This window comes from Lelliottia sp. F153 (assembly GCF_002870005.1).
GTDB classification, from domain to species: domain Bacteria; phylum Pseudomonadota; class Gammaproteobacteria; order Enterobacterales; family Enterobacteriaceae; genus Enterobacter; species Enterobacter nimipressuralis.
Window position 1 is genome coordinate 115344 of sequence record NZ_PKFT01000004.1, and the last position, 57671, is coordinate 173014.

The window sequence follows — 57671 nt, forward strand, 5'->3', positions numbered from 1 at the left end:
GTGGTGATCAGGTTGAGGCGGCTGTCGTAAAGCTGATACTCCCCGTCCGTGCGCTTATCGACGGCTTCCGTCAGCAGTTGCTTCATGGTCGGGAGGGTGAAATCCATTGCCAGCACGCCGTACCAGTAGTGGTCCAGATAGACCGGCAGGCTGGCGGTGATCACCCGCTCTTCCTGCGCCCCGGATACCGGTGCCATAAACCAGCGCACGCCGCGCGCGCGGTTTTGCCGCTCGGTCTGCTCGGTAAACCACGGGCGCGTCACCAGCTCGTAATAACGCGAGATCAGGGTGTGATTGAGCGGTGAAGGATCTGTTGAGAGGAAAAATCCCGCCCGCGAGACGTACGAGACACGCCGCTCTTTACCGGTGGTTGAGGTGGCGAGACGCAGTAAATACCCCACCTCCAGCGCGGCGGAGAGTTCGTTGCCGATGCGCTGATTATCCCGCGCCAATAGGGTGGTGCGCGCCACCGTCGCGTCTGAGACGCCGCTAATGGGCAAGGTGCGCTGCTGGTCGACATCCAGCTGCCAGAAGGGGTCGGTGCGCAGGCGGTTGAAGCTGGTTACCGCATCGTGCAACACGCGAAAGCCGAGCGGCGTTTGCAGCGCATCGCCCATGCTGTGACGAAAAAAGAGCAGTTTATCAATGCTGAACTGAAGCTGACGGTCGAGGGAGTTGGCGACATTTTCAAGATGGTTTTGCTGGCTTGAGATGTACGCCTCTTCAAGCACCACCACTTCGCGCCAGGTCAGGATCGTAGAAAAAATGAGGACAACCAAAAAACAGAGATTAACAATTTTTCCCGGATGATGGCGTAACCGTTCCAGAAATTGCTTTTTTGCTTTATAGACATCGCGCTGCACAGACACTCCCTGCTGAAATCTTGCATCATCCGCTTATAACCCAACGCCGCGGTTCGATCTCTTAAGACAAGCACTGCGCAGGACGATAGTCAACAAAAACGCCCGGACATGCCGGGCGTTGCGTGATTAAGCCGTGTCGCGACGCTGTCGTCCGTCACCTGGCAGAAGCTCGTCTTCACGAAACGCTTCCCGCTTGATGCCGTACCCGTCGTACCACCGGCACTCCACCATACCGCTGGAATAGCCGGTGACAATCATTGGTGGACCACCCTTTTTTGACTTAACTTCATCACTGACCACAAAGACCATACCCGCCTCCTGTATCAGGGTGAAACTGTTTCAATCTAGACGAGGAATGGCCTTTTTGCATAGTGACGCAGGGAACAATTAGTGCGAAACCCCGCGCAGCTTTTCGATGCCCTTCACGGCGGCAATCACGATGGCGCCAATAATGAAGCCAATCACCAGGTTAGCGATCATCGGAGCTATCGCTGCCACCACCGCTCCGTATTCAGCGGAGAAATGTTCAATGGCGTGATGCAGCGGTGGAATACCGTGTACCACAATCCCACCGCCGACGAGGAACATCGCCAGGGTGCCGATAATGGTGAGTGATTTCATTAGCCACGGCGCCAGCACCAGCAGACCTTTACCCACCGCTTTTGCCAGCGCGTTGGATTTTTGCTCCAGCCAATAGCCCATGTCGTCCAGTTTCACGATCACACCCACCAGGCCATACACGCCCACGGTGACCAGAATCGCAATACCGGAGAGAACCAGCACCTGGTTAAGCAGCGGGGATTCCGACACGATCCCAAGGGTAATCGCCACGATTTCAGCCGAGAGGATAAAGTCCGTGCGAATGGCCCCTTTCACCTTATCGCGCTCGAAAGCCTGCGGGTCCTTCGCCGCGAGCGCTTCCAGGCGCTGCTGGCGCGCCTGCGGGGTCTCTGCGTCTTTATGGGAACCGAAGGAGTGCAGCACTTTCTCGACGCCTTCGTAACAGAGGAACGCCCCGCCAATCATCAGCAGCGGCGTAATGGCCCAGGGAATAAAGGCGCTGATCAGCAGGGCCAGCGGCACCAGAATCACTTTATTGATAAAGGACCCTTTCGCCACGCTCCACACCACCGGCAGCTCACGGTTGGCGCGCACGCCCGTCACCTGCTGCGCGTTAAGGGATAAATCATCCCCCAGCACCCCGGCCGTTTTCTTCGCGGCCAGTTTTCCCATCACTGAAATGTCATCCAGTAAGGTGGCAATATCATCAAGCAATGTTAATAAGCTACTTCCTGCCAAAATCTGATCCTTCTTATTTTGATAATTAAGTGAATAGTATGGAGCAAAAAGCGAAACCCTGAAACAGGCAGCTCAAGTCAACAAATAATTCACATCAGAGACACAATTAAAGGACTCGCCAGCCCGATAGTTTTCACGTTTACTGTATGCGACCTTTTTATATCGCGGTGAAGGATTATGCGTTTTCGGCAATTACTACCCCTTATTGGAGCGCTGTTTTCGCTCTACATCATCTGGGGTTCGACCTATTTTGTGATTCGTATCGGCGTGGAGAGTTGGCCACCGCTGATGATGGCTGGCGTGCGTTTTCTCTCTGCCGGTGTGCTGCTTTTGACATTTCTCCTGCTGCGCGGGCATAAACTCCCACCGCTGCGCCCGATGTTAAACGCCGCGCTGATCGGCCTGCTGCTGCTGGCCGTCGGTAACGGCGGTGTGACGGTGGCCGAGCACCAGAACGTCCCCTCCGGTATTGCGGCGGTAGTGGTCGCCACGGTGCCGCTGTTTACCCTCTGCTTTAGCCGACTGTTCGGCATCCGCACCCGCAAGCTGGAGTGGATGGGGATCGCCATAGGTCTTGCGGGCATTGTTCTGCTCAACAGCGGCGGGAACCTGAGCGGTAATCCGTGGGGCGCGGTGCTGATTCTGATTGGCTCTCTGAGCTGGGCTTTTGGCTCCGTTCTGGGTTCTCGAGTGGAACTGCCTTCCGGCATGATGGCCGGTGCCATCGAGATGCTGGCGGCAGGCATGGCGCTGCTTTTCGTCTCCGCCGTGAGCGGTGAAAAACTGACTACGATGCCGACGCTGTCCGGTTTCCTGGCGGTCGGTTATCTGGCAATTTTTGGCTCGATTATCGCGATCAACTCATACATGTTCCTGATCCGCAACGTCAGCCCTGCCGTTGCGACCAGCTACGCCTACGTCAACCCGGTGGTAGCCGTGTTGCTGGGGACGACCTTTGCGGGAGAAGTGCTCTCATCCGTCGAATGGATAGCGCTGGGGGTGATTATTATGGCGGTGGTACTGGTGACGCTCGGAAAATACCTGTTCCCGGCGAAACCGACCGTTACCCCGTGTGAGGTGGAAAAACAGTAAACGCGTGAATGCCTTTTGTGTCGATCTGCGCGGTTTGACCGCCGCCGCAGATCCACTCCTCCAGCCGCTCGGTCAGCGCGGCATCTTCGAGCTTCAATCTGCCCCGCAGGGCACATTCCCAGACAATCAACACGCGCCAGCCCTGCGCCATCAGTGTAGTGATATCACGCTGGTCACGCGCCACGTTCTTGCCGATTTTAGTCAGCCAGAACTCGGTGCGCGTCGCCGGGACTTTAAACAGATAACAGTCGTGATGGTGCCAGAAACAACCGTGGGTAAAGATAATGCATTGATAATCGTCGAGGACGAAATCAGGGCGGCCTGCCAGTGCCGCATCCTGCACGCGAAATACAAAGCCGCTGTAGGTTAAAAGCCCTGCCAGCCGTTTTTCGATCGCGGTGTCACGCGTGCCAATGGCACGCATGTTTTTGCTGCGCGTCGCCTTATTGTGCACATCCGTCATTGACGGCCTCGCTCAGGCGTAATTTAACGGCCAGTTGAATTCGCGACTCGAGCAGTTTTGCCACCGCCGCAAACGCAGGCACCACCACGGAGTTACCGAACTGGCGATAGGCCTGGGTATCAGAAACCGGAATGCGGAAGCGGTAACCCTGCGGCGATTCGAAGCCCATCAGGCGCGCGCACTCGCGCGGCGTTAAGCGGCGCGGACGATGGCGCTGGTTCTCCGGATCGTCGAAATTCACTTCTCCGAGCGCTTTATCCCAGCCGCGATCGATCAGGATCTCGGCTCCGTCCTTGTAATAACGGGCCGACAGCGTGCGGGTGACGCTGTGCGGATTGGTCGGGTCGACCATGCCAAAACCAAAGCCGTTGCCTTTCGCCTGATGCTTTTTGGCATAGCGGTAGAGATATTTCCACAGCACCGGCGTGAGGATAAATTTAGCGTCCACCACCGGCTCCAGCAGTTCGGCCACGGAAGGACGATGCGCCGGATAGCGCGACGGAATATCGCGCAGGGTAAAGTTGCCTTTCAGGTTCAGGTCGCGGCGAAAGCCCACCAGCACAATGCGCTCGCGGTGCTGCGGCAGGAAGTGTTTGCCGTCAATAATCTTGGGATCGTCGGCACCCATATCCTGTGCATCCGCCACGTCGTAGCCCAGCTCGTCCAGCGTTTGCATGATAATGCGGAAGGTTTTTCCGCCGTCGTGGCTTTTCAGGTTCTTGACGTTTTCCAGCACAAAAATCGGCGGGCGACGGGCGTCGATAATCCGCACAACATCAAAAAACAGCGTGCCCTGGGTGTCGCAGGCAAAACCGTGTGCCCGCCCAAGGGCATTCTTTTTCGACACGCCAGCCAGCGAGAACGGCTGACAAGGGAAGCCGGCCAGCAACACATCATGCTGAGGAATATTTTGTCGGATATGCTCCGCCGCCTCTGCATCGCTTACGCCCGCTTTGTGGCTTAAGGTCACATCGCGAATGTCTTCGTTAAAATGGTGGGCATGCGGATCGCAGTACCAGTTGGCTTTATAGGTGCGTACCGCGTGTTTGTTCCATTCGCTGGTAAAGACACACTGACCGCCGATGGCTTCGAATCCGTTGCGGATCCCGCCGATACCGGCGAACAAGTCGACAAAGCGGAAAGCATAATTGGGATGAATGGCAGGCGGGCGCGGCAGCAGATTTTGCAGGTAGCTGAATTCCCGCTCGCTAAGACGGTGCCCTGCCCGCTCGCTGGTGACCAGTCGCTTCAGGATCGCAGGACTCCAGTGGCTTTCACCTTGCGCATTCAGGTCATTGACCAGCGTTTTCGCATCATAGATGGTCAGCAGTTTGCTTAATAACGCCTGCACCGTGGCCGTGGATTTCTCTGCCAGCAGAAGTGCGGGCGGTATCACTGATCGTTTTTCCTGCATACCTTTAACCGGGCAAAAGAGACTGGGGACAGATTACCATAGTTCGACGCTACAGACTGCGCTGGAATCGGCTCAGCACCTGCGCATCGCTGCCAAGACAATCGCCCTGCAGCTCCGCGCTGAGTTTCGCCATGAATTGCACCAAAAAGTGCGCGTTATGATTCGCAAGCTCGCGCCCCATTTCGGTTTGCATAGTCTCTGGCAGACGCAGCAGTTTGGTCTGGAAATGGTCGAGGGCAAACTGTTTGTCGTTAAGTTCACGCTGATCCGCAAAGGGATCGTCGGCATCAAACAGCGCCACGCCAAGCGCTCCCGAAACGGCAAAGACGCGCGCCAGACCAATCGCACCGAGTGCTTCCAGCCGGTCGGCGTCCTGCACAATTTTGGCTTCAAGGGTTTGCGGCACAATCCCGGCGCTGAAGCTGTGGGCTTCGATGGCATGTTCCAGGGCCGGAAAGCGATCCGCCGGGAAATCCGGGAAAAAATCAGTGAGGATTTGCCGGGTTTTGCGCGCCGCCAGCCGCGAGGAGTGGCTGCGTTCCGGATGATTTTTCGGCAGGCTGACAATGTCATGGAAATAACAGGCCGTCAGGACGACCAGCGCGTCGACGGGTTGCCCCACCATCATGCGCTGCGCCGTCATCCACACGCGGCGGAAATGCGAAATGTCATGGGCCGCATCATCTGTGGCGTGGTGTTCCGTTAACCAGGTTTCGTAGCGTTGGGGCCAGTGGGCAAGTTCCATGCTCTCTCCTTCACAAAACGCTCACCTTAACAATTTTCCGTCAGCCATTCACTCGTTGTCGCCGCGCGGGCGCGTGTACCAGGCGATACCGCCCAGTATCAGGCCCACCGCCCCGAGCACCAGAAAACCGAGAAACGCACCGATCCACTTCCCGCTGGTTGAGCCTAAATCACCCTCGACAACCATATCCGGCGCAGACGGAATTTTGCTGACCACCCATAAATAGCGGAGCATTGCCCAGGCAAAGTACCCGCAAAATGCGTAAAACGCCCACAGGGCGAGCTTGCCTCCCAGGCCTCGAGTCGTGTTCTGTTCCATGTTTAACCTTTACTGCAGCGGTAACGACGTTACTGCTTTCACATTGCACGTACAAAAGTGTGAATAAAGTCACATTTTGGCACTGTTTTTGTCGTCAGGCGACAGTAAAGGTGAAGGGATTTACCTTAAGTTGATCGCACGCAATTAATCATCAGAATCTCAAAAACACAAAAGGCCGCATCTGCGACCTTTTTGTTCACCACCTCAGGATTTACGGCGCTTCCTGCAACGCCACGCGAATAAATCCATTGTTCTGTTCGAGCAAATCACGGGCCTGCCAGGCGTCCAGACCGGTCAATACCATCAGCACGGCGGTCTTACAGTGGTGATTGCAGCTCTCCAGCGCCGCTTTAGCGACGGCACGCGTGCAGCCACCCGCTTCCATCACAATCGCAATTTGTCGTTCGGCCCATTTGATACTTTTTGCTTCCAGATCCACGCGCATATTGCTGTAAACCCGGCCCGTGCGAACGGCTAATCCCGACGCAATCATATTGAGGATCAGTTTTTGCGCCATCCCCGCTTTGGCATTCGTAAAGCCCGCTACCGCGTCTGGCCCGGTTTGCGGCGCAATGACCATACTCGCCAGCTGTGCCGCTTCGCTTTGTGCGTCATGCGTAATGATGGCGACCGGCGATCCCAGTGACCAGGCGTGGCGCATCGCCCCCCATACCCACGGCGTTTTGCCGCTGACAGAGAGCGCCAGCATCATGTCGTGATCGCCAAAATTCATCGCCTGCAGATCGGCCACACCGCGATCGTAGTTTCCCGCGCCGTCTCCGGCATCAAGACCCATCACCGGGTGTTTTCCCGGCGCAAACTCCAGCGCCGCATGCAGCGCCGCACGTCCGGAGGCCCCGGCGCCGACAATAAACAGCCGCCCGCCGTGGCTCAGTGTAGCCGCCGCGTTATCGACCACACGGGCAATGACGGGTAAGAAGGGAGTAATAGAATCGGTAATGCACTTATCATCCTGATGAATCACATTCAGCATGTCCAGGGTCGACAACCTGTCGATATCCGCCGTATCCGCGTGGCGTCTTTCCGTGACCAAACCGTTCAGCTTAACGCTCATAAACTGCTCCTTATTTATGAATTCCCCCACACTATAAAGTGTTTTATATGGATGACCTGCGAGGGGGGTCACGAAAAGGCGAGCATTCGTCAGCTTTTACATCGCTTTAAGAAAGCGCCGTCATCAGCGATAATTACCCCTTTATAATTATCCACGGGGTTTCGATGAGCGATTTGCAGCCTTTAGCCATGACGCGCAAGCGCCCGATGAAGCTCAATACCCTGGTCACGCTAATGGTGTGCAGCGTGATTGGGTCGGTATTGCTGGTGACGTTCGCGCTCTACTTTATGCAGGTCACCCGCGCCACGCGCGACGGCGTCAAAGATACCGCGCTGGCCATCGCCCGTACCCTCGCCGACAGCCCGGATGTGAAACGCGGCCTGCAACATTCGCCGGAAAACAGCCCCATCCAGTCCGTCTCAGATGCGATCACTCGCCGCAACGATTTGCTTTTCGCGGTTGTCACCAACATGCAGGGCGTACGCTACTCTCACCCGAACAACACCCTGCTCGGCAAACGCTTTATCGGCGACGACATCAAACCCGCGCTGGAAGGGAAGGAGAACGTCTCGGTCAACCACGGCGTGCTGGCCGAAGCGCTGCGCGTATTCACGCCGGTGTACGACGATAATCACCAGCAGATTGGCGTGGTCGCCGTCGGGATTTCCCTCAACAAAGTCGATGAACAGATCAGCCGCAGCCGCTGGGGGGCGATCTGGACGGTGCTCTTCAGCGCGCTAATGGGCACGCTCGGCACCTGGGGGCTGGTACATCTGCTCAAGCGGATTTTGTTTGGGCTGGAACCCTATGAAATCTCCGCCCTGTTTGAACAGCGCCAGGCAATGCTCCAGTCTCTGAAAGAGGGGGTGATCGCCGTCGACAGCCAGGGGCGCGTGACCATGATTAACCACGCCGCCCGCCAAATCCTGCTCCTGCCCGCCAGCAGCACCGATGAGCCGCGCCACATGCCGATGCTCGCCTCCCTGCGCCGGGTGTCGCAAACCGGAAAAGCCCTGCAGGATCAGGAGATCGACTGCAACGGACGTCTGCTGCTGTGCAACACCTTTCCGGTCAGAAGCCAGAATTCAGTGATTGGGGCGATCAGCACCTTTCGCGACAAGACCGAAGTTCGCGAGCTGATGCAGCGCATGGATGGCATGGTGAGCTATGTCGACGCCCTGCGCACGCACTCCCATGAGTTTATGAATAAGCTGCACGTGATCCTCGGCCTGCTGCACATGAAGCGCTACGACAAGCTCGAAGAGTACGTCATTCAGACCGCGCAGAATTATCAGACCGATATCGGCGCTATTCAGCATAAAATTAAATCACCGGTCATCGCCGGGTTCCTGCTCGGTAAAATCAACCGCGCCAAGGAAGCGGGGTTTACCCTGACGCTGGCCGACGAGTGTCAGGTGCCGGACACGCCGAATACGGAACAGGTGACGGTGTTGATCACCGTGCTGGGTAATTTGATCGAAAACGCGCTGGATGCGATGACCGGCCAGCCTGAGGGCGAAGTGGGTCTGCTGATGCATTATCAACATGGCTGGCTCAGCTGTGAAATCAGCGATGACGGGCCGGGTATCGATCCTGCGCAGCTGGAACATATTTTTACGAAGGGCTTTTCCACGAAGGGTGAAAATCGCGGCGTGGGGCTTTTCCTTGTTCGCCAGCAGCTCGAAAAACTGGGCGGTGAGATTGCCGTCGAATCCGAGCCTGGCGTATTTACTCAATTTTTTGTACAGATCCCCTGGGATAGCGAGAGGAAAATCGCGTGATAAATGTCTTAATTGTCGATGATGATGCCATGGTGGCCGACCTGAACCGTCTGTACGTTAACCGGGTTGAGGGGTTTAGCTGCTGCGGCGTAGCCTCTACGCTGAATCAGGCCGAAGCGGTGATTAATAATCCTGCACAGCCTGTCGATCTGGTGCTGCTGGATGTCTATATGCAGCAGGACAACGGTCTCGACCTCCTGCCGGTGATTCGCGCTTCTGGCCGCCCGATTGATGTGATCATGATTTCGTCGGCGTCCGATGCCACTACCATTCAGACGTCGATGCACTACGGCGTGGTGGATTATCTGATCAAACCTTTCCAATTCCCACGTTTTGAAGAGGCGCTGAATGGCTGGAAGGAGAAGAAGCAGCTGATGGGCTCGCATCAGTATTATGAACAGGCCGATGTGGATCGTTTGCTGCACGGCGGCGCGCCGGAGCTGGCAGACAGCAAGCGTCTGCCAAAGGGCCTAACCCCGCAGACGCTGCGCACCATTTGCCAGTGGATTGAAGCTCATCCCGACACCGAGTTTTCCACCGACGATCTGGCGAACTCAGTGGGTATTTCCCGCGTTTCGTGCCGTAAATATCTGATCTGGCTGGCGCAGATTAATATTCTGTTCACCAGCATTCACTATGGTGCGACGGGGCGTCCGGTGTATCGCTACCGGCTGCAGCCGGAGCAGGCGGGTCTGCTCAAACAATATTGCCAGTAAGGCGATAGCGATTATCCAGAAGCGTGAAGCGGAAATGCTTCATGGAGGAGAGCACCACCTCGTTCGTTTTGGTGACAAACACCGCTTCAATATCAGGCCGCGCGCGCAGCGCGGCACAGCCCTTCTCCACGCCCATCCCGTAAATCAGCGTGGTCCAGATATCCCCGTCGATAGAGTTCGTCGAGATAATGGTGACGCTATCGAGTTCGTTATCCAGCGGATAGCCCGTGCGCGGGTTCAGAATATGGTGGTAGCGCTTGCCGTCGCGTTCGAAAAAGCGTTCGTAGGTGCCCGATGTCACCACCGACTTATTCTCCACCGTCAGTGTACCGACCAGCTCATCGGCCCCGCCGAAAGGCGTTTTGATGCCGAGGGACCAGCCCCCTTCCGGCGCGCCGAGCGTCTGAATATTGCCGCCGAGGTTAATCAGGCCGAGAGTTTCCCCCTCTTTGCGCAGGTAATCGCGCACCCTGTCGGCAATGTAGCCTTTGGCGATGGCCCCGAGATCGATCTCCATGCCCGGTTTGGTCAGGAATACGCTGCTGGCCGTGTCGTCGAGTAAAACATCAGCCGGATCGGTCAGCGCCATTAGCGCTGCGATCTCCTCTGCGGGCGGCACGCTGTCGCCCTGAAACCCAATCTTCCAGCGTTTCACCAGCGGGCCGATGGCCAGATTGAAGGCGCTGTTTTCCAGTGTGCTTGCGGCCTTCGCGACGCGGATCAGCTGATACACCGCACGGCTGACGCTGACGGAGTGTTTCCCGGCGGCCTGGTTGATGTCCATCACCTGCGACGGTGCGCGGTTGACGGTCAGGAGATCTTCGTACTGTTTGATGAGGCGAAACACGCGAGATGCGAGGGCTTCGTTATTCGAAAAGAGCTTCAAAAGAATGGGGGAGCCCATGAGTGTGGCGGAATAGCTGTAGACTCGATGGTCGTCAGACATGGTATCGCTCCTCGGTTAGAGTGCCGGATGGCGCTGCGCGTATCCGGCCGACAAAACCGTGCCCGGCAAGCGCAAGCGCCACCGGGCATTGAGATTACTGTTTTGCGCGCATCGCGGCGTGGTGTCCGGCAAGGGTACCAAAAATAATGATATCTGCCACTGCGTTACCGCCGATACGGTTGCCGCCGTGGATACCGCCGACCACTTCACCCGCCGCGAAGGCACCCGGAATGACCTGGTGTTCGCCGTTCAGCACGCAAGTTTCGGTGTTGATGGTCACGCCGCCCATGGTGTGGTGCACGCCTGGTGCGATACGAATGGCATGGAACGGGCCTTCGTTGATCGGGGCGCGCAGCGCAGTGGTGCGACCAAAATCATCGTCGTGCTGTTTTTCCACAAAGCCGTTGTAGCGCTCCAGGGTGTCGAGGAAGGTGTGGTAATCCATCCCGAGGGTTTCGGCCAGCGCTTTTGGCGAGCTGGCGCTGGTCACCAGGCCTTTGGCAATATACTCATCCGCCGCTTTGTTTTTCGCGCGAACATGCTCATCAAAGACGATGTAAGCGTATTTCTCTGGCAACGCGATAATCTGCGCCGAGACTTTATCGCGAGTCTCCATTTCGTTGAAGAAACGGCTGCCCTTCTGGCTCACCAGGATAGCGCCGCCGCCACGGATAGATTCGGAAATCAGGTACGAGGTGTTTTGCTCAACGGTCGGGTGAATCTGAATTTCGCCCATATCGACGGTGCCTGCGCCAATACGTTCCAGCAGCGCGATACCGCCACCGGTAGCCCCTTTATGGTTGGTGGTGACGAAACCGTCCAGATCCGGACGATATTTCACGACCATGCTGCTGTTGGCGCTGAAACCGCCGGTCGCCATCACAATGCTGCGGGTGGCCACGGTCAGGGTTTCATTCTCTTCGGTGGTCAGACGTACGCCGGTCACTTCGCCATTTTCCACGATAATGTCACTCACGGAGGTATCGAGCATCACCTCGATGTGGCGTTTATTGACGTTACGCACCAGCCCGCTAATCAGGTAGCCACCCACCGCAGAACCATCTTTTGGACGGTGGGTACGGTCGATGCTCATCCCCCCCGTGGTGGTGATGTCATTCAGCATGATCCCGCGCGTTGCCAGCCATTCGATAGCCTCTGGTGCGTTTTCGACAAAGCGACGCAGCAGTTCCGGGTTGTTCTTGTTATGGCCGCCTTTCAGGGATTCCTGGTAGAACAGTTCTTTGCTGTCCTGGATGCCTTTTACGCGCTGGAAGCGGGTTTCTGCGGCGTTCATCCCGGCAGAAGCTTTAATGGTATTCCCGCCGATGGTCGGCATTTTCTCGACAATCAGGACGCTTGCCCCTTCGTCGTGAGCCTGAATCGCCGCCGCCAGACCGGCACCGCCGCTGCCGACAACCACCACGTCAAACGCTTTGGCAGCGTTCGGGTCGACGCCCTCTTCTGCCGCCAGCACTTTACTCGATTTGACCATCGCTTTAGATACCGCCTTTTTCACGGCTTCACTCTGGCTGGTCGCGCCGGTGATGGCGTCCACGTGCGGAGTGTTCGCGTCGAGAATGCGGCTGCGGATCTCTTCGAAGCTGGAGATGAACTCAACGTCCTGCGTTGGGCCAGACGCCAGTTCGATGTCGGCGATACGGTCGGTTTCGAGGCTGACGTTAATCACCAGTTCGTTGGTGTCATCCTGCACCGTTTCGACAAACACGCCCGCTTTGAATTTAGATTCGCCCATGCTCATGTCGCGAATCATCGCCTCCACCAGAGAGAAGCGCCACAGCGGCTCAGGGATGTGCAGCGCTTCACGCTGGGTGCTGTCCATAAACAGCTCCAGGGTTTCGCCGTCACGGATGCGGTCGGTCCAGTCCGGATAGGCGATGGTCGCGCGACCCACAGCAATCAGATCGTAACCGTGGTCCAGCGCCTCGTTAACGTCTGCAGCGTTCACAACGCCACCCACACCCATCACCGGAATTTGCGCGAGCGTTTCGGAACGCATGGCGTGGTATTTCTCGATCAAAGGGGTTGGGTCTTGCGTATCTACGATAGACGGGCGCAGCGTTGCACCCACGGAGAAGTGCAGGTAATCCAGGCCACGGGCGGCCAGTTTTTCCAGCAGGTACAACGTGTCGTCAAAACGGATGCCCGGAACTTCCATCTCTTCCGGCGAGAAGCGATAGCCGATAATGAAGGCGTCGTCGGCGTACTGACGGACCATTTTATGGGTGATGTCCAGGACCGCCAGCGGGAATCTGGCGCGGTTGTCACGGCTGCCGCCCCACTCGTCGTCGCGCTGGTTGGAGTTTGGGGAGTAAAACTGCTGGATCAGATAGGTGTTTGCACCGTGAATTTCAACGCCGTCGAAGCCCGCCTGAATCGCACGACGAACCGCTTCACCGAATTTCCCGATCATGCCTTCGACTTCTTCGCCGGTTAATGCCACCGGGGTCGCGGCACCTTCACGCGGTGCGGCCACCGCGCTTGGGCCGACAGGCGTACGGCCACCGATCAGTTTCGGGTCCACCATGCGGCCGCCGTGGTAGATCTGCAGCAGCGCTTTAGAGCCTTTGGATTTGATGGCCTCGGCAATTTTTGCCAGCCCGGCGATTTTCTCGTCGTTGTCGATACCGATGGCGCCGGGGAAAGCCAGCCCCAGATCGTCAACAAAACAGCACTCAACAATGATGGTGCCGATGCTGCCGGAGCGCGCGCGGTAGTATTCCACCAGCTCGCTGGTCACCGTGCCGTCGTAATAACCGGTGCAGGTGGTCATCGGCGCCATCAACAGACGGTTTTTGAGTTCGGTACCATTCGGTAAGGTGAAAGGACTAAGAATTCGTTCGTTAGTGCTCATAATAGAAACTCCAAACTTTTAAAATTGAAATCTGAGAATTCTTTATCGGATTATGTTCTGGTTAATTTTTTTGCCGATGTCATGGTATTAATATAACGCTATTTTTAGTTACTAAAGTTATTACGTTAGTTAATAAACTATTTAATCCCTGCAATAACATTATTACTACATTGGTGTTATTGATATTAGGATACCGCGTTCACAACAATATCAATTCCGTTAACGTTTTCATTACTTTACTCGCGAGAAGAGAAATCAAAAAAGCATATGATTTATATGCATTTTTTAATTGAAAATCGTTTGCGTGAAATATCAATCTCGCCAAATAAAATCTTTCAAACGGATAATATCCACATAACTCAATAGGGTTATTAAAATATGGATAAAAATAACACTGCAATTCTATTTTATTGATCGCGATCAATTCCACTGGCCTCTAAAGGCGCACTATATAAACATCATCAATTTTTAATTTAACGCCTCCAAAAGCGCGCTAAATAGCTATTCAAGAAATAACCTGAAAGCACTTTAAATAACTAAAGAAAGCAAAGTAATTAAAAAAGTCGCGATGTTATTTCTGCTAAACCGAATTTTTGACAACTTAAGAAGCAAACCTATGAATGATAAAACAGCTGTAACGCCCCCAGTGGCGAGCAAGCCAAAAGACGGAAGCAACAAACGTCTGCTGATGATGGCACTGCCCATTATTGTCGCAGTGCTCCTCCTGTTTGTGCCGGTTCCTGAAGGGTTACCGCCTTATGCCTGGCACTACTTCGCTATCTTTGTTGGGGTGATCGTTGGTCTGATCTTCGAACCGCTGCCGGGTGCCGTGATTGGCCTGACCGGGGTCGTCGCCATCGCCCTGTGCAGCCAGTGGGTGCTGTTTAGCCCGGAACAGCTGGCTGATCCGAAATTCAAGCTGGCAGGTGCCTCCTTTAAATGGGCGGTGAGCGGCTTCGGTAACTCCACCGTCTGGCTGATTTTCGGTGCCTTTATGTTTGCCGCGGGCTACGACAAAACCCGTTTTGGCCGCCGTCTGGCGCTGATTCTGGTGAAATATCTTGGCCGCCGCAGCCTGACGCTGGGTTATGCAATCACCTTCGCGGACCTGCTGCTGGCCCCGTTCACACCGTCTAACACAGCGCGTAGCGGCGGGACTATCTACCCGATCATCGCTAACCTGCCGCCGCTGTATGGTTCAAAACCGAACGACCCAAGCGCGCGTAAAATTGGCTCCTACCTGATGTGGGTGGCCATCACCGCCGCCTGTATCACCAGCTCCATGTTCCTCTCTGCGCTGGCGCCAAACCTGCTCGCTCTGGCGCTGGTGAAAAGCATCGTCGGGATCAACATCTCCTGGGGCACCTGGTTCATTGCCTTCCTGCCGGTGGGTGTGCTGCTGATTCTGGTGATGCCGCTGCTGGCCTACTGGTTCTATCCGCCAGAAGTGAAAATCAACGACGAAGTGCCGCTGTGGGCGTGTCGTGAGCTGGAGAAACTGGGCAAACTGTCGCGCAATGAAATTCTGCTGCTGGTCTTTGTCTGCTGTGCGCTGATGATGTGGATTTTCGCCGCCACGTGGATTGAACCTGCGCTGGCCGCCCTGCTGATTGTTGGCCTGATGCTGTGGACCGGCGTGCTGGAGTGGAACGATATCACCGGCAACAAAGCCGCGTGGAACACCTTTGTCTGGTTCGCCACTTTGGTGGCCCTTGCAGATGGCCTCTCTTCCACCGGCTTTATCGCCTGGCTGGGTAAAGAAGGCGGCCTGCTGATGAGTGGTATCTCGCCGGGTGTCGCAACGGTGGTCCTGCTGCTGGCGTTCTACCTGCTGCACTACCTGTTTGCCAGCACCACCGCGCACACCACCGCGCTGCTGCCTGCGATGCTGACCATCGCCGCCACCATTCCGGGTATTAACATGGAAGTGTTCGTCCTGCTGATGGTGACCTCTCTGGGTATCATGGGGATCATCACCCCATACGGCACCGGCCCAAGCCCGATTTACTACGGGAGCGGCTACCTGCCAACCAAAGATTACTGGCGCCTCGGCACCATCTTTGGCGCCATCTTCCTGGCGGCCCTGCTGCTGATTGGTTATCCGTGGATGTCCATGATGTTCTGATTCATAACCGCCGGAGGGCACCCTCCGGCGGTTTAATTTTATGGAGTGATACGCAATGTCGAACAAAACTTTTTACTATCAGAACCCCTTCCCTCTCGCACATGACGACACCGAATATTATCTGCTGACCAAAGAGCACGTCTCCGTGGCGGAATTTAACGGCCAGGAAATTCTCCAGGTTGAGCCAGAGGCACTGACTCTGCTCGCTCAGCAGGCGTTCCACGATGCGGCCTTTATGCTGCGCCCGTCGCACCAGAAACAAGTTGCGGCGATCCTCAACGACCCGGAAGCCAGCGAAAACGATAAATATGTCGCCCTGCAGTTCCTGCGCAACTCTGAAATCGCGGCCAAAGGCGTCCTGCCGACCTGCCAGGATACGGGGACGGCGATCATCATGGGCAAAAAAGGCCAGCGTGTCTGGACCGGCGGTGGCGACGAAGCCGCGCTGAGCCAGGGTGTGTACAACACTTACATTGAAGATAACCTGCGCTACTCCCAGAACGCCGCGCTGGATATGTATAAAGAGGTGAATACCGGCACCAACCTGCCCGCGCAGATCGACCTCTACAGCGTCGACGGCGATGAGTACAAGTTCCTGTGCATGGCGAAAGGCGGCGGTTCCGCCAACAAAACCTATCTGTATCAGGAAACCAAAGCGCTCATCACCCCGGCTAAACTGAAAAATTACCTGGTCGAGAAGATGCGTTCCCTGGGTACGGCGGCCTGCCCCCCTTACCATATCGCCTTTGTGATTGGCGGAACCTCTGCTGAAAGCACCCTGAAAACCGTGAAACTGGCGTCAACGCGCTACTACGACGGCCTGCCGACAGAAGGTAACGAACACGGCCAGGCGTTCCGCGATGTTCAGCTGGAGCAGGAACTGCTGCTGGAAGCGCAAAATCTGGGCCTTGGCGCTCAGTTCGGCGGAAAATATTTCGCCCACGATATTCGCGTGATCCGCTTGCCGCGCCACGGCGCCTCCTGCCCGGTCGGTATGGGCGTGTCGTGCTCAGCTGACCGTAACATCAAAGCGAAAATCAACCGCGACGGGATCTGGATTGAGAAACTGGAACACAATCCGGGCCAGTACATTCCTGAATCACTGCGTCAGCAGGGTGAAGGCGAGGTGGTCAGCATTAACCTGAACCAGCCGATGCACGAGATCCTGGCACAGCTCTCAGCCCATCCGGTTTCGACCCGTCTGTCCCTGAACGGCACCATTATCGTGGCGCGTGATATCGCCCATGCCAAGCTGAAAGAGCTGCTGGATAACGGTGAAGAACTGCCGCAGTACGTCAAAGATCACCCGATCTATTACGCCGGCCCGGCGAAGACTCCGGAAGGATATGCTTCTGGCTCATTAGGCCCAACCACAGCCGGTCGTATGGACTCGTATGTGGATTTACTGCAATCGCACGGTGCAAGTATGGTCATGCTGGCGAAAGGTAACCGCAGCCAGCAGGTCACGGATGCCTGCCACAAGCACGGCGGTTTCTACCTGGGCAGCATCGGCGGCCCGGCAGCGGTGCTGGCGCAAAACAGCATTAAGAGTCTGGAGTGTGTCGCCTGGCCTGAACTGGGTATGGAAGCTATCTGGAAAATCGAAGTAGAAAACTTCCCGGCGTTTATCCTGGTGGATGACAAAGGGAATGACTTCTTCCAGCAGATCCAGAACAAGCAGTGCGCGGGTTGCGCGCAGCGTTGATTGATTCTGTAAAGTAAAAAGCCAGGCGTAAGGCCTGGCTTTTTTATTTCCGCAATGTGTCGTCACTACCAGGTCATACACGCCGCGTTGAGGATACCCCCTGCCAACGCAAAAATGCCCATGAACACCCCCGCAGCAATGTTGTTACTGGAAATCTTGTCACCCAGTGTAGGCATGTAGAGCCGCACGCCGGCATAAATCAGAAGCTGGACGACAAAAGCCACTCCACCCCAGATGCAGTAGTCCAGGATCCCCACGGAATTCACTGCCGCGCTGGAGAGCGGAATAACAAAACCTAACAGCGTACCGCTGAAGGCCAGCGCAGCCGCCGCATTGTTATCTTTAATCAGTTGCCATTCATCGTGCGGCGTCACTTTGGTGTAAACAAAAAGAAAAACAATCACCATGGCCACGCCGATAAAAAAATAGGCCGAAAAGGCCAGTAAAGCATCCAGTATGTGCATATTGCCCCCTGAGCAGAAAAAATAATTTTAACTTATCATTAATTTCTGCAACGACTCATTTACCTGTTTTTACCTTGCGCTCCCCTCACAGGCCATGTCGGGTTCCGTTCATATGCCTGCATTAAAGACCTTATTTATGTTATGCCCATTGAGCTGGGCTGAATAATATCCACAATACCTTATGAATCCCGCAGAGTTATTTACATTTCTACAGGCTCTATTGCCTACAATCTGGCGCAGGAAATTCAGGCAGTTATTCAGACACGATGATAAGGGTAAATGGAAAAAAAACTCCTGATCGGCGAGATTGAAAAGATTCAGTGGAATTCTGTTGTCCTTAAATGCGGCGATACGAGAGAAGTCTTCGACATCCCGGCGGAAGTACTGCTTAATCTGAAAACAGGTCATGTTGTTCGTCTGTTATTACGTAAACAGCGGCTGGTGCGACTATTCAACGTCTCGACGCAAACCCTGTATGAAACGGACTTTTTTGCCCATAAGCCGTTGCTACGCAAATACCAGACCCTTCTGTTTATCGTCGCGGCGGCTGTCTGCAGTATTCCCGCCGTCGGTGTCATTCTGAGTATGATCTTTTTCGCCACGCTCATGGGCGTCTCATTCAGGCGGAGCGAAAAAGTGGCACTTAAAGTTGCACTGACAAGTGCCGTAACAGGCCTTATTTATATCTCCCTTGCCGGATATCTCCTGATGAGCGGCTATTATTTAGCAGCCTTTATCGCCTGCTCGCTGCTGATCTTTATTGCTCTGAAATCCGCAGGCAATATTCAGAATAAAGAAGCGCGAAAGCTTGACCAGGAAATCTTAACTGGCCGTTTGCTGGCCCATACTTAATACCGTTGGGATGCCGATAATGACTATTTTACTGCGGACCGTCGCGACTCTCCCCCTGCTGCTGCCGCTAACCGTATCGGCTGATCCTGCGCCTCCCGACAAAGCGGATTATCTCAGTAAGATCAGTTTTCACTCCCCCAGCATGCCAGGATTTCGAACGGCAGAGATGTTAAGCACCGGGTTTACGGGTGCCTATGTCACGATGAGCAGCAACAGTGAGTCTCTTAATCTCAACGATCTGAAATTTAGTGTTAACCATGACTGGATAGTGATAAAGCCGCAGCCCGTGGAGGGACGGATCCAGCTTAGGATGATCAGGCAACCACGTGCAGACGAAAGAGCCATGACGATGACGCTGAAAAACCTCAAGACCGGCAATACGCAGCGCCACGACTTTTTCGTCGATACCTGGCTTACGGGTGATGGCGAACTGGATAAAAATTTTGCCCGCGCGCGCGCGCACTGCGCGCGTCTTGGCGGCAAGCTCCTGAGCACGCAGGAGTTCAGAACCCTATCGCGACAGTGGTTTGGTCTTAGCAGCAGTCGGTTACGCGATCTGTATCCAGAGGCAACGATTTTTAATCAACAAATGCAGGCAGGTGACAGCTTTTGGGTACATGAGGCAAAACCGCTTTATCTGCATACTGGCGCGAAAAGCAACAACCGCAATGTCGGGACGCTATGTCGGCATCAGTATGATAAACGGGCAGTTTGAAAGGGGGAAAAGCGTTAAGAGCGAGATATCTCTCTCAAGTTGCATAAAACATCAATGACTTGAAAAAGCACTAAGGCTAGACTCCTGCGAACTTCAGGTGCATCTTGATGCTGACCTCATTCAGAATGAGGGCGCTGGAAGGTGTCCGATGAGAAATGATGACGATAAAGCAGTGAAGTGGCGGAGAGAGGGGGATTTGAACCCCCGGTAGAGTTGCCCCTACTCTAGTTTTCGAGACTAGTCCGTTCAGCCGCTCCGGCATCTCTCCGTTATAGTGGTTGCCATGATGCCAGGTAATTTGGCATTTTAACAGATCCTTATCCTGCATTATTGTTCAAGTGATGAGTTTGCGAGCGAAGCGATGATTAAGTGGCCCTGGAAATCGAACGAAACCGCACCGAACACGACTTTTCCGTGGGAAGAGGCGCTGGCTATTCCGGTACTCGCCAGTCTCGACCCTGAAGAGCAAACCCGACTGGTTCAGTTAGCCGATCGTTTTTTACAGCAAAAACGCCTCGTCCCGCTTCAGGGTTTTGAGCTGGATTCCCTTAAAAGCGCGCGTATCGCCCTGCTCTTCTGTTTGCCTGTGCTGGAGTTGGGCTTTGAGTGGCTCGACGGCTTCCATGAAGTGCTGATCTACCCGGCGCCATTCGTGGTGGACGACGAATGGGAAGATGACATTGGGCTGGTGCATAATCAGCGCGTCGTGCAGTCCGGACAAAGCTGGCAGCAAGGCCCGATTATCCTCAACTGGCTGGATATTCAGGACTCCTTTGACGCCTCCGGTTTTAATCTGATTATTCACGAAGTCGCCCATAAGCTGGATACCCGCAACGGCGATCGCGCCAGCGGCGTGCCATTTATCCCTCTGCGGGAAGTTGCGAGCTGGGAGCACGATCTCCATGCGGCAATGAACAATATCCAGGATGAGATCGATCTGGTGGGTGAAAGCGCGGCCAGCATTGATGCCTACGCAGCCACCGATCCGGCAGAGTGTTTTGCGGTGTTGTCGGAATATTTCTTCAGCGCTCCCGAGCTGTTCGCTCCCCGCTTCCCGGCGCTGTGGCAGCGTTTTTGCCATTTTTACCAGCAAGATCCGCTGCAACGTCTACGTGAAAATGCGGGACCTGGTGGACATTCGTCCTCTCAAGTACACTAAAACAGCAGGTTGGCTCTTAATTAATCATTTGAATCAGCAAGTTGAATTTAGTGTTGACACAAAATAGCGAGGCCATTAACATGCGCCTCGTTCACACGATTCCTCTGTAGTTCAGTCGGTAGAACGGCGGACTGTTAATCCGTATGTCACTGGTTCGAGTCCAGTCAGAGGAGCCAAATTTGAAAAGCCTGCTTTTACAGCAGGCTTTTTGCTTTTCCGCCTTCCACCCTCAAATCTGATAATCAATCGCCACTTCTTCCGTTTCCATTACCTGGCGCTTAATTTCATCCACCGACAAACCGGCATTGCACAGCTCGATAAAGCGCCAGACATAGTTTCGTTGCAGCTGTCCGCGCTTAAGTCCCAGCCAGACGGTGTTGGCATCAAACAGATGGCGGGTGTCCAGGCGCACCAAATCCCCCAGCTCACGCTCGCCGCCGGACTGTTCCGCCACCAGACCGATGCCAAGCCCCAGCTCAACATAGGTTTTGATCACATCCGAATCCTGTGCGCTCAGCACGATATCCGGCATCAGCCCTTTGCGATTAAAGGCTTCGTCGATACGCGAACGGCCGGTAATGCCCTGCCGATAGGTAATCAGCGGCCATTTGACAATGTCTTCGAGCGTGAGGGGCGAAACCTGATGAAGTGGATGGTCGACGGGCAATAGCAGGCTGTGATGCCAGCGGAACCAGGGGAACGCCACCAGCAGTGGATCGTTACTCAGACGTTCACTGGCAATACCGATATCCGCACCGCCATTTTGCAGCAGTACTTCGATCTCCTGCGGCGTCCCCTGAATCAGCTCCAGCCGGACGTCCGGAAACAGCTCACGAAATGCCTTGATCACCGGCGGTAAACTGTAGCGCGCCTGCGTATGGGTAGTGGCGATTGTCAGCACCCCGGACGCGTCGTTAGTAAAGAGATCTGCCAGGCGTCGAACGTTGCTGGCTTCGTTGAGAATGCGCTCAGCGATGGTCAGTAACGCTTTACCTGGCTCCGTCATCCCCAGCAGGCGTTTGCCGCGGCGGATGAAAATCTCAATGCCCAGCTCTTCTTCCAGCTCGCGGATGTGGCGGCTGACGCCTGACTGAGAGGTGTAAAGCATGTTGGCGACTTCGGTCAGGTTGTAGTCCCGCCTGGCCGCCTCACGGATAATTTTAAGTTGCTGGAAATTCACGATTCACTCCGGCGCATCTGACATAGCCCTATTGTTAGAGTCAGCAGACCTGCAGAACAAATAATAAAAACCAGCATCTTATTCCTTTATGGAATATCAGCTCACGAGCTGCAGTTCACGATTCTCCAGCGATGGACGGCTGACCAGCGACATCAGGATCTCTTTTACCGCCTGCGCCTGCGGCGACAGAGAGCCGCGGGCTGACATATTCAGAGACAGCGGCAGGCTCATGGATGGCGTGGTTATCCGCGCCATCCAGCCGTTCGCGGCGCTGCAAAGAGAACGCGCAGCGGATTCCGGCAGCACCGTGACGCCCATTCCGCTGGCAATCGCGGCGGTCAGCGTCGAGATAGAGTCGATCTCACCGATGATTTTTGCCGTCAGGCGACGCAGAGAGAAAGCTTCGTCGACGCGCAGGCGCACGGCGCTGTAATCGCGCGGCAGGAACAGATTCATCTCTGCTACGGCAGTTAAATCAATGCTCTGGCCCGGACAATCGCGCGTCCCTACGAGATAGAGATCTTCTTTCAGCAACGGCTGGCTGGTGATTCCCGCAATCGGTGAGCGATCGTACAGGACCGCCATGTCGAGCTGACCGTTGAGCAGTTTATCGTTAAGGACCGACCCGCTATTTTCATGCAGATAGACCAGCACCTCCGGCAGCTCGGCGCGAACGGCCTGCAGCAGCGGCATGGTGATGGAAGACGCGGCGGTGCCTGGCGCAAGGCCAATCGACACCTGTCCACTTAGGGTGTGTCCGACGTTACATACGGCCAGCTGCGCTTGTTCGCACTGGCGCAGAATTGTGCGCGCATGGGTGTAAAGAATCTTACCGGCTTCGGTTGGCGTGACGCCACGCTTGGTGCGGATCAACAGCTGCTGGTCCAGTTCACCTTCCAGAGTGGCCACCTGCTGGCTCAGCGCAGGCTGCGCGATATGCAACACTTCCGCGGCCTGGGTCAGGCTACCGATATCGACGATTTTTACGAAGTATTTCAGTCGTCTTAAGTTCATTTTGCCCCCTGTTAAAATACAGTGCCGGTACTGGCGCTCATTGTTGAAAGAGTTTTTGCAATATGGATGCCAGTTTTTAAAAGAGGACGGATGAGTACGCTAAGCGGCTGAAAATAAGGAAATCTAATCACCCTGCACCGTTTTATTACTGAAACAGCGGTTTACGATCTGCCCCATAAGGGGTAAGCCTGCACCAGAAGTGTGCATTTTGTTGGGAAAGAAAGCACTTTGCTGAATTTGTCAGCAAACGATCACAAGGGATCGATCTCCCCTTTGACAAGCGTTATTGGGGTCGATAATATGCGCCCCGTTCACACGATTCCTCTGTAGTTCAGTCGGTAGAACGGCGGACTGTTAATCCGTATGTCACTGGTTCGAGTCCAGTCAGAGGAGCCAAATTTGAAAAGCCTGCTTTTACAGCAGGCTTTTTGCTTTTCTGCGTTCAGGGAAATTACCGGGCGGCGGCTGCACCTTACCCGGCCTCAGGGCTAACCTGTCGCGTCCACCCGCCATCTACGAGTCAACGGTTTTTCGATTTCGACAATAAGGAACATTGCGAAGCCGATAATAAAGGTAATGACCCAATAGCGGAACGGAAGTGACTCGGTGCCGAACAGCATCTGCATAAACGGCGCGTAGATAATCAGCAGTTGAAGTACCAGCAGCACCCCGCTGACTATCCAGATCCCGCGATTGGCCAGCAGGCCTTTACTCAGGGAGAAGCCGTCGGAGACACGGCAGTTCAGCATATAGAACCACTGGGCGGTCACCAGAGTCTGCAACAGGACGGTGCGAATAAACTCCGGTGAATAGCCGCGCGGTTGTAGCCAGGCTTCCAGCACAAAGGCACTCACGGCGATCATCGAGCCGACAAATACCACGCGCCAGATTGCAAACCCGTCCATGACATGCAGGTTCGGGTTGCGCGGTGGGCGTTTCATGATATTCCGCTCGCCCGCCTCAAACGCCAGGCCAAACGACAGCGTGGCGGATGTCGCCATGTTCATCCACAGGATCAGCACCGGCGTCAGCGGAATTAAGTTCCCGGCAAGCAGAGCGATGATAATCAGTAAGCCCTGCGCCAGGTTAGTGGGCATAATAAAGAGAATGGTTTTTTTCAGGTTATCGTAAACCCGACGGCCTTCGCGAACCGCGCTGGCGATGGTGGCGAAGTTATCATCCGTGAGCACCATATCCGCCGCCTCTTTGGTCACCTCGGTCCCTTTGATACCCATGGCGATACCGACGTCAGCCTGTTTCAGTGCAGGCGCATCGTTAACCCCATCGCCGGTCATCCCGACCACCTCTTTCTTACTTTGCAGCGCCTGCACCAGGCGGAATTTATCTTCCGGGCTGGTACGGGCAAAAATATCATAGCTCTGCGCTGCTTCGCTCAGCTGCTGATCATCCATGACCTCCAGCTCACGTCCGGTAATCGCGTTCCCGGCATTGCCAATTCCCAGCATTTTGCCGATGCTCATTGCCGTTTGCGGGTGGTCGCCGGTAATCATTTTCACGCGAATGCCCGCCTGAAGGCATTCGCCAATAGCGGTAATGGCTTCCGGTCGCGGCGGGTCCATCATTCCGGCGATACCGAGCAGAATCACGCCCTGCTGCAAATCCGGATGGTCCAGCGTCGTTTGATCAACACCTGCGGGCTTCCAGGCTGCCGCCACCATACGTAAACCTTCCCGCGCATACTCTTCAATCTGCGCTTCCCAGTAAGGTTGATTCAGCGGTTGCAGGCCGCTTTCCGTCTGCTGATGCTGGCACAGCCTGAACAACACGTCCGGCGCACCGGTAATCAGGATCATCTCTTCATCGCCGATGCGATGGAGGGTCGACATGTATTTATACTGGGAATCAAACGGGATTTTGCTGCGCAGCTCCGTCTGCAAAGGCGGCAGCGGCACTTTAGCGGCGAGCACCTTCAGCGCCCCTTCCGTCGGGCCACCGGTGATTTTCCACAGCCCCTGTTCGTCTTTCATCAGCTGGCTGTCATTGCAGAGATCGATCGTGCGCAGATAGCGCTCGAGCAGCGAACCGTGAGTCACCGCCACCGGTGTCGGGTCGTCAATCGGGTGAATATTCCCCACCGGCTCATAGCTATCACCTTCGACGCGATAGATTTTCTCCGCCGTGATCACCGCTTTCACCGTCATCTCATTCATGGTCAGGGTGCCGGTTTTATCTGAGCAGATTACCGTCATCGCCCCCAGGGTTTCGACCGTCGGCAGCTTGCGGATAATCGCTTTCTGCCGCGCCATGGTCTGCACGCCCAGGGAGAGAATAATCGAGATAATCGCAGGCAGACCTTCCGGGACCGACGCCACCGCCAGGCTGATGAGCGATAGCATAAGCTCGGAAACCGGCATATCGCGGAACAGCAGGCTGAAGACGAACAGCGCCGCCATCATCACCAGGATAATAATGAAAATGGCTTTGCCGAGCTTATCCATCTGCACCAGCAGCGGCGTGCGGTGCTGTTCAATATCCGCCATCATCTGGTTGATATGGCCCAGCTCCGTGTCGCCGCCCGTCGCCACCACAATGCCTTTGCCGCCACCGGCGCTGACCGTGGTCCCGGAGAACAGCAGATTGGTGCGATCCCCCAGCGGCAGCTCCCCTTCCAGTCTCTCGGTGCTTTTTTCCACGACGGTAGATTCCCCCGTCAGAATCGCCTCCTCCACCCGCAGGTTGTGCGCTTCAAGCAGCCTTAAATCGGCAGGAATTCGATCGCCCGCGCGGATCACCACGATATCCCCCGGCACCAGCGCGGTGGTCGGGACCGTTTCATGATTGCCGTGACGAACCACCACCGCTTCGCTGGAGAGCATATTGCGAATGCTCTGCAGGGATTTTTCCGCATTACTTTCCTGAATGTGACCGATGAGGGCGTTGATTACCGCCACGCCCAGAATCACCAGCGTATCAACCCAATGCCCCATTACGGCGGTCAGCAGCGCCGCCGCCAGCAGGACATAGATCAGGACATCTTTAAAGTGCGCTAAAAAGCGCAGCCAGGCGGGTTTGCCGGGTTTCTGCGGCAGGGCATTTTCACCGTACTGCGACAGGCGCGCCGTCGCGTCCGCCCCGCTGATGCCGTCTGGGGTACTATTTGTTTGTGCCAGGGTTTCTTCTACGGAGAGCCGGTAAAAGGGCTGGACCGGTTTTTCTGTATTCATTCTTCCGTCCTCAAGTCCTGCAACGAAAAACGCACACTGTCACTTTCGCTCTCAGCGCACGACAAAAACCGGAACGTGGGCATAGCGGACAATATTGGCCGCATCCGAGCCGAGCAAATGGGTCTGAATATTCGGGTTGCGCGAACCGATAATGATCACCTCTGCCATCAGCTCGTCGGCGAGTTTGGTGACCTCATCGCGCACGTTGCCGCTGCGCACGTGAAAATGGAGCCGATCGGCTGCAAAAGCGGTTTTCTGCACCAGAGCAGTGAGTTTTTCTTTTGCGTTATTAATCATATAGTCGTCCATCTTTCGCGCGTCGGAAATAAACCCGCGCGTCAGTTCCGGCGAGAATTTTGGAATCACATGCAGTAAATGGATATCAGCGGAAGCCGCCTCGGCGAGAAACTGTGCGTGAGCCAGCGCCTTATCGGCCAGCCCGATTTCATAGACATCGACCGGGACCAGAATATTTCTGTACATAGTGAGCATCCTTTAATTACCAATAGAATATGTAATGAATAACGCTACGGGTCATGACACACAGGGGAATAAGCACCACAACCGGGTACAAAGAAATGAACGGGATGCTATTAAACGTAGCACAGGACACTCGTTATTTTCTGACGACTGACTAATCTCATGAAAAATAATAAATTAACGTTGAGTTCTTTCGCATATCTCATTCAAAGGTAGCAATTTCATCTGCCTGCCAATTTTAGGCGCTGTTTAACCTTTTCCCGCTTCACAGGCTATGCTTTGCTTAAACATCCGCGACTGACGCTGAATGAGCCACCCTGGCTTACCGGCGTTGAGATCCTGGGAGGAATGATGTTTGGATATAGCCTGATTCGCCTCGCGTTGTTTATTGTGCTGGCCATTGTGTCCAGCGCCGCCGTAGGACTCTTTACGTATCTAATGGTATCCGCCTTCGCCGAATAAAACCGTTCAAGGTAAGTATTCGTAATAAATGGCGTTTTTATTTATTAGGGGAATAGTGTGAATCGTTACGTTTCGCTTATACCGGCCCTTATTCTTGGTATTACCGCCTGCGATCAAAAAGCGCCAGATGTTCCGTCTCAGCCGAGAATGGTGAAAGTCGCCACGGTGATGGATGCAGGCCAGGCGCAACAGCGCGTCTTTCCGGCAAGAATTGAGTCCGGCGATGCCACCGACCTCTCCTTTAAGCGCGGCGGACAGATTGAAACGCTCGATATCCGTCAGGGTACCCCTGTGAAACAGGGCCAGCAGCTGGCGAGCCTCAATGCGCGCGAAGCCCAGCAGCGGGTAAGAGACCGCCAGACCTCCGCCACGCTTGCCCAGCGCCAGTTCGACCGTTTTCAGACGCTGGCCGGACGCCAGGCGATCTCCAAAGCCGAGATGGACGTGCAGCGCGCTACCCGTGATTCCGCCAATGCCGCCCTGAAAATCGCCCAGGAAGAGCTGAGTCAGATGACGCTCACCGCCCCTTTTGCAGGCACCGCGGCAAGCGTTCAGGTACGTAATCATCAGGTGGTTGCTGCCGGGCAGCCGATCGTGACCCTGACCCGAACGGATCTGCTCGACGTGGTGTTTAGCATTCCCGAAAACCTGTTCAAAACCCTGGATATCCGTAACGCTGATTACCGCCCACTGGTGAAAATTAACGCCCTGCCGGGGCGCGAATTCAGCGCGGTCTATAAAGAGCATACGGGCAGCAGTGACAGTAATACCCTCACCTGGCAGGTGATTTTAACCATGCCGCGCCCGGATGATTTCCCGGCGGTCGGCGGCGTTAGCGGCACCGTGACGGTCAATCTGGCGAATCTTCCGGCGGGCGCGGGGCGCAATGCGCTGGTTGTGCCGGTGGAGGCGGTGTTCAATCCGGATAACAGCCCGCGCAACGAGCCGCACGTGTGGGTGGTCAAAGGCGAGGGTGATACGTTGCAGCTGGAAGATCGCAAAGTCACGGTCGGACAAGTTACCGCTCAGGGGATTATCATTGCCGAGGGGCTGAAGGCCGGAGAGCGCGTGGTGGCTGCGGGCGTCGGCGAACTTCACGCCCAACAGCCGGTGCGGATCTGGACCCGCGAGCGAGGCCTTTAATGGATATCTCTCGCCAGTTTATCGATAACCCCATTCGCGTCTGGCTGACGGTTCTGCTGCTGGGCGTCGGCGGTATTTTTGCGCTGCTGAACATTGGCCGCCTGGAAGATCCCACGTTTGCTATTAAAACGGCGGTTGTCATCACCCACTATCCCGGCGCCTCGGCCCAGCAGGTGGAAGAAGAGGTCACGCTTCCTCTGGAAAATGCCCTGCAGCAGCTGCCCTACCTCGATAACATCAGCTCGATCTCGTCAAACGGGCTGTCGCAGATTACCGTGAATATCGCCTCGCGCTACCACTCCAACGAACTGCCGCAAATCTGGGATGAGCTGCGCCGCCGGGTGGGCGACGCCTCGCGCCAGTTTCCACCGGGCGTGGTAACACCGTTCGTCAATGACGACTTCGGCGATGTGTTTGGTTTTTTCTTTGCCCTCTCCGGCGATAATTTTACCAACCCTGAGCTGGCCCAGTATGCCGATCAGCTGCGCCGCGAGCTGGTGCTCATCCCCGGCGTCGGAAAAGTGGCGATTGGCGGTGCGGTTCCGCAGCAAATTAACGTCGACATTTCGCTCCCCAAAATGGCGGCGCGCGGGATCACTCTCGGGCAGATTTCAACCCTGCTGGGGCGGGTAAACAGCGTTGCCAACGCCGGGGAGATCCTCTCCGGCAGCGAATCCATTCGCCTGCATCCGACGGGCGAATTTGAAAATCTCGACGAACTCGGCGACATGATTATCACCCCGCCCGGCGTCGGGGCCGCGACGCGCCTGCGCGATATCGCCACCCTTTCTCGCGGGCTGACGGTTTCGCCGTCGAGTATTTACCATGCCAATGGCCGCCAGGCCGTGACCATGGGCGTTTCCTTTATTCCGGGCGTCAATGTGATCGACGTGGGCCACGCGCTGGAGGCCAAACTGCAGCAGATGTCAGCGGAAAAACCGGCGGGCATCAACATCGATCTGTTTTACGATCAGGCCGCCGAAGTGGGCCACTCGGTGAACGGTTTTATCATTAACTTTCTAATGGCGCTGGCGATTGTGATCGGCGTGCTGCTGATTTTTATGGGATTACGCAGCGGCATCATTATCGCCCTGTCGCTGGCCCTGAACGTGCTGGGCACGTTGCTGATCATGTACCTCTGGGGTATTGAGCTACAGCGAATTTCCCTGGGCGCGCTGATTATTGCCCTGAGTATGCTGGTCGATAATGCGATTGTGATCGTCGAAGGGGTGCTGATTGCACGCCAGCGCGGCTCCACGCTGATGACCGCCATTAACTACGTCATTCGCCGCTCGGCCCTGCCCCTGCTGGGTGCGACGGTGATCGCCATTCTCGCCTTTGCGCCGATTGGCTTATCCCAGGATTCCACGGGCGAATACTGTAAATCCCTGTTCCAGGTGCTGCTGATCTCCCTGCTGCTGAGCTGGTTCTCGGCGCTCACCATCACGCCGGTGATGATCAAGTGGTGGCTGTTTAAGGGGCAGAAAACCGCTGACGCCCCTGCGGATGCCGATCCCTATAATCAGCGGTTTTACCGCCTGTATCAGCATATGCTCAACGCCCTGCTGCAGCGCAAAGCCATTACTCTGGCGCTGATGGTGGTCCTGCTGGCGGCCGCTATCTGGGGGTTTGGTGCGGTCCGGCAAAACTTCTTCCCGTCGTCGAATACGCCCATCTTCTTTGTCGACCTGTGGCTGCCCTACGGCACGGATATCGCGCAGACCGAAAAAATCACCAGCGAGATTGAAAACTCGATCAATGGCCAGCCCGGCGTGGTGACCACCGTCTCAACGATTGGTCAGGGGAGTATGCGTTTTATCCTGACCTACAGCGGCCAGCGCCAGTACAGCAATTACGCGCAGATCATGGTGCGCATGGACGATCAGAGAAATATCGCCGCCCTCACGCGCCACGTCGACGACGATATTGCCCGGCACTATCCCGAAATTAACGCCAGTACCAAACGGGTGATGTTTGGCCCGTCCGGCGACAGCGCCATCGAAGTGCGCATTAAAGGGCCGGACCCGGACCGGCTGCGCCTGATCGCAAGCCAGGTGGATGCGATTCTCGCCCGCGATCCGGCCACCGACAGCGTGCGCAATGACTGGCAAAACCGCAGCAAAGTGATTCGCCCGCAGTACGTTGCGGCATCCGGGCGCGAGCTGGGGGTGGAAAAACAGGATATCGACAGCGCACTGGAGATGAATTTCTCTGGCAGCCGCGTCGGGCTGTATCGGGAAGGCTCCGATCTGCTGCCGGTCATCGTGCGCCCGCCGGAAAGCGAGCGCCAGGACGCAAACCATCTGAATAACGTGCTGGTCTGGAGTCAAAACCGTCAGCAGTATATTCCCCTGAGCAACGTGGTGAGCGGCTTTGCCCTTGAGTGGGAAGACCCGCTGATCCTGCGCCGGGACCGCAGTCGGGTGCTGACGGTGCAGACCGATCCCGACCCGCTCAGTCAGGAGACCTCCGGCGATATTCTGGCACGGGTCAAACCTGACATTGATGCCCTGCCGCTGCCGCACGGCTATAGCATCGAGTGGGGCGGCGACGCGGAAAACTCCAGCGAGGCGCAGCAGGGTATTTTCACCACGCTGCCGCTGGGTTTCCTGGTGATGTTTATCATCACCATTCTGATGTTTAGCTCGGTGAGAAACGCGGTGGCGATCTGGCTGACAGTGCCGCTGGCGCTGATTGGCGTGACGCCGGGCTTTTTACTCACCGGCATTCCCTTTGGCTTTATGGCGCTCATTGGGCTGCTGAGTCTGAGCGGGATGCTCATTCGTAACGGCATCGTGCTGGTGGAAGAGATCGAGCAGCAGAAAGAGCACAAAGCGCAGTACCAGGCGATTGTTGATGCCGCTACGTCACGTTTGCGCCCTATCCTGCTTACCGCCTTTACTACGGTGCTGGGCCTCGCTCCGCTGCTGCGCGATGTCTTCTTCCAGAGCATGGCGGTGGTGATTATGTTCGGCCTGGGCTTTGCAACCATCTTGACCCTGCTGGTACTTCCGGTTATTTATGCCTGTTTCCACCCCACGGAGAGGGAACGACCCCAATGAACCCCACAGGGCTGAACATCATTAAAACGCTAGGATGCATGACGGCGGTAACGTTTTTCACGCTGTACCACACCTGGGATCGCTACGATTACGATTACCACTGGATCCTTGGCTTTCTGACCTTTATCTCGACCATCGCCACCCCGCTGTTTTTTGTGGTGGCGGGATATCTGGATGCCCAGTCGCGCCACGGCTCGCGCTGGCAGCTCGATAAAATCAAAGCCGTGGTGATGGTTTTTCTGTTCTGGATGACGGTCTATTACCTGTGGGAGCCGTATCAGCGCGGGTATTTAATTCAGCCGTGGTTTGTTTTCACCTTTATCGTGATTTACACCTTCCATCCGCTGATCGAGTGGCTAAGCCAGCGGCGCAACCTGTTGATTGGCGTGACCTTCGCCCTGCTAATCTTTGCCTATAGCTATGATTTGCTGTCGACACTCTACCCGGACAAACATTTGCTCTCGCTGGCCCCGCAGTACCGGCTCTGGACCTGGCTGCTGTTCTATCTCACCGGACAGATCTTTTTCGACCCGGTTATTTCCGCCTGGATCAGCAAGGGTAACGTCGTGAAAACGGCCATTGCGGCCATTCCGGTGATTTATCTGTTCACCTGGTTTTATGAGCAGCACTTCTTTTTCGCCCTGTTCAAGGCGGAGCGAAACGCGTTCATTCTGACCGGCTCCCAGATTTATATCCTGATTGTGGCGCTGGTGATTGCCGCTAACGGCGTGCGTTTTCGGAAAAATATCGAATTCAAAGAGGCCATTTTAGCCGCCGTCAGCAAAACGATGACCGGGGTGTATATTCTTCACTACTCCGTGTTTCATCTGCTCACGTCGCTGATCCCGGTGACGTCGCTCACCACCAAACTGCTGCTGATTGCGCTGACGTTCATCGCCTCGGTGCTGATTTCGATGCTGGCCCTGTCAAACTCGGTGGTGAAAAAAATCATCACCCTTTAATCAGTGGTGGCGCTGCGCCTCGCAGCTAAAACCCGTAACGCAACCAGGCAAACAGCACGTTGCCGTTGTTATAGGTACCGGGAATATAGGTGAACTGCACGTTTAGCCGTTTATACCCGGCCGAGAACAGCGGCAAAATAATCGGCAGCGGCACATAGTTGGCAAAGTCCTGGCGGGCGGTGATCCCCGCCGTCACGCCCAGTCCGAGGCGAAAATCGCGCGCATTATCGAGATACCAGCCTTTTTCCCAGCCGTAGCCGATAATCGGCTGCCATTCGTTATGAGAGTCTTTAAACATCATCGCGTAGAGGGAACTCCAGTTCCCCGCTTCGTTATAACGGGACACGCCAAACCCGCCGCCCCACGGCGTTTCATTGTATTTATCCGTTTTCTCTTTATCGTACATAAAGCGCGCGTGCCAGCTCAAAAAGGGCAGATAGAGATCGTAGTTTTGCGGGGCGTTCCACGTCTGGGAGACATCGCTGGTAAGATTGTTCCACCAGCCGGTAATGCGCTGTTCCCCGTAAACGCCCGGTTCAGCATACAGGGGAGCCACAAACCACATCAGCATAATGAGTAAGACAATCCGAATCGGGTGCATCATCATTCCCTCAGCAAAATCGTTCTGCGATAAGTATTACTTTAACCCCTTTCTGGAAACTCCTTCGCCGCGTTTTGGAAATTTTACCGCCCAGGAGGGATAAAATTGTTTTCGCCTGCTGCCTGTCGGGGTAGTCTCATTGTTCCCGTCTCTCTGACGGGGACGATGTGAGCAACCTTTTAGCATACTAATAATTAGAAATTTGGTACTGACAGGACAAAAAATGGACTCCACCCTCATCTCCGAACGCCCCAACGAGGAGACACCATCGCTTAACCGCGCCCGACGCGCTGCTCTTGGTAGCTTCGCCGGTGCCGTCGTCGACTGGTATGACTTTCTGCTCTACGGCATCACTGCCGCTCTGGTGTTTAACCGCGAATTTTTTCCCCAGGTCAGCCCGGCGATGGGCACGCTCGCCGCGTTTGCCACCTTTGGCGTCGGCTTCCTGTTCCGTCCGTTAGGCGGTGTGATTTTCGGCCACTTCGGTGACAAACTGGGCCGCAAACGGATGTTAATGCTCACGGTCTGGATGATGGGCATCGCCACCGCGCTGATCGGCATTCTGCCCTCCTTCGACACCATTGGCTGGTGGGCACCGGTGTTGCTGGTGACCCTGCGCGCGATTCAGGGCTTTGCCGTGGGCGGCGAATGGGGCGGTGCGGCGCTGTTGTCCGTCGAAAGCGCGCCGAAACATAAAAAAGCCTTTTACAGCAGCGGCGTACAGGTGGGGTATGGCGTTGGCCTGTTGCTCTCAACAGGGCTGGTGTCGTTGATAAGCTCGCTCACCACCGATGAGCAGTTCCTGAGCTGGGGCTGGCGCATTCCGTTCCTGTTCAGCATTGTGCTGGTGCTGGCCGCCCTGTGGATCCGCAACGGCATGGAAGAGTCCGCCGAATTTGAAAAGCAGAAGAGCGAACCGCCGGTGGCGAAAAAACGCCTGCCGGTGATGGAAGCGTTGCTGCAGCATCCCGGCGCCTTCATGAAAATTATCGCCCTGCGCCTGTGCGAACTGCTGACGATGTATATCGTCACCGCCTTTGCCCTCAATTATTCGACACAAAACCTCGGCCTGCCGCGTGAGCTTTTTCTGAATATTGGTCTGCTGGTCGGCGGAATCAGCTGTCTGACGATCCCCTGTTTTGCCTGGCTGGCGGATCGCTTTGGTCGTCGCCGCGTGTACATCACCGGGGCGCTGATTGGCAGCCTCAGCGCCTGGCCGTTCTTTATGGCGCTGGAAGCCCAGTCAATGTTCTGGATTGTGTTCTTCGCCATTATGCTGGCCAATGTCGCCCATGACATGGTGGTGTGCGTGCAGCAGCCGATGTTTACCGAGATGTTTGGCGCAAGCTATCGCTACAGCGGTGCGGGCGTCGGCTATCAGGTGGCAAGCGTGGTGGGCGGCGGATTTACGCCGTTTATCGCCGCCGCCCTCGTGACCTTCTCCGGCGGAAACTGGCAGAGCGTGGCGGTCTATCTGCTGGCGGGCTGCCTGATCTCCGCGATGACGGCGATGCTGATGAAAGAGTCTCACGAATGATGTCCTGACTTTTTTTTCACATGTGGGTGACATACTATCGAGTGACGTCGCACATCTGTGGATCAAGGAGACAGACATGAATGATAAGGGCTTAAGCCTGACACCTGCTCAGGCTCTGGAAAAGCTGGAGGCGTTGTACGATCAATCGGTTAACGCCCTGCGCAACGCCATTAGCGAGTATATTGAGAACGGAACGCTTCCTGATGAAAAGGCCAGAATCGATGGCCTTTTTGTTTATCCCTCGCTTTCGGTGACCTGGGACGGCGGCACCACCACCACGCCAAAAACCCGCGCCTACGCACGCTTTACCCATTCAGGATGTTACTCCACCACCGTTACCCGCCCTTCCCTGTTCCGCCCTTATCTGGAAGAGCAACTGACGCTGCTGTATCAGGATTACGGCGCCCATATCGCCGTAGAGCCGTCGCTGCATGAAATTCCTTACCCGTACGTCATCGACGGCTCAGCGCTGACGCTGGACCGTTCCATGAGCGCCGGGCTGACGCGCCATTTCCCGACCACCGAGCTGTCGCAGATTGGCGATGAGACCGCCGACGGGATTTACCATCCTGCGGAGTTTTCCCCGCTGTCGCACTTCGATGCCCGACGCGTCGATTTCTCCCTGGCACGCCTGCGTCACTACACCGGGACCCCGGTTGAACATTTCCAGCCCTTTGTGCTGTTCACCAACTACACCCGCTATGTAGATGAGTTTGTGCGCTGGGGCTGCAGCCAGATCCTCGACCCGGACAGCCCGTACGTGGCGCTCTCCTGCGCGGGTGGGATCTGGATCACCGCCGAGACCGAAGCGCCAGAAATGGCGATTTCCGATCTGGCGTGGAAAAAGCACCAGATGCCAGCCTGGCACCTGATTACCGCTGACGGCCAGGGGATAACCCTGATCAACATCGGCGTCGGCCCGTCGAATGCTAAAACCATTTGCGACCATCTGGCGGTGCTGCGCCCGGACGTGTGGCTGATGATCGGCCACTGTGGTGGGCTGCGTGAAAGCCAGCTGATTGGCGACTACGTGCTGGCACACGCGTATCTGCGTGACGATCATGTTCTCGACGCCGTGCTGCCGCCTGATATCCCCATTCCAAGCATCGCCGAAGTCCAGCGCGCCCTGTACGACGCCACCAAACAGGTGAGCGGAATGCCCGGTGAAGAGGTCAAACAGCGCCTGCGCACCGGCACCGTGGTCACGACCGATGACCGTAACTGGGAGTTGCGTTACTCCGCCTCCTCCCTGCGCTTTAACTTAAGCCGCGCGGTGGCGATCGACATGGAAAGCGCCACCATTGCCGCTCAGGGCTATCGTTTCCGCGTTCCCTACGGCACGCTGCTGTGCGTTTCCGATAAACCCCTGCACGGTGAGATTAAACTTCCGGGCCAGGCTAACCGCTTCTATGAGGGGGCGATTTCCGAACATCTGCAGATCGGAATCCGCGCGATTGATTTACTGCGTGCGGAGGGCGACAAGCTGCATTCGCGCAAACTGCGTACCTTCAACGAGCCGCCGTTCCGCTAAAAACAAGGATTACTCATGCACACCTCATCACCCCTTACGGCGCTTCGCCAGTGGCTACAGGAAAACAGCCTCGACGGCATGATCGTGCCGCGCACGGATGCGTGGCAGAGCGAATACTGCGCACCGCATTTCGAAAAACTGGCGTGGCTGACCGGCTTTGATGGCTCTGCGGGGCTGGCGCTGGTCCTTAAAGATCGCGCCCTGCTGTTCGTCGATGGCCGCTATCAGGTGCAGGCCCGTGTGCAGGTCAATATGGATGATTTTGCGATCCATCATCTGCACAACGAACCGCTGGCCCAGTGGCTGGAAAACAACGCGAGCGCAAGCGTGCGCATCGCCTTTGATCCCCTGCTGATGACTCACAACGAATATCAGCAGCTTGCCGCCACCGCCTGTGAATTTGTCCCGTTTGAGACATCGCCTTTCGACACGCTCTGGACCGACCGCCCTGCTGCTCCGGCAGGCTTGATTCGCGAAATGCCGGTGGCAATCAGCGGTGAAAGCAGCGCCGAAAAACGTCGTCGCGTGGCGCAGTTGCTACAGGATAACGGCGCGGATTATCTGGCAGTAACCATGCCGGATAACATCGCCTGGCTGTTGAACGTGCGTGGCTGCGACATCCCCACCAGCCCGGTGCCACTCTCGTTTGCCCTGCTGAGCCGCACGGGCGACGTGGAATGGTTCGTTAATGGAGACAAAATCCGCGATCTGCCCGCCTCAGCCCTGGAGGGGATTGTCGTCTCGCCGCAGGATGATTTTGTGCCTCGCTGCAAGCAGCTGGGTGAAGGCAAGCGCGTGTGGCTGGATGCGGATTCCGCGCCCGTTGCGCTACGTTTTGCGATTGAGCCGCAGGGAGAGATCCTCTGGCAGGCCGATCCGGTAACGCTGATGAAGGCGAATAAAAATCCGGTCGAGCTGGAAGGCTATCGCGAATGCCACCAGCAGGACGGCGCCGCCTGGGTGAATTTCCTCGCCTGGCTGTCTCACGAAGTCCCTCAGCGCGAGGCCGCAGGCAAGCCGCTGACCGAGCTGGAAGCGCAGGCGCAGCAGCTGGTCTTCCGCGAGCAGCAGCCTGGTTTTATCGAGCAGAGCTTCGAGACGATTTCGGCCTCCGCCAGTAACGCCGCGATGTGTCATTACCACTCCAGCGCAGCATCAAACAAAGCGATTACCAGCGGGCATTTCTACCTGAATGATTCGGGCGGCCAGTATCAGAACGGCACCACCGATGCGACCCGCACGCTCGCATACAGCAAGCTGGACCCGCAGCAGCGCCTGCACTATACCGCTGTGCTGAAAGGTTTTTTATCCCTGATTTCACTCCAGTTCCCGTCGGGCACGCAGGGGCATCAGCTCGATGCATTCGCCCGCCGTCCGCTGTGGGAGCTGGGGCTGGATTACGATCACGGTACCGGCCACGGCGTAGGGCATCAGCTGCTGATCCATGAAAATCCGCAGCGTATCGCCAAAAAAGTGAATCCGTGGCCGCTGGTGGCCGGGAATATCATTACCATCGAGCCAGGATATTATCAGGCCGACAGTCACGGTATTCGCATTGAGAATCAGGTGGAGATCGTGGAGAGCATGCCGGGCTTCTGCAAGTTTGCCTCGCTGACACTGATCCCGATTGATTTGAGCCAGGTGGAACTCACGCTGCTGACCGAGCAAGAGAAGCAGTGGCTGGATGATTACCATCAGCAGGTGCGGGACATGTTGTCGCCACGGGTGAACAGCGATGCGCGTCCGTGGCTGTTTGAAGCGACGGCTCCGATTCGCGTGAACCGATAGCGCGTCGTATTGCCCGGTAAGCGAGGTCGCTATCGGGCAATTTTCCTGAACGCAGAAAAGCAAAAAGCCTGCTGTAAAAGCAGGCTTTTCAAATTTGGCTCCTCTGACTGGACTCGAACCAGTGACATACGGATTAACAGTCCGCCGTTCTACCGACTGAACTACAGAGGAATCGTGTGAACGGGGCGCATATTATCGACGCCACCTTTCGTTGTCAAAGACAGATTGCAGAAAATCGTTCGATTGCTGCTTTATTCCTCAGTTCGCACATTTGTCATCCGTTCTGACACCTCAGGAGCAGCATTCGTGGTCTTGATTCGTGGATATTTCCATAGCCAGCGGCCGCTGACCATTCGCCAGTAGAACAGTGCGCCGCGCACCGCCCAGTCGAGGAACATCCCCAGCCAGACGCCCACCACGCCCATCCCGAGCATAATCCCGAGTCCATAGCCCGCCACCACGCGACAGCCCCACATGCCCAGCATCGATACCCACATCGCAAAGCGCGCATCACGCGCCCCTTTCAGCCCCGCAGGAAGCACCCAGGAGGCCGCCCAAATCGGCATAAAGGCCGCGTTGAGCCAGATGAGGATTTTAACCACCTCTTTAACGTCATCCTCATGGGTATAGAACGAGGCCATCAGCCCTGCGAACGGCGCGGTTCCCCAGGCGATAATCGTCAGGCCAATCGTTGACAGCCAGAACACGTGGCGCAGCTGACGCTCCGCCTGGGCAATCTGCCCTTTGCCGAGCCGTTTGCCGGTGATGATCGTGGAGGCCGACCCGAGGGCGTTCCCCGGCAGGTTAATCAGCGAGGCGATTGAAAACGCGATGAAGTTACCGGCGATGACATCGGTGCCCATTCCGGCGACAAACATCTGGGTCAGCAGTTTCCCGCCGTTAAACAGCACCGACTCAATGCTGGCAGGAATACCGATTCCCATCACTTCCCAGATAATGGCGAAATTCAGCGGGCGGAAGTAGCTTTTCAATGAAATACGCAGCGCGGGATTGAGACCAATCATCAGCACCGCGACAATCGCGGCTGCACCGATGTAGCGGGAGATAGTCAGCCCCAGCCCGGCACCCACAAATCCCATACCATCCCAGGAGAAAAGCCCGTAAATCAAAATGCTGCTGATGATGATATTGAGGATGTTCATCCCGCCGTTAATGAGCAGCGGAATTTTGGTGTTGCCCGCACCGCGAAGCGCGCCGCTGCCAATCAGCGTAATGGCCGCCGCCGGATAGCTCAGCACCGTCATTTCGAGGTACGTCAGCGCCAGGCTTTTCACTTCACTGGTCGCCTCCCCCGCCACGATATCGATAATTTCTTTACCGAAATAGTGGATCACCGCCGCAAGGATGATCGAGAAGATGGTCATGATCATCAGGGATTGTCTCGCCGCCTCTCGCGCGCGTTTCGGGTCGAGTTTACCGAGACTAAAGGCCACCACTACCGTGGTACCGAGATCGATGGCCGCAAAGAATGACATCACAACCATGTTAAAACTGTCCGCAAGGCCCACGCCCGCCATCGCCTCTTTACCCAGCCAGCTCACAAGGAACGTGCTGAGGACGCCCATCAGCAGGACGCAGGTGTTTTCCAGAAAGATAGGCACAGCAAGAGGGGTGATTTCACGCCAGAACAGAACACGATAGCTTTTACGTTTGGCATACCAGGGCGTACGCATGACGGCATGGCGCAGAGCGGAAGTGACGTTCAAAATGGACCTTAACGAGAGAAAGTTGAAACTCCATTTCAAATAATGAGGGAGAAACGCTAATCCTGCAAAGTATTTTCCACAAAAAATTGTAGAGAATGACGACAAACTGTCGACAGAATCAGCAGTTGAACCATTGAGTGTAAGATCAGGTTTGACAAAAGTTTTTTCGCCGCTAAGATAAGCCTCCTAACCGATTCCTCTGTAGTTCAGTCGGTAGAACGGCGGACTGTTAATCCGTATGTCACTGGTTCGAGTCCAGTCAGAGGAGCCAAATTTGAAAAGCCTGCTTTTAAAGCAGGCTTTTTGCTTTTCTGGGTCTGTAAAATACCCCAAAAAAAAAAGCCCCCCTGCTTTCGCAGAGAGGCCATATCAATCTTCGCGACAGTTACTCGCTTTTCGCTTCGCCGTTTTTGATTTCGCCAATCACTTTCAGCTTCTTGGAGATGTCACGACGCTCTTTGGACAGCTCAGCATTTTTGATGATGTAGTCGTCTACGCGATCTTCGTAGTCGGTTTTCATGCTGGCGATAATGCCCTGAATGGCTTCAACGCTCATACCTGGCTTGATGTAGTCGCTCAGGTTATCAAGCAGCAGAACGCGTTTCTGGTTGTCACGGATCTTCTTCTCAACGTCCTGGATTTCACGCTGCAGTTTGTTTTTGCGGCGGAACAGGCGGACGAATTCCAGAACATCCTGGAACGAAGGCTTAGTAGTTTCCATTTTGATACCCCTGCTAATGTAAGATTCGGATTCGTTTAAGCAACCACTGTGCAGATAACCTTACTGACAGCCGCTGCGAATGACAATGACTATATCGTTTGATCCTATCATAACCCCAATCGCTGCTGAATCGAAGCAGCAGGCATCACAACGGGAGATAGCTGCTTTTTATTTGCGCAGCGCCCGGCAGATAAGATGCGACAAAAGCTCCAGCTGTCGCGCCATTTCCATGCTCAACCATACATAGCCGTGGATAGGCGTTTCCGCCACGCCGTCGCCCTGATGTTCGTTGATCAGCTCTCTTAACTCGGCGGTGATCTCATTCAACCGCTCGCTGTTGGCGAGAATCGGCTGCGGGTTCCCCTCATACAGCGCGTGAGCGATAGTCAGCAACGTTTGCTGCGTCATCTGCTGCGTTTCCTTGAGCGTATGGGCATTCAGCAGCACAAAGTGGCTGGCGCGCGAGGCCCAGTGCGCATTGATCTGCAGTTCGAGCATACACACCAGATTACGACTGACCGTCTGAATCGCCTCAAAGATAGACTTTTGAATATGCGTCTCTTTGCTGGCGGGGGCAATAATTCCGCGCATTTTGACGATATCGTTGAGAATTTTTTGCAGATGCTTTTCGAGGCGTGGGCGTTCCACCAGATTCGGGGAAAATCCCGCCTGATAGACACGGTTGACGGCGGTCACGTAGTTCGCCATCTGAATACGCCAGTGCAGGAATGCACGCTGCGGCCAGATGCCAGTGAAGAGCATCGCCAGAAGCGATCCCAGAATGACGTCGCCGCTTCGCCAGAGCGCAGTGGCCATATCCCCTGCCGGGGCGCCAACGACCACCGAAAGGGTGATGCCAATCAGCAGCGCCTGATAGGGCTTTTTACCGAGCGCCAGCCAGCCGCACAGGAACATCGCCCCTGCGCACCACAGCAACATCACGGGAAGTGAAATCAGCTCCAGTTTTAACGCAATCAACCCAAGCGCGGAGCCAAAAATGGTGCCGCCAATACGCTCAAAGGCGCGCGGAACCACGTTTCCCCAAAAAGAGATTGGCCCCATGATCACCACCAGCGTGATTAACGGCCAGGTCCCTTCAGGGATGTGCAGCAGTCTCACCAGCAGGAAAGTGAGAATAAACGCCAGCGCGATACGACAACCATGCACAACGCGATAGTGTCGGTATAAACGGATTTCAAAAGGAGTTAATGATTTGTCGGGACGCACACCCGCTCTCCAGCTACACGGCAAATCACAATTGTACTGTGTTTTCTGCCGGACGCATCACGTCCGACAGAAAAACCACACAAATAACAGGATTGCTGCTCAACCCACTTTATTTTGCACCGCGACGTACATTTCGATATCCCAGTAACCATCGACATTGCCATCGTTCAGGTAGCGCTCAAAGCACGGCTTGGGGGCGATCTGGTAATGGTGATCTTCAAGAAGACTGTTGAAGAAGCTATACCACGGCGTGGCAAAATCGTGGTTTTCGACACGCGCAACGGCGACAGCATAGTCGCCTGCGGCGATTTCCGTGTGGATCACCCCTCCACTGTTCGCGGGGATCTGAAAATCTTCCGGGACCGTCACCGCCGTATCGCAGCGCAGTTTTTCCGCGGGGACTTCATCGGGATTGTCGTAATAGACCGCCACCCATTCGAGGGGCTGGATGTGGTTGCCATCGACCCACATCGCCAGCTGTTCAAAACCCTGTTTGACCGTTTGCTCCCACGGGCCAACCATATGAAAACCAGCGATTTTACGTTTTGGTTGCTGCTTGATGCTGTAGTCCATACTGCCTCCGTTTATTACTGTATATTTATACACTATAAAGCAGATTCGTTATGTCCGGCAAATGCGAGATGTTTATTATGTGAGCAGACTCGCAGGAGTGCCAGTCTGCCCTTTGGGCCGTCAGGCTTTGTGGTGCAGATAGTCGCTCAGACGTGAGAAAAGACCGCCCTTGTTGACCTTCTCCAGCGTCACCAGCGGCCAGTGTGCGACGACTTTATCGCGGTCATACAGCTCAATTTCACCCACACGCTGATGCGCGGCGATAGGCGCTTCCAGCTCTTTTTTATCGAGTACATATTTGGCTTTGATGTTCGCCACTTCTGATTTTGGCAGCGCCAGCCAGAAATCCTGATCCGTTCCGAGTGAAATTTGCTCTTTATCGCCGTACCAGATGCGCTCCGTGCCGACCTGTTTTCCACTGCGCAGAATCTGCACGGTATCGAAGTTTTGCTGGCCCCAGTGGAGCAGCTTGCGGGCCTGATCTTCGCGCCCTTTCGGGCTGTCTGCCCCCATCACCACGGCAATCAGGCGACGCTGACCGTCCACCGCCGACGCAATCAGGTTAAAGCCCGCCCCGGAAGTGTGCCCGGTCTTCAGCCCGTCGACATTCATGGTTTTATCCCACAGCAGCCCGTTACGGTTTTGCTGGGTGATCCCGTTCCAGGTGAGGCTCTTTTCACTGTACATGTGGTAGAAGTCCGGCTCGCCGTGAATAATCGCCCGCGACAGCACCGCCAGATCGTAAGCCGAACTGTGCTGACCCGGAGCGTCCAGGCCGTGCACGGTTTCAAAGTGCGTATCACGCAGGTTCAGCTTTTGCACGTAGTCGTTCATCATGTTGACGAACTGCGGCTGGCCGCCTGCGACGTGGTCGGCTAACGCGACACAGGCGTCGTTACCGGAATCCACAATCAGGCCACGGCTCAGGTCGCGAACGGTGACGCGATCCCCCGCTTTCAGGAACATCAGCGACGATCCGTCGAACACCGGATTGCCTTTCGCCCATGCGTCGCGCCCGACGGTCACGATGTCATCGGGCGTAATACGATGGCTGTCGATCGCGCGGTCGACCACATAACCGGTCATTAGCTTGGTAAGGCTGGCCGGATTGCGCTGTTGGTGCTCGTTGCCCGCTGTTAAAATTTGACCAGTAGTGTAATCCATCAGAACCCAGGAGCCAGCCTGAATGGCCGGCGGCTGCGGCGAGTAGTCCATGGGATCGGCAGCCAGGGCAGACGTAATACTCGAAGCGAGTAAAGAAACAGCAATAAACAGACGGCGTTTCAACGAAATTTCCTCAGGTCATTTAAAATCGTTGCCCTTTTTACGGAAGTTCTCGCTCCATTACCTGTTTAAATTGCAAAAAAATGTGACGTAACGCAGAGATTTAGCGGAAGGCCGCGCGCAATTCTGGCGCTGAGAAACGCTTTTTATTCGGCGTGTCGCCGCCGATCGTTTACCATAGCAGTGTCACTTTTTAACAGGATGGTAATACTGGTGTCTGATTCCGCCGCGCTTCCCACATTTCTCTTTCATGATTACGAAACCTTTGGCACCAGCCCGTCGCTGGACAGGCCTTCGCAGTTCGCGGCGATCCGCACCGACGCTGATTTCAATATCATTGGCGAGCCGGACGTTTTTTACTGTAAGCCTGCCGACGACTATCTGCCCCAACCCGGCGCCGTGATGGTGACCGGCATTACGCCACAGGAAGCGCGTGAGAAAGGCGTGAACGAAGCCGAGTTTGCCCGTCGCGTTCATGACCTGTTTACCGTGCCAAATACCTGCGTGGTGGGCTATAACAACATCCGTTTCGATGATGAAGTTACGCGCAATATCCTCTACCGCAATTTCTACGATCCGTACGCCTGGAGCTGGCAGAACCGCAATTCGCGCTGGGACCTGCTGGACGTAATGCGCGCCTGCTACGCTTTGCGCCCTGAGGGGATCAACTGGCCTGAGAATGACGACGGGTTACCCAGCTTCCGTCTTGAGCATCTGACCCGCGCCAACGGCATTGAGCACAGCAATGCGCACGATGCAATGGCCGATGTGTACGCCACCATCGCCATGGCGAAGCTGGTGAAAACCGCGCAGCCTAAACTGTTCGACTATTTGCTCAGCCATCGCAGCAAGCAGAAACTGATGACCCTGATTGACGTCCCGCAGATGAAACCGCTGGTGCATATCTCCGGCATGTTCGGCGCATGGCGTGGAAATACCAGTTGGGTCGCGCCGCTGGCGTGGCACCCTGATAATCGCAATGCGGTGATTATGGTCGATCTGGCGGGCGATATTTCACCCCTGCTTGAACTGGACAGCGACGCCCTGCGCGAGCGTTTATATACGCCGAAGAGTGAGCTGGGCGATAACGCCGCCGTTCCGGTTAAGCTGGTGCATATCAACAAGTGCCCGGTGCTGGCGCAGGCGAACACGCTGCGCCCGGAAGATGCCGACAGGCTGGGTGTGAACCGCCAGCGTTGCCTCGATAACCTGAAAGTGCTGCGCGACAACCCGCAGGTGCGTGAAAAAGTCGTGGCGATCTTTGCCGAAGCCGAGCCTTTTGTGCCGTCGGATAACGTCGATGCGCAGCTCTATAACGGTTTTTTCAGCGATGCCGACCGTGCTGCCATGAATATCGTATTGCAGACAGATCCACAAAATTTACCGGCGCTGGATATCACCTTTGCCGATAAGCGCATCGAGAAGCTGATGTTTAACTACCGGGCACGTAACTTCCCTGGCACCCTCGATGAAGCCGAGCAGGAGCGCTGGTTGCAGCACCGTCGTAACGTCTTTACGCCGGAGTTTTTGCAGCAGTACGCCGATGAGCTGGAAATGCTGTATACGCAGTATGAAGGGAACGCGGAGAAACAGGCGCTGCTTAAAGCGCTGTACCAGTACGCGCAAGAGATTGTCTGAGGGTTTCAGGCATAAAAAAACCGGAGACATATGCTCCGGTTTTTTTTTCGTCATCGCTCAGGATCAGGCGATATCTTCGTACTGTGGAACCGGATTGCGGAAGCTTTTGGTCACGCAAGCCAGGTACACCAGGCCGATACCACCCCAGATCAGGCCCAGAATCATTGAGCTTTCTTCCAGGTTAATCCACAGCGCACCCACCGTCATCGCGCCACACATCGGCAGGAACAGGTAGTTGAAGTGGTCTTTCAGCGTTTTGTTGCGCTTCTCACGGATCCAGAACTGAGAGATCACGGAGAGGTTAACAAAGGTAAAGGCCACCAGCGCACCGAAGTTAATCAGCGCCGTTGCGGTTACCAGGTCAAATTTAATCGCCAGCAGCGCGATAGCGCCTACCAGCAGCACGTTCCATGCCGGGGTACGCCATTTCGGATGAATGTAGCCGAAGAAGCGAGTCGGGAACACGCCGTCGCGACCCATCACGTACATCAGACGAGAAACGCCTGCGTGAGCGGCCATGCCGGAGGCCAGTACGGTGACGCTTGAGAAGATCAGCACGCCCCACTGGAAGGTTTTACCCGCCACGTACAGCATGATTTCAGGCTGAGAGGCGTCCGGATCTTTAAAGCGAGAGATATCCGGGAAGTACAGCTGCAGGAAGTAAGAGGCACCGATAAACACCATGCCGCCCAGCAGCGCAGTCAGCAGAATTGCGCGCGGAATGACACGCTCTGCGTCTTTGGTCTCTTCAGACAGAGAAGAGATGCCGTCAAAGCCGAGGAACGAGAAGCACAGAATTGTCGCGCCAGTAATCATCGGCACCACGTGTGCACCTTCAGACCAGAACGGACGGGTGCTGGTCAGCGTACCTGCGCCTTCACCGTGTGCCACACCGTAGATGATCATGCCGACGATAACCGCCACGATGCCCATCTGCAGAATAACAATCAGGGTATTGAAGTTAGCCACGGTCTTGATGCTGCGCAGGTTAGAGATGGTCATAAAGGCCACCAGCGCGACAACGAAGATCCACGACGGTACGGAAGGCACCAGCGCTTCAAAGTAAATTTTTGCCAGCAGAATGTTGATCATCGGCATGAACAGGTAGTCCAGCAGAGATGACCAGCCCACCATAAAGCCAACAGCCGGGCTAATGGATTTCTGAGCATAGGTGTACGCAGAGCCAGCGGACGGGAAACGGCGAACCAGTTTGCCGTAGCTCAACGCAGTAAAGAGAATAGCGACCAGCGCAAAGGCGTACGCCGTTGCAACGTGACCGTCAGTGAGGCCTGAAACGATACCAAACGTATCGAACAGCGTCATCGGCTGCATATAGGCGAGGCCCATCATGACAACCGGAATCAACGTAAGTGTTTTACGTAATTCCACGCGAGAGGTTTTTGGAGTAGCGTTATGCGACATGGTTATTCTCCTTTACGGTGAAAACCGCCACGTAAGCAAAAGATTGCCCCATTTTCTGGATTCCTCAGCGACAACAACTGTCGGATTTTAGTAAGTATCTATCCGGTACGAAGCCCGGCCTCTTTGTTTTTAAATGGCGTTTGTTACATGCAAAAAAAATAACCGACGCCTTTTATATCGTCGGTTAATCTCATTTTTTTGCAGCGGCGCATTTTGCCCCATCTTTGGCATAAAAGGCAATAGATTCAGAACCCCTTCGCGATTTTCTTTTTACTAAGCGGTTGATATTCCGCCCTCAGGTAAAGTGTAAACGGCAGCGATAGCACTATTTGCTAAAATCTCATCCCGCCACCATGCGCTGGCAAGCCCAGCCGTCTGTTCATTCCACCCCACCCACACCGATTCGCTGTTGGTTTGCGCCAGCACTTGCTTCTCTACCAGCGCTCCACTTTCAATGAATCGCTGAGCGAGATAACGCGGTAAATACCCGCAGCCCAGGCCGCTGATTTGCAGCTCCAGCTTGGTTTTAAAGTCAAAAACGGTGATCGCTTCCTGATCGTCGAGCAGTTGCGATGAGGCGGCGCACTCAGGCAGCGAGCTGTCGCCGACGACGATTGCGCGACAGCCTTTAATGACGCGTCGCGGAATTGGCTCCGGCTCCTGAGCAAGAGGATGATGCGGGGCGACCACGAAAACCTGTTCAAGGGTACCGATACGCGCAAACCCAAAATCGCTCGACTGGGGTGGATCGCGCAGGGCACCGACGATGATATCCGCCCTCCCCTGAGTGAGAGCCTCCCAGGAGCCGCCCAGCACGCCGTTGATAAATTTGAGTCGGGTGACGCTGTGACGCTGATAAAACGCTTCGATCAGCGGAGAGAGTAACGAGAAGGGAAACGTATCATCCACGCCGATGATAAGCTCGTTCTCCCAGCCCTGATGAAGCTTGATCGCCTGTTTTTCCAGCTCGCGCACTGTGTGAAGCACCTCGCGCCCCTTCTCGAGCAGCATCTGCCCTGTTCGGGTGAAACGCGCGCGGTGACCGCTGCGATCGAGCAGCTGAATATTGAGGTCACTTTCGAGCTTGTGGACGGTGTAGCTTAACGCCGAGGGAGTTTTGAAGAGCTTCGCTGACGCGGCAGCAAAGCTCCCCTCTTTTTCGAGTGCATCGAGGATAATGAGAACATCCAGCAGCGGTTTCATGTCGCCCCCAAAACGGTGTGCGATCAAACCCGCTGGCAGGGTTATTCCATTGGCATCACCAGCGGATCGGGATATTGATACTCAAATCCCAGTTCACGACAAATACGATTGCCATCAATCACTTTGCCTTGCCCTTCCCCAGATGCGTCGCGAAATTGCGGCGGCTCAAGCCCAAGCTGTCGGGCCATCACGGGATAAAACTGACTTCGCGCCGGATGAGAGGGCGCACATATATTATAGATGTGACCGCCCTTCGGGGCCTGTAACAGGAGCGTAATTGCGCCGATCACGTCTTCAAGATGAACAAGATTGACGCCATGTTGCCCATTCGGTGCCGTTTTCCCGGCAAAGAAGCGCCCCGGATGACGTTCTGGCCCGACTAAACCGGCGAGGCGTAAAATATCCACCTGGGTACCCGGTAAGTTGTGCAGCCAGTCTTCCAGCTCTTTCAGCACGCGCCCGCTGGCGGTGACGGGCTTGCGCTCGGTACTCTCTTTCACCGTGCCTTCCACATCGCCGTACACCGACGTCGAACTGGTGAAAATAATGCGCGGAATGTGATGCGCCAGGGCGCTGTCGACAATCTCCTGCACGGCCTGATGATAAAACTCCTCGCCCGGCCCGCTGCGGCGTGCGGGCAATGTTATCACCAGCGCATCCACATTCATCAAGCTGTCGAGATCGTCCGTATCGCACACCAGCTCCGGTTCCAGGCGTAACTCGACGCCCTCAATGCCGCACATTCGCGCGGCCTCAACGCCGTCCACCGTGGTTTTGCTGCCGGTCACCTGCCAGCCTCGCGCCGTTAACGACATCGCCAGCGGCATGCCTAACCATCCTAAACCGACAATTGCGACCTTTTTCATGCGTTTTCTCCTGGCTTGCACGCGTCTGACTTAAGGCTACGCCAGCGCTGAGGAACTGACAATTCATAGCATCAATATGAAATGAATTAATGATTAAAAAAAGCCCTTGCTTTACACCGTGAATGTGGTTTAGGTTAAAAGACATCAGATGCATAAGCATTCACAGAGAATTTATATGACACGCGTTCCTTTTAAAAACCACCATCATCACCATCATCCTGACTAGTCTTTCAGGCGATGTGTGCTGGAAGACATTCAGATCTTCCAGTGGTGCGAGAACGCAAGAGAGAGCCCCCGGAAGATCATCTTCCGGGGGCTTTTTTTTGGACCGTATCCAGACAGGGTAATAAGGACAACAGAATGTTAGATAACTCACGTTTACGCATAGCTATTCAAAAATCAGGCCGCCTGAGCGACGATTCACGCGAATTACTCTCCCGCTGCGGGATTAAAATTAACCTGCACACGCAGCGCCTGATTGCCCTCGCTGAAAATATGCCGATCGATATCCTGCGCGTTCGCGATGACGATATTCCGGGCCTGGTGATGGATGGCGTGGTTGACCTTGGCATCATCGGCGAAAACGTGCTGGAAGAAGAGCTGCTGACCCGCCGCGCGCAGGGCGAAGACCCGCGCTATTTCACCCTGCGTCGTCTGGACTTTGGCGGTTGCCGTCTCTCCCTCGCCACCGCAGTGGATGAGGCCTGGGACGGCCCGGCTGGGCTGAACGGCAAGCGTATTGCCACCTCTTACCCTCACCTGCTGAAACGCTATCTCGATCAGAAAGGCGTGCAGTTTAAATCCTGTCTGTTGAACGGTTCCGTCGAAGTGGCCCCACGCGCCGGACTGGCGGACGCCATTTGCGACCTGGTCTCTACCGGCGCGACCCTCGAAGCCAACGGCCTGCGCGAAGTGGAAGTGATTTACCGCTCGAAAGCCTGCCTGATTCAGCGCGATGGCGACATGCCGGATGCCAAGCAGCAGCTGATTGACCGCCTGCTGACCCGTATTCAGGGTGTGATTCAGGCTCGCGAATCGAAATACATCATGATGCATGCGCCAACCGAACGTCTGGATGAAGTGATTGCTCTGTTGCCAGGCGCGGAACGCCCAACCATTCTGCCGCTGGCGGGCGATCAGCAGCGCGTAGCGATGCATATGGTCAGCAGCGAAACCCTGTTCTGGGAAACCATGGAAAAACTGAAAGCCCTGGGTGCCAGCTCCATTCTGGTGCTGCCGATTGAGAAGATGATGGAATAATTCCGCGAACAGTGCCCGGTCAGCGTTCGCGCATCCGGCAAAAGGAAAGTGATATGAGCTTTAATACAATCATCGACTGGAATACCTGCAGCACTGAACAACAGCGTGAACTGCTGACGCGCCCGGCCATTTCGGCTTCGGACAGCATTACCCGCACCGTGGCGGAAATCCTGGATAACGTGAAAGCCCGCGGCGACGACGCACTGCGTGAATACAGCGCCAGGTTTGACAAAACCGACGTCGGTGCGCTGAAAGTGACGGCGCAAGAAATTGATGACGCCTGCAACCGTCTTGGCGATGACATCAAGCAGGCGATGGCCGTGGCGGTCAAAAACATCGACACCTTCCACACCGCGCAGAAACTGCAGGTGGTGGACGTCGAAACCCTGCCCGGCGTGCGCTGCCAGCAGGTGACGCGCCCGGTGGCCTCCGTTGGACTCTACATTCCCGGTGGCTCCGCCCCGCTGTTTTCCACCGTCTTGATGCTCGCCACGCCGGCGCGTATCGCCGGTTGTCAGAAAGTGGTGCTCTGCTCGCCGCCGCCGATTGCCGATGAGATCCTCTACGCGGCAAAACTGTGCGGCGTACAGGACGTCTTTAAAGCAGGCGGGGCGCAGGCCATCTCCGCCCTCGCGTTTGGCACCGAATCCGTGCCGAAAGTCGATAAGATTTTTGGGCCGGGGAATGCCTACGTCACTGAAGCCAAACGCCAGGTCAGCCAGCGTCTGGACGGTGCAGCGATTGACATGCCTGCAGGACCGTCGGAAGTGCTGGTGATTGCCGACAGCGGCGCGACGCCGGACTTTGTGGCCTCTGACCTGCTCTCTCAGGCCGAACACGGTCCCGATTCCCAGGTGATTTTACTGACGCCGGACGCTGACATGGCGCAGCGCGTGGGCGAAGCGGTAGAACGCCAACTGGCAGAACTGCCGCGAGCCGACACGGCACGCCAGGCGCTCTCTGCCAGCCGCCTGATCGTGGCGAATTCGCTCGAGCAGTGCATCGCCATCTCTAACCAGTACGGCCCGGAGCACCTGATCATTCAAACCCGCGACGCCCGTTCTCTGGTCGACGGCATCACCAGCGCCGGTTCCGTGTTCCTCGGTGACTGGTCGCCTGAATCCGCAGGCGATTACGCCTCTGGGACCAACCACGTGCTGCCAACCTACGGCTACACCGCAACCTGTTCAAGCCTGGGGCTGGCTGATTTCCAGAAGCGCATGACCGTGCAGGAATTGTCCCGTGAAGGTTTTGCCGCCCTCGCCTCCACGATTGAAACGCTGGCCGCCGCCGAGCGCCTGACCGCCCACAAAAACGCCGTGACGCTGCGCGTTGCCGCCCTGAAGGAGCAAGCATGAGCATTGAAGAATTAGCCCGCGAAAACGTTCGTCGACTGACACCCTATCAATCTGCTCGTCGCCTGGGGGGGAATGGTGATGTCTGGCTAAATGCCAATGAATTCCCGACGGCAGTCGCGTTCGAGCTTTCCCAGCAGACGCTGAACCGTTATCCGGAGTGCCAGCCAAAGGCGGTGATTGAAAATTACGCCCAGTACGCGGGCGTGAAGCCGGAGCAGGTGCTGGTCAGCCGTGGGGCCGATGAGGGTATCGAACTGCTGATTCGCGCCTTCTGCGAGCCGGGCAAAGACGCGGTGCTCTATTGCCAGCCGACTTACGGCATGTACAGCGTTAGCGCCGAAACGTTTGGCGTGGCGTGTCGCAACGTGCTGGCGCTGGATGACTGGCAGCTTGATCTCCCGACCATCGCCGAGAATCTTGACGGCGTGAAAGTGATTTTCGTCTGCAGCCCGAATAACCCAACCGGCCAACTCATTAATCCGCAGGATATCCGCACCCTGCTTGAGATGACGCGCGGCAAAGCGCTGGTTGTTGCCGATGAGGCCTATATCGAATTTTGTCCTCAGGCGACGCTGGCGGGCTGGCTGGAAGAGTATCCGAATCTGGTGGTGCTGCGTACGCTTTCGAAAGCCTTCGCACTGGCCGGTCTGCGCTGCGGATTTACGCTGGCGAATAAAGAGGTCATCGATCTGCTGATGAAAGTGATCGCCCCTTACCCGCTGTCAACGCCGGTCGCCGATATCGCCGCGCAGGCGCTGGCACCCCAGGGCATCAACGCCATGCGTGAGCGCGTAGCGCAGATTCTGGTGGAGCGTCAGTATCTCGTCTCTGCCCTGAAAACGCTGCCCTGCGTGGAGCAGGTTTTTGACTCGGAAACCAATTACATCCTGGTGCGCTTCACTGCCTCCAGCGCCATATTTAAATCTTTATGGGATCAGGGCATTATCTTACGAGACCAAAACAAACAACCTTCCCTGAGCGGCTGTCTGCGCATTACCGTGGGCACCCGGGAAGAGAGTCAGCGCGTGATTGACGCCCTGAAAGCGGAGAAAGTATGAGCCAGAAGACCCTTTTTATCGATCGCGACGGCACTATTATTGCTGAGCCACCAAGTGATTATCAGGTCGATCGATTCGACAAACTGGCTTTTGAAGCTGACGTGATCCCGGTTCTGCTTAAGCTGCAGAAAGCGGGCTATAAGCTGGTGATGATCACCAACCAGGACGGACTGGGCACCGACAGCTTCCCGCAGGCCGATTTCGATGGCCCGCACAATCTGATGATGCAGATCCTCACTTCGCAGGGTATTACCTTCGATGACGTGCTGATCTGCCCGCACCTGCCCGCGGATAATTGCGACTGCCGCAAACCGAAAGTGAAGCTGGTTGAGCGCTATCTTGCCGAAGGCGTGCTGGATAAAGCGAATAGCTATGTGATTGGCGATCGCGCAACCGATATCCAGCTTGCCGAAAACATGGGCATTCAGGGGCTGCGTTTTGACCGCAATGAGCTGAACTGGGCGACGATTGGCGATCAGCTCACCAAGCGTGACCGTTACTCCCACGTCGAGCGCAACACGAAAGAGACGCAGATTGACGTAAAAGTGTGGCTGGACCGCGAAGGCGGCAGCAAAATTCACACCGGCGTCGGTTTCTTCGATCACATGCTGGATCAGATTTCGACCCATGGCGGATTCCGCATGGAGATCAACGTGAAGGGCGATCTGTACATCGACGATCACCACACCGTTGAAGATACCGGCCTGGCATTGGGCGAAGCCCTGAAGCTGGCGCTCGGCGATAAGCGCGGCATTAACCGTTTTGGCTTCGTGCTGCCGATGGACGAATGTCTGGCCCGCTGCGCGCTGGATATCTCCGGCCGTCCGCACCTGGAATATAAAGCCGACTTTACCTATCAGCGCGTCGGCGATCTGAGCACCGAGATGGTTGAGCACTTCTTCCGCTCGCTCTCCTACACCATGGGCGTGACGCTGCACCTGAAAACCAAAGGCAAAAACGATCACCACCGCGTCGAGAGCCTGTTTAAAGTCTTTGGCCGCACGCTGCGCCAGGCGATCCGCGTGGAGGGCGATACGCTGCCTTCATCGAAAGGGGTGTTGTGATGAACGTTGTCATTCTGGATACCGGTTGCGCGAATCTCAACTCGGTGAAATCGGCCATCGCGCGCCACGGCTATGATCCGGTGGTCAGCCACGATCCGGACGTCGTGCTGCGCGCCGACAAACTCTTTTTACCGGGCGTCGGAACCGCGCAGGCGGCGATGGATCAGATCCACGAGCGTGAGTTGGTCGAGCTGATTAAAGCCTGCACCCAGCCGGTGCTGGGCATTTGCCTGGGGATGCAGATCCTGGGGCGTCGCAGCGAAGAGAGCAATGGCGTGGACCTTCTGGGTATCATCGAAGAAGATGTGCCAAAGATGACCGATTTTGGCCTGCCGCTGCCGCACATGGGCTGGAACCGCGTTTACCCGAAAGCGGGTGACCGGCTGTTTCGCGGTATCGAGGACGGGGCCTATTTCTACTTTGTGCACAGCTACGCCATGCCGCTGAACCCGTACACCATCGCCCAGTGCAATTACGGCGAGCCATTCACGGCAGCGGTCAACAAAGATAATTTCTTTGGCGTGCAGTTCCACCCGGAACGTTCGGGTGCTGCGGGTGCGCAGTTGCTGAAAAACTTCCTGGAGATGTGATGATTATTCCCGCATTAGATTTAATTGACGGCACCGTTGTCCGTCTCCATCAGGGCGATTACGGCCAGCAGCGCGACTACGGTAACGATCCCCTGCCGCGTTTGCAGGATTATGCGGCGCAGGGCGCAGAAGTGTTGCACCTGGTCGATCTCACGGGCGCAAAAGATCCGGCGAAACGTCAGATCGCACTGCTGAAAACCCTGGTCGCGGGCGTTAACGTTCCAGTGCAGGTGGGCGGTGGTGTGCGTTCTGAAGAGGATGTTGCCGCCCTGCTCGAAGCAGGTGTGGCGCGGGTAGTGGTCGGCTCGACGGCAGTCAAAAACCCGGAGCAGGTTAAAGGCTGGTTCCGCCGCTTTGGCCCCGACGCGCTGGTGCTGGCGCTGGATGTGCGCATTGATGAGCAGGGTAACAAGCAGGTAGCGGTCAGCGGCTGGCAGGAAAATTCCGGCGTGACGCTGGAAAAGCTGGTTGAAATTTATCTCCCCGTAGGGCTGAAACATGTCCTTTGCACGGATATCTCCCGCGACGGGACGCTGGCTGGTTCTAACGTCTCGCTGTATCAGGAAGTGTGCGCCCGCTATCCGCAGGTGGCTTTCCAGTCATCGGGCGGTATTGGCGATTTAGCGGATGTAGCCGCTCTGCGCGGCACCGGCGTGCGCGGCGTCATCGTGGGACGCGCTTTACTGGAAGAGAAGTTTACTGTGACGGAGGCGATTCAATGCTGGCAAAACGGATAATCCCGTGTCTGGACGTGCGCGATGGCCAGGTGGTGAAAGGCGTGCAATTCCGCAATCACGAAATCATCGGCGACATCGTCCCCCTCGCAAAACGCTACGCCGATGAAGGCGCAGACGAACTGGTCTTTTACGATATCACCGCCTCCAGCGATGGCCGTGTGGTGGACAAAAGCTGGGTCGAGCGCGTAGCGGAAGTGATCGATATTCCGTTTTGCGTGGCGGGCGGAATTAAATCGGCGGAAGACGCTGCGCAGATCCTCTCCTTCGGCGCAGACAAAATTTCCATCAACTCCCCTGCCCTGGCAGACCCGGAGCTGATTACCCGGCTGGCGGATCGCTTTGGCGTACAGTGTATCGTGGTGGGGATTGATACCTGGTACGACGCGGCAACCGGCAAGTATCACGTAAATCAATATACGGGCGATGAAAACCGCACCCGCGTGACGCAATGGGAAACGCTGGACTGGGTACAGGAAGTGCAAAAACGTGGTGCAGGTGAAATCGTACTGAACATGATGAACCAGGATGGCGTGCGTAACGGCTATGACCTGGAGCAACTCAAAAAAGTGCGTGCCGTGTGCCGCGTGCCGATGATTGCCTCTGGTGGTGCTGGAACGATGGAACACTTTCTGGAAGCCTTCCGCGATGCGGATGTCGACGGCGCGCTTGCGGCATCGGTGTTCCACAAGCAGATTATCAATATTGGCGAGTTAAAAACGTTCCTGCTTAACCAGGGCGTGGAGATTAGGGTATGTTAACTGAACAACAACGGGCTCAGCTGGACTGGGAAAAAACGGACGGATTATTGCCGGTGGTTGTGCAGCACGCCGTGTCAGGCGAAGTCCTGATGCTGGGCTATATGAACCAGGATGCGCTGAGCACGACGCTTGAGAGCGGGAAAGTCACCTTTTTCTCGCGCACTAAACAGCGTCTGTGGACCAAAGGCGAATCCTCCGGTCATTTCCTCAATGTGGTAAGCATTACCCCTGACTGCGATAACGACACCCTGCTGGTACTCGCAAACCCTATCGGGCCAACCTGCCATCTGGGCACCAGCAGCTGTTTTGGCGATGCCAGCCATCAATGGCTTTTCCTGTATCAGCTCGAACAACTGCTCGCCGCGCGTAAAACCGCCGATCCGGAAAGCTCGTATACGGCAAAACTTTACGCGAGCGGAACCAAGCGTATCGCCCAGAAAGTGGGGGAAGAAGGCGTGGAAACAGCACTGGCTGCAACCGTAAACGATCGCGATGAGCTGACCAACGAGGCGTCTGATTTAATGTATCACCTGCTGGTGTTGCTCCAGGATCAGGATCTCGATTTAACGGCGGTGATTGAGAATTTGCGAAAACGGCATAAATAAAAAAAGACCGGGGATATCTTTGTGCTGGTTACCTGAGTAACCAGCATCACTAGATAAAAAATTAAAAAATATCACTCCAGTTACTAGACTATATTCATTTGCATTTTTGACCAAAATCGACCAAGGCCCTAATTAGGGTTGCCCCTTAGCTTTTCAAATTTAGTTAATTATATTCAGATAACCTCAAAGAAATAAGGGAGCTTTAAGATACTCTTGGCGTACCATTAATCGTTTCATCTTCTTCCCCATTTCATTTTTTGGCCATTTCTTGTTCAAAATTGGCAGGTTGAATGTTAGAGGCGAATGCTGTTAGTTGTATGCAGCCTGTTATTTTAGGGTTCTGAGGGAGTATGCTATTCTTAATTATTCCTTGATCCAATTTCATCATCGGCGGCGTAGTAACACCTATCACCAAAGGCACTAACTTGGAAATTCAAATATGTGGCCCCTTGTTCTTGCCACAGAAATTAATCTTGCATTTCTAGGCTGCTAACAACACACCAATTTTTAATTGAAAATCAATAATCATGCAGACACGATACTAACATTTAGAAATAATATTGATCGTTGCATCTCAGTTTTATATACATTTACTCAGAAAGCGTTTATTGTTGAGTGCTTCCGCGGTCACGGAAAGGAAAATAAATTAATAAAAGATTTAATATTTGCATCATTCTTATTTCAGGTCTATGTTTCACTATAAAGAGATAATTTATACATTGTCATCATACCGTGAATCGCAACTTTTATCTCCTGCATAATCTTCTGTCTCCTTGATGTCCGCAGCAATAATTCTCCATTCGTTTATCAAAATGGTTTAGCCCACAAGACGTAGGAAAACCAAACTCACTTGGTTCGGGCTTCAGTGATGAATTTGTTATCGCCCAGCATGAGAACATTCCAAATAACTTGCAGTTAATTTCAACTAAATAGAACTTGTTAGGTTTAAGCCGTTCTTCTTCAAAGCCATCCGCAGGAAATAGGGATCCTATTTGGACTCTCACCAAATATTTAGTAAATTATAATAATTATTCTCACAGCATTTTGATTCTTATCACTGACGCTTAGTCCACGCGTTGGGTTTATTATTGCTGAGTAGTAGTTAAACTTTATCTATTTGCAGATGAATATCTCGGTGCTAAGTTAAGCTACCCTACAAGATTTACTTCATAGATGTGACAAAGGCGACATTAAAGTTTACTATAGTGATATAAAGATCACAGAGCCTAATGCTGTATTAAAATATGAGGGTCGCCCAAGACTTCACGACGTGGTAAACTTGGAAGTTAACTCAATCAACTGATTTGCATAACGTTTCATCACCTCTAACTCAGGCTAGCACTATGAATTGGGTGCTCGATGAACGGCTTTCATGCGACAAAAATCAAAAAATACAGCTAACATCAATTTCTATTAAAAATCATTGGTATCCAGAATGTTGAGGCTTTAATGATAAAGTATACAGAGCAAGAAAGAGTAAGTATTTATTATGCAAAGGCTCTAGGAATCATATTGGTAGTGATTGGTCAATTTAATAATTTAGCATCTGATATTTTCAGGCCTTACATTTATCACATGCCTCTTTTCTTTTTCATCGGCGGAATGGTGTTCAGACCAAAAAATTTATATGACATAGTTAAAAATACAGTTATTAAATATTTTACATACCTCGTATTCTGTTATGTAATAACAGGGCTCATTGCATTGTTACTCAATCATTACTTTGGTACTTTAGCCAGAAATCCTTTTGGATCATCAATATTAGAAACCATTCAAATAATTAAAGATAATAAATTCAATAATAATCCATTATTTATTTTTGGATGGTTTCTTCTGTGTTACCCGCTGGTTATATTAATAAGCAATATTTATCACAAAATATTTATAAAAAATGTGTCAGTCATTGTCTTTATTGCCATTCCTTCCCTCGCATCATTTTTTGCGATGAATTATCTTTCTAAAGAAGCTTTATCAACACAAAGCTTTTCACTAAATATATTATGTCAAATAATTGTTGGGAGCTTTTTTTAT

51 protein-coding genes, 5 tRNA genes, 1 pseudogene and 1 other annotated feature (2 of these 58 cut by a window edge) are annotated in these 57671 nt (G+C 55.0%); of the genes and pseudogenes, 29 read left to right on the forward strand and 28 right to left on the reverse strand.

The features are described 5' to 3' along the window. The 3 genes from dgcQ to F153LOC_RS12615 form a co-directional block, all read right to left on the reverse strand. Window positions 1-863, reverse strand: the 5' portion of a protein-coding gene (gene dgcQ, locus F153LOC_RS12605) for a cellulose biosynthesis regulator diguanylate cyclase DgcQ (RefSeq protein ID WP_102104033.1). It extends 829 nt beyond the left edge of the window; only the first 863 of its 1692 coding nucleotides appear in the window; it begins with the start codon at window positions 861-863; the stop codon falls past the left edge of the window. Window positions 864-989: 126 nt separating this feature from the next. Further along, entirely contained in the window at window positions 990-1172 is a 183-nt protein-coding gene (locus F153LOC_RS12610) for a YodC family protein (RefSeq protein ID WP_102104034.1), read from the reverse strand. Between the two features lie 78 nt (window positions 1173-1250). Continuing rightward, window positions 1251-2162: a DUF808 domain-containing protein gene (locus F153LOC_RS12615; RefSeq protein WP_100779682.1), complete on the reverse strand. Its 912-nt coding sequence runs from the start codon at window positions 2160-2162 to the stop codon at window positions 1251-1253. Between the two features lie 177 nt (window positions 2163-2339). On the opposite strand from F153LOC_RS12615, the gene yedA reads away from it, so the two are divergent. Then, complete coding sequence (yedA, locus tag F153LOC_RS12620) at window positions 2340-3254, forward strand: drug/metabolite exporter YedA (protein ID WP_102104035.1); 915 nt, start codon at window positions 2340-2342, stop codon at window positions 3252-3254. Here the strand turns inward: yedA and F153LOC_RS12625 are convergent. From F153LOC_RS12625 to F153LOC_RS12645, 5 genes are all read right to left on the reverse strand, one after another. Continuing rightward, a complete protein-coding gene (locus F153LOC_RS12625) occupies window positions 3226-3717 on the reverse strand; it encodes a very short patch repair endonuclease (protein WP_102104036.1) in 492 nt (163 codons plus the stop codon). The two genes, yedA and F153LOC_RS12625, sit on opposite strands and share 29 nt — an antisense overlap. Next, a complete protein-coding gene (locus F153LOC_RS12630) occupies window positions 3698-5131 on the reverse strand; it encodes a DNA cytosine methyltransferase (RefSeq protein ID WP_228483380.1) in 1434 nt (477 codons plus the stop codon). Before F153LOC_RS12630 ends, F153LOC_RS12625 begins: the two co-directional genes overlap by 20 nt. 49 nt (window positions 5132-5180) lie before the next feature. Further along, window positions 5181-5876, reverse strand: coding sequence for a phosphohydrolase (locus tag F153LOC_RS12635; protein ID WP_102104037.1), 696 nt, complete (start codon window positions 5874-5876; stop codon window positions 5181-5183). Window positions 5877-5924: 48 nt separating this feature from the next. After that, window positions 5925-6194 carry a cell division protein DrpB gene (gene drpB / locus F153LOC_RS12640; RefSeq protein WP_102104038.1) on the reverse strand — a complete coding sequence of 90 codons (270 nt, stop codon included), beginning with the start codon at window positions 6192-6194 and terminating at the stop codon, window positions 5925-5927. 211 nt (window positions 6195-6405) lie between these two features. Then, the gene (locus F153LOC_RS12645) at window positions 6406-7269 is read right to left on the reverse strand and encodes an N-acetylmuramic acid 6-phosphate etherase (protein ID WP_102104039.1); all 864 of its coding nucleotides are present in this window, start codon (window positions 7267-7269) and stop codon (window positions 6406-6408) included. A gap of 164 nt (window positions 7270-7433) precedes the next feature. Between F153LOC_RS12645 and F153LOC_RS12650 the strand changes: the two genes are divergently transcribed. Then, complete coding sequence (locus F153LOC_RS12650) at window positions 7434-9050, forward strand: sensor histidine kinase (protein WP_102104040.1); 1617 nt, start codon at window positions 7434-7436, stop codon at window positions 9048-9050. Continuing rightward, entirely contained in the window at window positions 9047-9766 is a 720-nt protein-coding gene (gene dcuR, locus F153LOC_RS12655) for a two-component system response regulator DcuR (RefSeq protein ID WP_100779675.1), read from the forward strand. Before F153LOC_RS12650 ends, dcuR begins: the two co-directional genes overlap by 4 nt. On the opposite strand, the gene F153LOC_RS12660 is transcribed toward dcuR, so the two are convergent. Together F153LOC_RS12660 and F153LOC_RS12665 are read right to left on the reverse strand one after the other, a co-directional pair. Next, window positions 9747-10712 carry an FAD:protein FMN transferase gene (locus F153LOC_RS12660; protein WP_102104041.1) on the reverse strand — a complete coding sequence of 322 codons (966 nt, stop codon included), beginning with the start codon at window positions 10710-10712 and terminating at the stop codon, window positions 9747-9749. The two genes, dcuR and F153LOC_RS12660, sit on opposite strands and share 20 nt — an antisense overlap. A 94-nt stretch (window positions 10713-10806) precedes the next feature. Next, window positions 10807-13584 (reverse strand): flavocytochrome c, encoded by a 2778-nt coding sequence (locus tag F153LOC_RS12665; RefSeq protein ID WP_102104042.1) that lies wholly within the window; start codon window positions 13582-13584, stop codon window positions 10807-10809. A gap of 616 nt (window positions 13585-14200) precedes the next feature. Here F153LOC_RS12665 and F153LOC_RS12670 point away from each other — a divergent pair. After that, the gene (locus F153LOC_RS12670) at window positions 14201-15709 is read left to right on the forward strand and encodes an anion permease (protein WP_199174652.1); all 1509 of its coding nucleotides are present in this window, start codon (window positions 14201-14203) and stop codon (window positions 15707-15709) included. A gap of 55 nt (window positions 15710-15764) precedes the next feature. Continuing rightward, entirely contained in the window at window positions 15765-17414 is a 1650-nt protein-coding gene (fumA, locus tag F153LOC_RS12675; RefSeq protein ID WP_102104043.1) for a class I fumarate hydratase FumA, read from the forward strand. 65 nt (window positions 17415-17479) lie between these two features. Here fumA and F153LOC_RS12680 read toward each other — a convergent pair whose 3' ends face one another. After that, entirely contained in the window at window positions 17480-17878 is a 399-nt protein-coding gene (locus F153LOC_RS12680; RefSeq protein WP_102104044.1) for a DUF350 domain-containing protein, read from the reverse strand. A 279-nt stretch (window positions 17879-18157) separates the two neighbouring features. Between F153LOC_RS12680 and F153LOC_RS12685 the strand changes: the two genes are divergently transcribed. Further along, window positions 18158-18730: a hypothetical protein gene (locus F153LOC_RS12685; protein ID WP_102104045.1), complete on the forward strand. Its 573-nt coding sequence runs from the start codon at window positions 18158-18160 to the stop codon at window positions 18728-18730. Window positions 18731-18749: 19 nt separating this feature from the next. Further along, the gene (locus tag F153LOC_RS12690; RefSeq protein ID WP_146003465.1) at window positions 18750-19445 is read left to right on the forward strand and encodes a hypothetical protein; all 696 of its coding nucleotides are present in this window, start codon (window positions 18750-18752) and stop codon (window positions 19443-19445) included. Between the two features lie 178 nt (window positions 19446-19623). Here F153LOC_RS12690 and F153LOC_RS12695 read toward each other — a convergent pair. Further along, window positions 19624-19713, reverse strand: a tRNA-Ser gene (locus F153LOC_RS12695). A gap of 93 nt (window positions 19714-19806) precedes the next feature. On the opposite strand from F153LOC_RS12695, the gene mtfA reads away from it, so the two are divergent. Beyond that, window positions 19807-20604 (forward strand): DgsA anti-repressor MtfA, encoded by a 798-nt coding sequence (mtfA, locus tag F153LOC_RS12700; protein ID WP_102104047.1) that lies wholly within the window; start codon window positions 19807-19809, stop codon window positions 20602-20604. A gap of 100 nt (window positions 20605-20704) precedes the next feature. Beyond that, a tRNA-Asn gene (locus F153LOC_RS12705) sits at window positions 20705-20780 on the forward strand. Between the two features lie 53 nt (window positions 20781-20833). On the opposite strand, the gene cbl is transcribed toward F153LOC_RS12705, so the two are convergent. Then, window positions 20834-21784 carry an HTH-type transcriptional regulator Cbl gene (gene cbl, locus F153LOC_RS12710; protein WP_102104048.1) on the reverse strand — a complete coding sequence of 317 codons (951 nt, stop codon included), beginning with the start codon at window positions 21782-21784 and terminating at the stop codon, window positions 20834-20836. Window positions 21785-21880: 96 nt separating this feature from the next. After that, a complete protein-coding gene (gene nac / locus F153LOC_RS12715) occupies window positions 21881-22798 on the reverse strand; it encodes a nitrogen assimilation transcriptional regulator NAC (RefSeq protein WP_095282537.1) in 918 nt (305 codons plus the stop codon). A gap of 320 nt (window positions 22799-23118) precedes the next feature. Here nac and F153LOC_RS12720 point away from each other — a divergent pair. Continuing rightward, window positions 23119-23194 (forward strand) — tRNA-Asn (locus F153LOC_RS12720). Between the two features lie 92 nt (window positions 23195-23286). On the opposite strand, the gene F153LOC_RS12725 is transcribed toward F153LOC_RS12720, so the two are convergent. Continuing rightward, window positions 23287-25983: a cation-transporting P-type ATPase gene (locus F153LOC_RS12725; RefSeq protein ID WP_102104049.1), complete on the reverse strand. Its 2697-nt coding sequence runs from the start codon at window positions 25981-25983 to the stop codon at window positions 23287-23289. 51 nt (window positions 25984-26034) lie between these two features. Next, a complete protein-coding gene (locus F153LOC_RS12730) occupies window positions 26035-26466 on the reverse strand; it encodes a universal stress protein (RefSeq protein ID WP_102104050.1) in 432 nt (143 codons plus the stop codon). A 276-nt stretch (window positions 26467-26742) separates the two neighbouring features. On the opposite strand from F153LOC_RS12730, the gene F153LOC_RS12735 reads away from it, so the two are divergent. From F153LOC_RS12735 to F153LOC_RS12750, 4 genes are read left to right on the forward strand one after another with little or no spacing between them, the layout of a single operon-like run. After that, a complete protein-coding gene (locus F153LOC_RS12735; protein WP_102104051.1) occupies window positions 26743-26925 on the forward strand; it encodes a hypothetical protein in 183 nt (60 codons plus the stop codon). A 57-nt stretch (window positions 26926-26982) separates the two neighbouring features. Then, entirely contained in the window at window positions 26983-28068 is a 1086-nt protein-coding gene (locus F153LOC_RS12740) for an efflux RND transporter periplasmic adaptor subunit (protein WP_199174653.1), read from the forward strand. After that, entirely contained in the window at window positions 28068-31130 is a 3063-nt protein-coding gene (locus F153LOC_RS12745; protein ID WP_102104053.1) for an efflux RND transporter permease subunit, read from the forward strand. The genes F153LOC_RS12740 and F153LOC_RS12745 overlap by 1 nt, the downstream gene beginning before the upstream one ends. Next, window positions 31127-32092: an acyltransferase gene (locus F153LOC_RS12750; RefSeq protein WP_102104054.1), complete on the forward strand. Its 966-nt coding sequence runs from the start codon at window positions 31127-31129 to the stop codon at window positions 32090-32092. The genes F153LOC_RS12745 and F153LOC_RS12750 overlap by 4 nt, the downstream gene beginning before the upstream one ends. Before the next feature lie 25 nt (window positions 32093-32117). Here F153LOC_RS12750 and pagP read toward each other — a convergent pair whose 3' ends face one another. After that, complete coding sequence (pagP, locus tag F153LOC_RS12755; protein WP_369804788.1) at window positions 32118-32693, reverse strand: lipid IV(A) palmitoyltransferase PagP; 576 nt, start codon at window positions 32691-32693, stop codon at window positions 32118-32120. Between the two features lie 223 nt (window positions 32694-32916). Between pagP and shiA the strand changes: the two genes are divergently transcribed. The 3 genes from shiA to F153LOC_RS12770 all read left to right on the forward strand — a co-directional run bounded on the left by shiA (window position 32917) and on the right by F153LOC_RS12770 (window position 37549). Beyond that, complete coding sequence (gene shiA / locus F153LOC_RS12760) at window positions 32917-34230, forward strand: shikimate transporter (protein ID WP_102104055.1); 1314 nt, start codon at window positions 32917-32919, stop codon at window positions 34228-34230. 76 nt (window positions 34231-34306) lie between these two features. Continuing rightward, window positions 34307-35761, forward strand: coding sequence for an AMP nucleosidase (locus F153LOC_RS12765; RefSeq protein ID WP_102104056.1), 1455 nt, complete (start codon window positions 34307-34309; stop codon window positions 35759-35761). Between the two features lie 15 nt (window positions 35762-35776). Beyond that, complete coding sequence (locus F153LOC_RS12770; protein WP_102104057.1) at window positions 35777-37549, forward strand: aminopeptidase P family protein; 1773 nt, start codon at window positions 35777-35779, stop codon at window positions 37547-37549. A 95-nt stretch (window positions 37550-37644) separates the two neighbouring features. On the opposite strand, the gene F153LOC_RS12775 is transcribed toward F153LOC_RS12770, so the two are convergent. The 3 genes and pseudogenes from F153LOC_RS12775 to F153LOC_RS21880 form a co-directional block, all read right to left on the reverse strand. Then, a tRNA-Asn gene (locus F153LOC_RS12775) sits at window positions 37645-37720 on the reverse strand. Between the two features lie 80 nt (window positions 37721-37800). Further along, window positions 37801-39243, reverse strand: coding sequence for a multidrug efflux MATE transporter EmmdR (gene emmdR, locus F153LOC_RS12780; protein ID WP_233210354.1), 1443 nt, complete (start codon window positions 39241-39243; stop codon window positions 37801-37803). 108 nt (window positions 39244-39351) lie between these two features. Beyond that, window positions 39352-39402 (reverse strand): annotated as a pseudogene (locus tag F153LOC_RS21880) (hypothetical protein); the annotation flags it as partial. A gap of 69 nt (window positions 39403-39471) precedes the next feature. On the opposite strand from F153LOC_RS21880, the gene F153LOC_RS12785 reads away from it, so the two are divergent. Then, window positions 39472-39547, forward strand: a tRNA-Asn gene (locus F153LOC_RS12785). A gap of 114 nt (window positions 39548-39661) precedes the next feature. Here F153LOC_RS12785 and F153LOC_RS12790 read toward each other — a convergent pair. From F153LOC_RS12790 to dacD, 4 genes are all read right to left on the reverse strand, one after another. Beyond that, a complete protein-coding gene (locus F153LOC_RS12790; protein ID WP_095282548.1) occupies window positions 39662-39997 on the reverse strand; it encodes a DUF496 family protein in 336 nt (111 codons plus the stop codon). A 168-nt stretch (window positions 39998-40165) separates the two neighbouring features. Further along, entirely contained in the window at window positions 40166-41224 is a 1059-nt protein-coding gene (locus F153LOC_RS12795; protein WP_100779656.1) for an FUSC family protein, read from the reverse strand. 99 nt (window positions 41225-41323) lie between these two features. Beyond that, entirely contained in the window at window positions 41324-41797 is a 474-nt protein-coding gene (gene sbmC / locus F153LOC_RS12800) for a DNA gyrase inhibitor SbmC (protein WP_102104059.1), read from the reverse strand. A gap of 120 nt (window positions 41798-41917) precedes the next feature. Beyond that, complete coding sequence (gene dacD / locus F153LOC_RS12805; protein WP_100779654.1) at window positions 41918-43084, reverse strand: serine-type D-Ala-D-Ala carboxypeptidase DacD; 1167 nt, start codon at window positions 43082-43084, stop codon at window positions 41918-41920. A gap of 198 nt (window positions 43085-43282) precedes the next feature. Between dacD and sbcB the strand changes: the two genes are divergently transcribed. Next, window positions 43283-44719: an exodeoxyribonuclease I gene (sbcB, locus tag F153LOC_RS12810; RefSeq protein WP_199174656.1), complete on the forward strand. Its 1437-nt coding sequence runs from the start codon at window positions 43283-43285 to the stop codon at window positions 44717-44719. A 63-nt stretch (window positions 44720-44782) separates the two neighbouring features. Here the strand turns inward: sbcB and F153LOC_RS12815 are convergent, their stop codons facing one another. From F153LOC_RS12815 to F153LOC_RS12830, 4 genes are all read right to left on the reverse strand, one after another. Next, entirely contained in the window at window positions 44783-46141 is a 1359-nt protein-coding gene (locus F153LOC_RS12815) for an APC family permease (RefSeq protein ID WP_181826542.1), read from the reverse strand. After that, a complete protein-coding gene (yoeI, locus tag F153LOC_RS21885; protein ID WP_100780850.1) occupies window positions 46131-46193 on the reverse strand; it encodes a membrane protein YoeI in 63 nt (20 codons plus the stop codon). The genes F153LOC_RS12815 and yoeI overlap by 11 nt, the downstream gene beginning before the upstream one ends. A 221-nt stretch (window positions 46194-46414) precedes the next feature. Continuing rightward, window positions 46415-47344 (reverse strand): LysR substrate-binding domain-containing protein, encoded by a 930-nt coding sequence (locus F153LOC_RS12825; protein WP_100780849.1) that lies wholly within the window; start codon window positions 47342-47344, stop codon window positions 46415-46417. A 41-nt stretch (window positions 47345-47385) separates the two neighbouring features. Beyond that, on the reverse strand, window positions 47386-48210 hold the full coding sequence (locus F153LOC_RS12830; RefSeq protein ID WP_102104061.1) for an SDR family oxidoreductase: 825 nt from the start codon (window positions 48208-48210) through the stop codon (window positions 47386-47388). A 175-nt stretch (window positions 48211-48385) separates the two neighbouring features. On the opposite strand from F153LOC_RS12830, the gene hisL reads away from it, so the two are divergent. The 10 genes from hisL to F153LOC_RS12885 form a co-directional block, all read left to right on the forward strand. Continuing rightward, complete coding sequence (gene hisL, locus F153LOC_RS12840; RefSeq protein ID WP_099516347.1) at window positions 48386-48436, forward strand: his operon leader peptide; 51 nt, start codon at window positions 48386-48388, stop codon at window positions 48434-48436. Then, window positions 48412-48535 (forward strand) — a sequence feature (His leader region). (Overlaps the previous gene by 25 nt.) Window positions 48536-48570: 35 nt before the next feature. Next, window positions 48571-49470: an ATP phosphoribosyltransferase gene (hisG, locus tag F153LOC_RS12845; protein WP_100779649.1), complete on the forward strand. Its 900-nt coding sequence runs from the start codon at window positions 48571-48573 to the stop codon at window positions 49468-49470. A gap of 53 nt (window positions 49471-49523) precedes the next feature. Beyond that, window positions 49524-50828: a histidinol dehydrogenase gene (gene hisD / locus F153LOC_RS12850; RefSeq protein ID WP_102104062.1), complete on the forward strand. Its 1305-nt coding sequence runs from the start codon at window positions 49524-49526 to the stop codon at window positions 50826-50828. Next, window positions 50825-51886 (forward strand): histidinol-phosphate transaminase, encoded by a 1062-nt coding sequence (hisC, locus tag F153LOC_RS12855; protein ID WP_102104063.1) that lies wholly within the window; start codon window positions 50825-50827, stop codon window positions 51884-51886. The genes hisD and hisC overlap by 4 nt, the downstream gene beginning before the upstream one ends. Beyond that, window positions 51883-52950 carry a bifunctional histidinol-phosphatase/imidazoleglycerol-phosphate dehydratase HisB gene (gene hisB, locus F153LOC_RS12860; protein ID WP_102104064.1) on the forward strand — a complete coding sequence of 356 codons (1068 nt, stop codon included), beginning with the start codon at window positions 51883-51885 and terminating at the stop codon, window positions 52948-52950. Before hisC ends, hisB begins: the two co-directional genes overlap by 4 nt. Next, window positions 52950-53540, forward strand: a complete 591-nt coding sequence (gene hisH / locus F153LOC_RS12865) for an imidazole glycerol phosphate synthase subunit HisH (protein ID WP_102104065.1) — start codon at window positions 52950-52952, stop codon at window positions 53538-53540. The genes hisB and hisH overlap by 1 nt, the downstream gene beginning before the upstream one ends. Continuing rightward, window positions 53540-54277, forward strand: a complete 738-nt coding sequence (hisA, locus tag F153LOC_RS12870; protein WP_102104066.1) for a 1-(5-phosphoribosyl)-5-[(5-phosphoribosylamino)methylideneamino]imidazole-4-carboxamide isomerase — start codon at window positions 53540-53542, stop codon at window positions 54275-54277. The genes hisH and hisA overlap by 1 nt, the downstream gene beginning before the upstream one ends. Further along, window positions 54259-55035 (forward strand): imidazole glycerol phosphate synthase subunit HisF, encoded by a 777-nt coding sequence (hisF, locus tag F153LOC_RS12875; protein WP_102104067.1) that lies wholly within the window; start codon window positions 54259-54261, stop codon window positions 55033-55035. The genes hisA and hisF overlap by 19 nt, the downstream gene beginning before the upstream one ends. Further along, entirely contained in the window at window positions 55029-55640 is a 612-nt protein-coding gene (hisIE, locus tag F153LOC_RS12880; RefSeq protein ID WP_100779642.1) for a bifunctional phosphoribosyl-AMP cyclohydrolase/phosphoribosyl-ATP diphosphatase HisIE, read from the forward strand. Before hisF ends, hisIE begins: the two co-directional genes overlap by 7 nt. Window positions 55641-57089: 1449 nt before the next feature. Further along, window positions 57090-57671 carry the 5' portion of an acyltransferase family protein gene (locus F153LOC_RS12885; RefSeq protein WP_102104068.1) on the forward strand. Its footprint extends 468 nt past the window's final position, so the window shows 582 of its 1050 coding nt (coding positions 1-582); the start codon lies at window positions 57090-57092; its stop codon lies beyond the right edge, outside the window.

Bases quoted from the DNA above. Each gene is read 5' to 3' on its own strand.
- F153LOC_RS12610 (WP_102104034.1), bottom strand. From the start codon at position 1,172: ATGGTCTTTGTGGTCAGTGATGAAGTTAAGTCAAAAAAGGGTGGTCCA.
- yedA (WP_102104035.1), top strand. From the start codon at position 2,340: ATGCGTTTTCGGCAATTACTACCCCTTATTGGAGCGCTGTTTTCGCTC.
- F153LOC_RS12625 (WP_102104036.1), bottom strand. From the start codon at position 3,717: ATGACGGATGTGCACAATAAGGCGACGCGCAGCAAAAACATGCGTGCC.
- F153LOC_RS12630 (WP_228483380.1), bottom strand. From the start codon at position 5,131: ATGCAGGAAAAACGATCAGTGATACCGCCCGCACTTCTGCTGGCAGAG.
- F153LOC_RS12635 (WP_102104037.1), bottom strand. From the start codon at position 5,876: ATGGAACTTGCCCACTGGCCCCAACGCTACGAAACCTGGTTAACGGAA.
- drpB (WP_102104038.1), bottom strand. From the start codon at position 6,194: ATGGAACAGAACACGACTCGAGGCCTGGGAGGCAAGCTCGCCCTGTGG.
- F153LOC_RS12645 (WP_102104039.1), bottom strand. From the start codon at position 7,269: ATGAGCGTTAAGCTGAACGGTTTGGTCACGGAAAGACGCCACGCGGAT.
- F153LOC_RS12650 (WP_102104040.1), top strand. From the start codon at position 7,434: ATGAGCGATTTGCAGCCTTTAGCCATGACGCGCAAGCGCCCGATGAAG.
- F153LOC_RS12660 (WP_102104041.1), bottom strand. From the start codon at position 10,712: ATGTCTGACGACCATCGAGTCTACAGCTATTCCGCCACACTCATGGGC.
- F153LOC_RS12665 (WP_102104042.1), bottom strand. From the start codon at position 13,584: ATGAGCACTAACGAACGAATTCTTAGTCCTTTCACCTTACCGAATGGT.
- F153LOC_RS12670 (WP_199174652.1), top strand. From the start codon at position 14,201: ATGAATGATAAAACAGCTGTAACGCCCCCAGTGGCGAGCAAGCCAAAA.
- fumA (WP_102104043.1), top strand. From the start codon at position 15,765: ATGTCGAACAAAACTTTTTACTATCAGAACCCCTTCCCTCTCGCACAT.
- F153LOC_RS12680 (WP_102104044.1), bottom strand. From the start codon at position 17,878: ATGCACATACTGGATGCTTTACTGGCCTTTTCGGCCTATTTTTTTATC.
- F153LOC_RS12685 (WP_102104045.1), top strand. From the start codon at position 18,158: ATGGAAAAAAAACTCCTGATCGGCGAGATTGAAAAGATTCAGTGGAAT.
- F153LOC_RS12690 (WP_146003465.1), top strand. From the start codon at position 18,750: ATGACTATTTTACTGCGGACCGTCGCGACTCTCCCCCTGCTGCTGCCG.
- mtfA (WP_102104047.1), top strand. From the start codon at position 19,807: ATGATTAAGTGGCCCTGGAAATCGAACGAAACCGCACCGAACACGACT.
- nac (WP_095282537.1), bottom strand. From the start codon at position 22,798: ATGAACTTAAGACGACTGAAATACTTCGTAAAAATCGTCGATATCGGT.
- F153LOC_RS12725 (WP_102104049.1), bottom strand. From the start codon at position 25,983: ATGAATACAGAAAAACCGGTCCAGCCCTTTTACCGGCTCTCCGTAGAA.
- F153LOC_RS12730 (WP_102104050.1), bottom strand. From the start codon at position 26,466: ATGTACAGAAATATTCTGGTCCCGGTCGATGTCTATGAAATCGGGCTG.
- F153LOC_RS12745 (WP_102104053.1), top strand. From the start codon at position 28,068: ATGGATATCTCTCGCCAGTTTATCGATAACCCCATTCGCGTCTGGCTG.
- F153LOC_RS12750 (WP_102104054.1), top strand. From the start codon at position 31,127: ATGAACCCCACAGGGCTGAACATCATTAAAACGCTAGGATGCATGACG.
- pagP (WP_369804788.1), bottom strand. From the start codon at position 32,693: ATGCACCCGATTCGGATTGTCTTACTCATTATGCTGATGTGGTTTGTG.
- shiA (WP_102104055.1), top strand. From the start codon at position 32,917: ATGGACTCCACCCTCATCTCCGAACGCCCCAACGAGGAGACACCATCG.
- F153LOC_RS12765 (WP_102104056.1), top strand. From the start codon at position 34,307: ATGAATGATAAGGGCTTAAGCCTGACACCTGCTCAGGCTCTGGAAAAG.
- F153LOC_RS12770 (WP_102104057.1), top strand. From the start codon at position 35,777: ATGCACACCTCATCACCCCTTACGGCGCTTCGCCAGTGGCTACAGGAA.
- emmdR (WP_233210354.1), bottom strand. From the start codon at position 39,243: ATGCGTACGCCCTGGTATGCCAAACGTAAAAGCTATCGTGTTCTGTTC.
- F153LOC_RS12790 (WP_095282548.1), bottom strand. From the start codon at position 39,997: ATGGAAACTACTAAGCCTTCGTTCCAGGATGTTCTGGAATTCGTCCGC.
- sbmC (WP_102104059.1), bottom strand. From the start codon at position 41,797: ATGGACTACAGCATCAAGCAGCAACCAAAACGTAAAATCGCTGGTTTT.
- sbcB (WP_199174656.1), top strand. From the start codon at position 43,283: ATGGTAATACTGGTGTCTGATTCCGCCGCGCTTCCCACATTTCTCTTT.
- F153LOC_RS12815 (WP_181826542.1), bottom strand. From the start codon at position 46,141: ATGTCGCATAACGCTACTCCAAAAACCTCTCGCGTGGAATTACGTAAA.
- F153LOC_RS12825 (WP_100780849.1), bottom strand. From the start codon at position 47,344: ATGAAACCGCTGCTGGATGTTCTCATTATCCTCGATGCACTCGAAAAA.
- F153LOC_RS12830 (WP_102104061.1), bottom strand. From the start codon at position 48,210: ATGAAAAAGGTCGCAATTGTCGGTTTAGGATGGTTAGGCATGCCGCTG.
- hisG (WP_100779649.1), top strand. From the start codon at position 48,571: ATGTTAGATAACTCACGTTTACGCATAGCTATTCAAAAATCAGGCCGC.
- hisD (WP_102104062.1), top strand. From the start codon at position 49,524: ATGAGCTTTAATACAATCATCGACTGGAATACCTGCAGCACTGAACAA.
- hisC (WP_102104063.1), top strand. From the start codon at position 50,825: ATGAGCATTGAAGAATTAGCCCGCGAAAACGTTCGTCGACTGACACCC.
- hisB (WP_102104064.1), top strand. From the start codon at position 51,883: ATGAGCCAGAAGACCCTTTTTATCGATCGCGACGGCACTATTATTGCT.
- hisH (WP_102104065.1), top strand. From the start codon at position 52,950: ATGAACGTTGTCATTCTGGATACCGGTTGCGCGAATCTCAACTCGGTG.
- hisA (WP_102104066.1), top strand. From the start codon at position 53,540: ATGATTATTCCCGCATTAGATTTAATTGACGGCACCGTTGTCCGTCTC.
- hisF (WP_102104067.1), top strand. From the start codon at position 54,259: ATGCTGGCAAAACGGATAATCCCGTGTCTGGACGTGCGCGATGGCCAG.
- hisIE (WP_100779642.1), top strand. From the start codon at position 55,029: ATGTTAACTGAACAACAACGGGCTCAGCTGGACTGGGAAAAAACGGAC.